The organism is Variovorax nitratireducens, from assembly GCF_051216545.1.
In the GTDB taxonomy this organism is placed as follows: domain Bacteria; phylum Pseudomonadota; class Gammaproteobacteria; order Burkholderiales; family Burkholderiaceae_C; genus Variovorax.
Window position 1 is genome coordinate 1 of record NZ_JBPJZO010000017.1, and the last position, 56,986, is coordinate 56,986.

Annotated in this window: 49 protein-coding genes and 9 pseudogenes (1 of these 58 cut by a window edge); 30 read left to right on the forward strand and 28 right to left on the reverse strand. The window is 63.0% G+C overall.

Annotated features, from left to right (window positions below; translation table 11 throughout):
- Positions 1–101: 101 nt before the first annotated feature.
- Positions 102–491, reverse strand: a pseudogene (locus ACSFA8_RS25635) (transposase); the annotation flags it as partial.
- Here ACSFA8_RS25635 and ACSFA8_RS25640 point away from each other — a divergent pair.
- Positions 490–651: pseudogene (locus ACSFA8_RS25640) on the forward strand (IS3 family transposase); the annotation flags it as partial. The pseudogenes ACSFA8_RS25635 and ACSFA8_RS25640 overlap by 2 nt on opposite strands.
- Before the next feature lie 30 nt (positions 652–681).
- Here ACSFA8_RS25640 and ACSFA8_RS25645 read toward each other — a convergent pair.
- A pseudogene (locus ACSFA8_RS25645) lies at positions 682–935 on the reverse strand (helix-turn-helix domain-containing protein); the annotation flags it as partial.
- A gap of 238 nt (positions 936–1,173) precedes the next feature.
- Between ACSFA8_RS25645 and ACSFA8_RS25650 the strand changes: the two are divergent.
- Positions 1,174–1,638, forward strand: coding sequence for an SOS response-associated peptidase family protein (locus ACSFA8_RS25650; protein ID WP_435482281.1), 465 nt, complete (start codon positions 1,174–1,176; stop codon positions 1,636–1,638).
- The gene (locus tag ACSFA8_RS25655; protein ID WP_435482282.1) at positions 1,635–1,850 is read left to right on the forward strand and encodes a hypothetical protein; all 216 of its coding nucleotides are present in this window, start codon (positions 1,635–1,637) and stop codon (positions 1,848–1,850) included. The genes ACSFA8_RS25650 and ACSFA8_RS25655 overlap by 4 nt, the downstream gene beginning before the upstream one ends.
- A 454-nt stretch (positions 1,851–2,304) precedes the next feature.
- Here the strand turns inward: ACSFA8_RS25655 and istA are convergent.
- Positions 2,305–3,074 (reverse strand): annotated as a pseudogene (gene istA, locus ACSFA8_RS25660) (IS21 family transposase); the annotation flags it as partial.
- Between the two features lie 391 nt (positions 3,075–3,465).
- On the opposite strand from istA, the gene ACSFA8_RS25665 reads away from it, so the two are divergent.
- Complete coding sequence (locus ACSFA8_RS25665) at positions 3,466–5,463, forward strand: response regulator (protein ID WP_435482283.1); 1,998 nt, start codon at positions 3,466–3,468, stop codon at positions 5,461–5,463.
- 21 nt (positions 5,464–5,484) lie between these two features.
- Here ACSFA8_RS25665 and ACSFA8_RS25670 read toward each other — a convergent pair whose 3' ends face one another.
- A complete protein-coding gene (locus tag ACSFA8_RS25670) occupies positions 5,485–7,317 on the reverse strand; it encodes a PAS domain S-box protein (RefSeq protein ID WP_435482284.1) in 1,833 nt (610 codons plus the stop codon).
- Between the two features lie 166 nt (positions 7,318–7,483).
- The gene (locus ACSFA8_RS25675) at positions 7,484–7,987 is read right to left on the reverse strand and encodes a GspE/PulE/PilB domain-containing protein (protein ID WP_435482285.1); all 504 of its coding nucleotides are present in this window, start codon (positions 7,985–7,987) and stop codon (positions 7,484–7,486) included.
- A 431-nt stretch (positions 7,988–8,418) separates the two neighbouring features.
- Between ACSFA8_RS25675 and ACSFA8_RS25680 the strand changes: the two genes are divergently transcribed.
- Entirely contained in the window at positions 8,419–11,508 is a 3,090-nt protein-coding gene (locus ACSFA8_RS25680) for a bifunctional diguanylate cyclase/phosphodiesterase (RefSeq protein ID WP_435482286.1), read from the forward strand.
- A gap of 261 nt (positions 11,509–11,769) precedes the next feature.
- Complete coding sequence (locus ACSFA8_RS25685; RefSeq protein WP_435482287.1) at positions 11,770–12,228, forward strand: hypothetical protein; 459 nt, start codon at positions 11,770–11,772, stop codon at positions 12,226–12,228.
- A 132-nt stretch (positions 12,229–12,360) separates the two neighbouring features.
- Here ACSFA8_RS25685 and ACSFA8_RS25690 read toward each other — a convergent pair whose 3' ends face one another.
- From ACSFA8_RS25690 to ACSFA8_RS25720, 7 genes are all read right to left on the reverse strand, one after another.
- Entirely contained in the window at positions 12,361–13,170 is an 810-nt protein-coding gene (locus ACSFA8_RS25690) for a GSU2403 family nucleotidyltransferase fold protein (protein WP_435482288.1), read from the reverse strand.
- Positions 13,167–14,315: an RpiR family transcriptional regulator gene (locus tag ACSFA8_RS25695; protein WP_435482289.1), complete on the reverse strand. Its 1,149-nt coding sequence runs from the start codon at positions 14,313–14,315 to the stop codon at positions 13,167–13,169. Before ACSFA8_RS25695 ends, ACSFA8_RS25690 begins: the two co-directional genes overlap by 4 nt.
- Positions 14,316–14,526: 211 nt before the next feature.
- Positions 14,527–15,753: a hypothetical protein gene (locus tag ACSFA8_RS25700; protein WP_435482290.1), complete on the reverse strand. Its 1,227-nt coding sequence runs from the start codon at positions 15,751–15,753 to the stop codon at positions 14,527–14,529.
- Entirely contained in the window at positions 15,746–19,432 is a 3,687-nt protein-coding gene (locus ACSFA8_RS25705; protein WP_435482291.1) for an SbcC/MukB-like Walker B domain-containing protein, read from the reverse strand. The genes ACSFA8_RS25700 and ACSFA8_RS25705 overlap by 8 nt, the downstream gene beginning before the upstream one ends.
- Positions 19,429–20,205 (reverse strand): DUF4194 domain-containing protein, encoded by a 777-nt coding sequence (locus ACSFA8_RS25710; protein WP_435482292.1) that lies wholly within the window; start codon positions 20,203–20,205, stop codon positions 19,429–19,431. Before ACSFA8_RS25710 ends, ACSFA8_RS25705 begins: the two co-directional genes overlap by 4 nt.
- A gap of 11 nt (positions 20,206–20,216) precedes the next feature.
- The gene (locus tag ACSFA8_RS25715) at positions 20,217–21,653 is read right to left on the reverse strand and encodes a Wadjet anti-phage system protein JetA family protein (RefSeq protein WP_435482293.1); all 1,437 of its coding nucleotides are present in this window, start codon (positions 21,651–21,653) and stop codon (positions 20,217–20,219) included.
- A gap of 7 nt (positions 21,654–21,660) precedes the next feature.
- Positions 21,661–21,885: a hypothetical protein gene (locus tag ACSFA8_RS25720; protein WP_435482294.1), complete on the reverse strand. Its 225-nt coding sequence runs from the start codon at positions 21,883–21,885 to the stop codon at positions 21,661–21,663.
- A 209-nt stretch (positions 21,886–22,094) separates the two neighbouring features.
- Here ACSFA8_RS25720 and ACSFA8_RS25725 point away from each other — a divergent pair.
- Together ACSFA8_RS25725 and ACSFA8_RS25730 are read left to right on the forward strand one after the other, a co-directional pair.
- Positions 22,095–22,846: pseudogene (locus ACSFA8_RS25725) on the forward strand (sulfite exporter TauE/SafE family protein).
- A gap of 204 nt (positions 22,847–23,050) precedes the next feature.
- Positions 23,051–24,079, forward strand: a complete 1,029-nt coding sequence (locus tag ACSFA8_RS25730; RefSeq protein WP_435482295.1) for a tyrosine-type recombinase/integrase — start codon at positions 23,051–23,053, stop codon at positions 24,077–24,079.
- Positions 24,080–24,563: 484 nt separating this feature from the next.
- On the opposite strand, the gene ACSFA8_RS25735 is transcribed toward ACSFA8_RS25730, so the two are convergent.
- Both ACSFA8_RS25735 and ACSFA8_RS25740 read right to left on the reverse strand, forming a co-directional pair.
- Positions 24,564–25,652 (reverse strand): relaxase/mobilization nuclease domain-containing protein, encoded by a 1,089-nt coding sequence (locus ACSFA8_RS25735; RefSeq protein WP_435482296.1) that lies wholly within the window; start codon positions 25,650–25,652, stop codon positions 24,564–24,566.
- Entirely contained in the window at positions 25,645–26,202 is a 558-nt protein-coding gene (locus tag ACSFA8_RS25740) for a hypothetical protein (RefSeq protein WP_435482297.1), read from the reverse strand. Before ACSFA8_RS25740 ends, ACSFA8_RS25735 begins: the two co-directional genes overlap by 8 nt.
- 396 nt (positions 26,203–26,598) lie before the next feature.
- Between ACSFA8_RS25740 and ACSFA8_RS25745 the strand changes: the two genes are divergently transcribed.
- Together ACSFA8_RS25745 and ACSFA8_RS25750 are read left to right on the forward strand one after the other, a co-directional pair.
- On the forward strand, positions 26,599–26,868 hold the full coding sequence (locus tag ACSFA8_RS25745; protein ID WP_435482298.1) for a type II toxin-antitoxin system RelE/ParE family toxin: 270 nt from the start codon (positions 26,599–26,601) through the stop codon (positions 26,866–26,868).
- A 97-nt stretch (positions 26,869–26,965) separates the two neighbouring features.
- A complete protein-coding gene (locus ACSFA8_RS25750) occupies positions 26,966–27,274 on the forward strand; it encodes a HigA family addiction module antitoxin (protein WP_435482299.1) in 309 nt (102 codons plus the stop codon).
- 178 nt (positions 27,275–27,452) lie between these two features.
- On the opposite strand, the gene ACSFA8_RS25755 is transcribed toward ACSFA8_RS25750, so the two are convergent.
- Entirely contained in the window at positions 27,453–27,776 is a 324-nt protein-coding gene (locus ACSFA8_RS25755; protein ID WP_435482300.1) for a DUF6988 family protein, read from the reverse strand.
- A gap of 216 nt (positions 27,777–27,992) precedes the next feature.
- Between ACSFA8_RS25755 and ACSFA8_RS25760 the strand changes: the two genes are divergently transcribed.
- The 3 genes from ACSFA8_RS25760 to ACSFA8_RS25770 all read left to right on the forward strand — a co-directional run bounded on the left by ACSFA8_RS25760 (position 27,993) and on the right by ACSFA8_RS25770 (position 30,373).
- Positions 27,993–28,841, forward strand: a complete 849-nt coding sequence (locus ACSFA8_RS25760; RefSeq protein ID WP_435482301.1) for a Crp/Fnr family transcriptional regulator — start codon at positions 27,993–27,995, stop codon at positions 28,839–28,841.
- Between the two features lie 295 nt (positions 28,842–29,136).
- Positions 29,137–29,466: a hypothetical protein gene (locus tag ACSFA8_RS25765; protein WP_435482302.1), complete on the forward strand. Its 330-nt coding sequence runs from the start codon at positions 29,137–29,139 to the stop codon at positions 29,464–29,466.
- A gap of 286 nt (positions 29,467–29,752) precedes the next feature.
- Positions 29,753–30,373, forward strand: coding sequence for a response regulator transcription factor (locus ACSFA8_RS25770; protein WP_435482303.1), 621 nt, complete (start codon positions 29,753–29,755; stop codon positions 30,371–30,373).
- A 356-nt stretch (positions 30,374–30,729) separates the two neighbouring features.
- Here ACSFA8_RS25770 and ACSFA8_RS25775 read toward each other — a convergent pair whose 3' ends face one another.
- Complete coding sequence (locus ACSFA8_RS25775) at positions 30,730–31,446, reverse strand: EAL domain-containing protein (protein WP_435482304.1); 717 nt, start codon at positions 31,444–31,446, stop codon at positions 30,730–30,732.
- Positions 31,447–31,776: 330 nt separating this feature from the next.
- On the opposite strand from ACSFA8_RS25775, the pseudogene ACSFA8_RS25780 reads away from it, so the two are divergent.
- A pseudogene (locus tag ACSFA8_RS25780) lies at positions 31,777–31,887 on the forward strand (IS30 family transposase); the annotation flags it as partial.
- Here ACSFA8_RS25780 and ACSFA8_RS25785 read toward each other — a convergent pair.
- A pseudogene (locus tag ACSFA8_RS25785) lies at positions 31,884–32,026 on the reverse strand (transposase); the annotation flags it as partial. The pseudogenes ACSFA8_RS25780 and ACSFA8_RS25785 overlap by 4 nt on opposite strands.
- A 54-nt stretch (positions 32,027–32,080) precedes the next feature.
- Between ACSFA8_RS25785 and ACSFA8_RS25790 the strand changes: the two are divergent.
- The 3 genes from ACSFA8_RS25790 to ACSFA8_RS25800 all read left to right on the forward strand — a co-directional run bounded on the left by ACSFA8_RS25790 (position 32,081) and on the right by ACSFA8_RS25800 (position 33,217).
- On the forward strand, positions 32,081–32,359 hold the full coding sequence (locus ACSFA8_RS25790) for a hypothetical protein (RefSeq protein WP_435482305.1): 279 nt from the start codon (positions 32,081–32,083) through the stop codon (positions 32,357–32,359).
- Positions 32,360–32,665: 306 nt separating this feature from the next.
- On the forward strand, positions 32,666–32,908 hold the full coding sequence (locus ACSFA8_RS25795; RefSeq protein ID WP_435482306.1) for a hypothetical protein: 243 nt from the start codon (positions 32,666–32,668) through the stop codon (positions 32,906–32,908).
- Positions 32,909–33,217: a hypothetical protein gene (locus ACSFA8_RS25800; RefSeq protein ID WP_435482307.1), complete on the forward strand. Its 309-nt coding sequence runs from the start codon at positions 32,909–32,911 to the stop codon at positions 33,215–33,217.
- Between the two features lie 588 nt (positions 33,218–33,805).
- Here the strand turns inward: ACSFA8_RS25800 and ACSFA8_RS25805 are convergent.
- The 4 genes from ACSFA8_RS25805 to ACSFA8_RS25820 are packed head-to-tail and all read right to left on the reverse strand — an operon-like array spanning position 33,806 to position 37,396.
- Entirely contained in the window at positions 33,806–34,510 is a 705-nt protein-coding gene (locus tag ACSFA8_RS25805; RefSeq protein ID WP_435482354.1) for a glycosyltransferase, read from the reverse strand.
- Between the two features lie 41 nt (positions 34,511–34,551).
- On the reverse strand, positions 34,552–35,934 hold the full coding sequence (locus ACSFA8_RS25810) for an ATP-binding protein (RefSeq protein ID WP_435482308.1): 1,383 nt from the start codon (positions 35,932–35,934) through the stop codon (positions 34,552–34,554).
- On the reverse strand, positions 35,931–36,602 hold the full coding sequence (locus tag ACSFA8_RS25815) for a winged helix-turn-helix domain-containing protein (protein ID WP_435482309.1): 672 nt from the start codon (positions 36,600–36,602) through the stop codon (positions 35,931–35,933). The genes ACSFA8_RS25810 and ACSFA8_RS25815 overlap by 4 nt, the downstream gene beginning before the upstream one ends.
- A 23-nt stretch (positions 36,603–36,625) precedes the next feature.
- Positions 36,626–37,396: a cytochrome b/b6 domain-containing protein gene (locus tag ACSFA8_RS25820; protein WP_435482310.1), complete on the reverse strand. Its 771-nt coding sequence runs from the start codon at positions 37,394–37,396 to the stop codon at positions 36,626–36,628.
- Between the two features lie 205 nt (positions 37,397–37,601).
- Here ACSFA8_RS25820 and ACSFA8_RS25825 point away from each other — a divergent pair, with 205 nt between their 5' ends.
- From ACSFA8_RS25825 to ACSFA8_RS25880, 12 genes and pseudogenes are all read left to right on the forward strand, one after another.
- Positions 37,602–38,150: a phosphatase PAP2 family protein gene (locus ACSFA8_RS25825; RefSeq protein WP_435482311.1), complete on the forward strand. Its 549-nt coding sequence runs from the start codon at positions 37,602–37,604 to the stop codon at positions 38,148–38,150.
- 513 nt (positions 38,151–38,663) lie between these two features.
- Positions 38,664–39,096 (forward strand): annotated as a pseudogene (locus ACSFA8_RS25830) (sulfatase-like hydrolase/transferase); the annotation flags it as partial.
- Between the two features lie 182 nt (positions 39,097–39,278).
- On the forward strand, positions 39,279–39,824 hold the full coding sequence (locus ACSFA8_RS25835; protein WP_435482312.1) for a phosphatase PAP2 family protein: 546 nt from the start codon (positions 39,279–39,281) through the stop codon (positions 39,822–39,824).
- Positions 39,825–39,849: 25 nt separating this feature from the next.
- Positions 39,850–40,509, forward strand: a complete 660-nt coding sequence (locus ACSFA8_RS25840; protein ID WP_435482313.1) for a response regulator — start codon at positions 39,850–39,852, stop codon at positions 40,507–40,509.
- A gap of 6 nt (positions 40,510–40,515) precedes the next feature.
- The gene (locus ACSFA8_RS25845) at positions 40,516–41,886 is read left to right on the forward strand and encodes a sensor histidine kinase (protein ID WP_435482314.1); all 1,371 of its coding nucleotides are present in this window, start codon (positions 40,516–40,518) and stop codon (positions 41,884–41,886) included.
- A 261-nt stretch (positions 41,887–42,147) separates the two neighbouring features.
- Positions 42,148–43,806: a phospholipid carrier-dependent glycosyltransferase gene (locus ACSFA8_RS25850; protein ID WP_435482315.1), complete on the forward strand. Its 1,659-nt coding sequence runs from the start codon at positions 42,148–42,150 to the stop codon at positions 43,804–43,806.
- Positions 43,803–44,192 carry an SMR family transporter gene (locus ACSFA8_RS25855; RefSeq protein WP_435482316.1) on the forward strand — a complete coding sequence of 130 codons (390 nt, stop codon included), beginning with the start codon at positions 43,803–43,805 and terminating at the stop codon, positions 44,190–44,192. Before ACSFA8_RS25850 ends, ACSFA8_RS25855 begins: the two co-directional genes overlap by 4 nt.
- Positions 44,189–45,325: a DegT/DnrJ/EryC1/StrS family aminotransferase gene (locus ACSFA8_RS25860; RefSeq protein ID WP_435482317.1), complete on the forward strand. Its 1,137-nt coding sequence runs from the start codon at positions 44,189–44,191 to the stop codon at positions 45,323–45,325. The genes ACSFA8_RS25855 and ACSFA8_RS25860 overlap by 4 nt, the downstream gene beginning before the upstream one ends.
- A complete protein-coding gene (locus ACSFA8_RS25865) occupies positions 45,322–46,308 on the forward strand; it encodes a glycosyltransferase (protein WP_435482318.1) in 987 nt (328 codons plus the stop codon). Before ACSFA8_RS25860 ends, ACSFA8_RS25865 begins: the two co-directional genes overlap by 4 nt.
- Positions 46,305–47,243 (forward strand): formyltransferase, encoded by a 939-nt coding sequence (locus ACSFA8_RS25870; protein WP_435482319.1) that lies wholly within the window; start codon positions 46,305–46,307, stop codon positions 47,241–47,243. The genes ACSFA8_RS25865 and ACSFA8_RS25870 overlap by 4 nt, the downstream gene beginning before the upstream one ends.
- A 36-nt stretch (positions 47,244–47,279) precedes the next feature.
- Positions 47,280–48,323 (forward strand): bifunctional UDP-4-keto-pentose/UDP-xylose synthase, encoded by a 1,044-nt coding sequence (locus ACSFA8_RS25875; RefSeq protein ID WP_435482320.1) that lies wholly within the window; start codon positions 47,280–47,282, stop codon positions 48,321–48,323.
- Between the two features lie 107 nt (positions 48,324–48,430).
- Positions 48,431–49,237 carry a polysaccharide deacetylase family protein gene (locus ACSFA8_RS25880; RefSeq protein ID WP_435482321.1) on the forward strand — a complete coding sequence of 269 codons (807 nt, stop codon included), beginning with the start codon at positions 48,431–48,433 and terminating at the stop codon, positions 49,235–49,237.
- Positions 49,238–49,243: 6 nt separating this feature from the next.
- On the opposite strand, the gene ACSFA8_RS25885 is transcribed toward ACSFA8_RS25880, so the two are convergent.
- Complete coding sequence (locus ACSFA8_RS25885) at positions 49,244–50,509, reverse strand: O-antigen ligase family protein (protein WP_435482322.1); 1,266 nt, start codon at positions 50,507–50,509, stop codon at positions 49,244–49,246.
- A 309-nt stretch (positions 50,510–50,818) separates the two neighbouring features.
- Complete coding sequence (locus ACSFA8_RS25890; RefSeq protein WP_435482323.1) at positions 50,819–51,214, reverse strand: ArdC-like ssDNA-binding domain-containing protein; 396 nt, start codon at positions 51,212–51,214, stop codon at positions 50,819–50,821.
- A gap of 88 nt (positions 51,215–51,302) precedes the next feature.
- Between ACSFA8_RS25890 and ACSFA8_RS25895 the strand changes: the two are divergent.
- Positions 51,303–51,938, forward strand: a pseudogene (locus tag ACSFA8_RS25895) (IS110 family RNA-guided transposase); the annotation flags it as partial.
- Between the two features lie 283 nt (positions 51,939–52,221).
- Here the strand turns inward: ACSFA8_RS25895 and ACSFA8_RS25900 are convergent.
- The 5 genes from ACSFA8_RS25900 to ACSFA8_RS25920 form a co-directional block, all read right to left on the reverse strand.
- On the reverse strand, positions 52,222–53,397 hold the full coding sequence (locus tag ACSFA8_RS25900; protein WP_435482324.1) for an alpha-hydroxy acid oxidase: 1,176 nt from the start codon (positions 53,395–53,397) through the stop codon (positions 52,222–52,224).
- Between the two features lie 4 nt (positions 53,398–53,401).
- Positions 53,402–54,295 (reverse strand): SMP-30/gluconolactonase/LRE family protein, encoded by an 894-nt coding sequence (locus ACSFA8_RS25905; RefSeq protein ID WP_435482325.1) that lies wholly within the window; start codon positions 54,293–54,295, stop codon positions 53,402–53,404.
- 38 nt (positions 54,296–54,333) lie between these two features.
- A complete protein-coding gene (locus ACSFA8_RS25910) occupies positions 54,334–55,245 on the reverse strand; it encodes a Bug family tripartite tricarboxylate transporter substrate binding protein (RefSeq protein ID WP_435482326.1) in 912 nt (303 codons plus the stop codon).
- Positions 55,246–55,347: 102 nt separating this feature from the next.
- Positions 55,348–56,976: a thiamine pyrophosphate-binding protein gene (locus ACSFA8_RS25915; protein WP_435482327.1), complete on the reverse strand. Its 1,629-nt coding sequence runs from the start codon at positions 56,974–56,976 to the stop codon at positions 55,348–55,350.
- A 5-nt stretch (positions 56,977–56,981) separates the two neighbouring features.
- On the reverse strand, positions 56,982–56,986 hold the 3' portion of the coding sequence (locus ACSFA8_RS25920; RefSeq protein ID WP_435482328.1) for an aldehyde dehydrogenase. It continues 1,486 nt past the right edge of the window; 5 of the gene's 1,491 nt are visible here — the last part of the coding sequence; its start codon lies off the right edge, out of view; it ends in the stop codon at positions 56,982–56,984.

A 56,986-nucleotide genomic window follows, 5' to 3' on the forward strand; every position in this document is an offset into this window, starting at 1 on the left:
GACCTTGAATTCGTCCGTGTACTGCCGTTTCGGCAGCTTGCTATCTCGCATTTCGATTCTCCATACAGCTCAAGTTTCCAACTTTCTTGCTGTACGTGAAATCGAGGCAGGGTCAGGAACTCCTGATGACGATGCCGCGGTTTGCAAGTCGCCAGCACCGCGCCGTTCAGGACGTTCAACGCCGCGAACAGCGTGGTCGTGCCATGGCGCTTGTAGTCATGCGTGACGCCCTCGACGTAGCCCAAGCCCATCGGCAGCATCGGCTGAGTGCGCTCCAACGCCTGGCATTGGCTCTTCTCGTCCACACAGAGCACCAGCGCGTTCTCGGGCGGGCTCAGGTACAGACCCACCACGTCGCGCAGCTTCTCGACGAAGAACGGATCGTTGGACGGCTTGAAGCTCTCCGAGCGATGCGGCTGCAACCCGAAGAGCTGGAAGTAGCGCTGCACGCTGCTCTTGGAGATGCCCGTCTGGGCGGCCACCGAGCGCACGAAGGTCGAACGGATCTACGAGGTACGCTACGACACACGGGCGCAGGCGCGCCTGGACATCGTCGACTGGATCGAGGGCTTCTACAACCGCGTGCGCATGCACACGGCCATCGGATACCTTGCCCCTGTCGAAAGGGAACGCAGCCTCCTGGCTGCGTGACTTGGTGTACGTGGAAACGAGGCAGGGTCACCCGGGTCGCACATCATCGTAGAGCCCGGCAATGCGGCGCTCGATAAGCGAGCACGCCACTTGCCAACCGTAGCCTTGGCCAATTCGAGGCGCTCGGCGATCGAGCTGTTGGCTTCGCCATCAGCGCTACTCAAAACAATGCGAGCTCGCGCGCTCAACGAGGCGGGCAACGAGCGACTCCGTGCAAACGACGTGAGCTGTGTTCGCTCGTCCTCTGTGATCACCAAATCCGCCTTCGGCCTGCCTCTCGTCATCGCGGTATCTCCGTCCCAAAGATATCGCAGAAGCATGCACTATTTATGCCTGTTATTAACGGGACAGAACTAGGTGGGCGTGGAAAAGTGCCTAACGGGTCGGAGCGCGGCTTGTGCCCACCAGTTGCAGCCGGGCAGGCGCACGGTGCGTCCGTCTGAACTGGAAGCTGCTGCCGGCGAGCTGTGGCATACGCAACTTGGCCCTCCGATGCTGCCGCCCAGGGCTGGCCCCGGTAGCATGCAAACCATTGTCAACGCAGGCACCGAGTCGGTTGCAAGTCGCCCCACTTTTCGCGATGCTTGGAAAGATGGTCAGCGCTGCATCATCCCGGCCGCCAGCTTCGATGAAACAATCTGGGAGTCAGGCAAGAACATCTGGTGGCGCCTTAGGCGAGCCGATGGCGCGCCTTGGGACTTGGCTGGCTTGTGGAGTGTTTGGACGGACCCCGCGACGGGCGATGTTCTGAAATACACAATGCTCACGCTCAAGGCCGACTCGCATCCCCTGATGAACCGAATGCACAAGCCAGATCGAAGACTTGCACGCGATAAGCAGGAAAAGCGCAATTTGATCCCTATCCAGCGGAGGGACGTAGACCAGTGGCTCGCCGGCACGGTCGAGGAATCGAAAGCGCTGCTGAAGTTGACGCCATACGAAACCTTTGAAGCGAGTCCTTGGCAACTGACAGGATCAGCAGCATGAGCAACTTCGAGCGCGGCATGCAACGCCTCTATTATGCCTTCTGGGCGCTCTGGACGATCGGTTTTACGGCTGTGGGGCTATACCAGGTGCTTACCGGCTATCGGTTCCATGCAGACGAGATTGCCACGTGGTTCGCACTGGCGATTGTGGCTCCGCCTGCGTTGATGTTGGTGATCCGCTGGGTTTACCGGGGATTCCGCTCGAGAACGTGAACGAGGAATCAGGGGAGATAAGACTCTTCAACTCCCGTGCGCGGGTCGCGCCAAATCTCTCCGGCAACCACCTCCAGCTCGCATGGATCGCCCGTGCGCCAGTGCTGCTGCAGCCGGTGGGCGCACGCCGCAATCCAGACCGCATACCAGCACCGGTGCTGACAAAAATCAGGGTGCTGGAGCTAAACGACCACGGCCTGCTACTGTTGGAGTATGAGGCCTACCCGCCGCGCGGCGCGAAGGGCAACGGGTCCGTGTTCCCGCAGACATGGTGGTGCCTCTTGCGAAATGACGCCGGGTTCGCCCCGGCGTCGGTCAAGGGCGCGCGAGGCTTCGGAGATGGGCCGCTTGATGTCGGCGCACGACAGGCGACGAAGGTGATGTCTGGGCGCGGATACTTCGGGCATGGTCCATTTGGGTTCTTGAAGCAGTGAATCGGTAGGTTGAGCGGGCAGGCTCGCGCGATCCAGATGCGCCGGCGGCTGTCCTGCACGTTCTTCTCGACGACACCCTTCCCCCAACCACTGGCGACGTTGCAGAAGTCGGCATCGAACAGGTAGTGCGCGCACATGACAGCAAAGCGGGCGTTGACGACGCGGCCCTTGCCCTTCTTGACCTTGTCGACGGCCGTCTTCATGTTGTCATAGATGCCCCGGCGCGCGATGCCGCCCAGCGCCGCAAAGGAACGGCTATGGGCCTCGAACAGCATTTCGTGCCCTTGACTCGGGTAGGCCACCAGCCAGAACGCGCGGCTCGCACATAACTTCAGATGCGAGACCTGCATGCGCCGGTAGATCCCGCCCACCACCAGCCCTTCCTCGCTCCAATCAAACTGGAACGCCTCGCCGAGCTCGAAGGCAAGCGGCACGAACGCTTTGGTCGCTGCACCTTGGCCTTCGCCCTGGCGCCAGGCCCGATGAAGTCGGTCAGCCGGCTGTAGTCGCCCTGGTAGCCCTGTGCCCTGATCTCGGCGTGCAGCGCCCGTGCCGTGCGCCGCTCGTGCCTGGGGCGTCGTGCATCGGCGCGCAGAGCCTGGATCAACGCTTCGTGGAAGGCGCTCAGCTTGCCCGAAGCCGCCTCCCGGCGGTACCGAGGCTCGACCTCCGCCGGCGCGTTGGCCCACTTCTTCACGGTTTTGCGCGACAGGCCCGTGCGCTTCGCGATGTCGCTGAACGAGAGAGGGTCGCGGAAATGCATCCGCTTGACCTTGCCAATCATGTCCATGGTGATCACCTGTTCGCCCTGCTGAAATATTCAGCAAGGCAGTTGAGCACCCTGGTCAACTTTGAAATCGGCACACTCCGGTTTAGCTGGTCAGTTTTCGGTCGGCGCCAACAGTCCAAATCCACTTCAAGTCCACACGAATCAAATTTGACCTTTGGGTCACGAGATATCTTGCGAGCCCGACGATCACCGCAGCGCGGTGCCGGAGTGCGGGCAAAGTCCAACCGACAATTTGGGCGATAACACAAAAGGCCACACAAGTCTGTTCGACAACCCGCCTAAGCATCTTGACTGGGCACGTAAGTACCGAATATGTCCAATAGTTCACGTTTCGGCCGTGCTGGCGAGGGTACTATGTGTCACGCAGTTACAAATAACAAAGGGCGCGATTGTGGATGAAGCAGCAATCAAGCAGACGTTTTCCACTTCGACCCACGCCGAATTGTTGCTGCGCGCCATCGAAGCGGTCGAGCTGACGGCTCACCACGCTTTTTTCAGTGCATCGGAATCGAAAGTCGAAGACGCTCAGGCGCCGGGCGCCACCCTCAACGCGCAGCAAATGGAATTGCCGCAACAAGCTGCCCATGGCAACCCCGGCACGCGGGCCTCCATTTGTGCTTCCAACGCCTGTCTCGCATCGTCCATTTCGCTATTGGAGGTCGTTCACACACTCATCGAAGAAACCACCGCGCAGTCCGCCGTCCAGCGGGAATCCCGTTGGAACAAGCTGGCGCTTGACACGAAAACGGCCGGTCGCGCCGCATACCGCGCGGCCCTTGTACTGCTTGGCCCCACAGCCACCCGGTTCGACAGCGAACCGCTCGTGCCCCAAATTGCGGTGCCATCGGTTCATGCCGCACTGACACAGGAGATGAAGGTACAAGCCAAACAACGGATCCTTCGTTCGCATTGGAATCGTGCCAACGCCGCGGGAATTTCCGCCGGGGATCTCATCGAGTTCCTGCGCTCGATGGCCAAGGGGGCTGATAGGGGAGTTCATGGCGCCGTGCCTGCGCCTTCCACATACGGCGAGCGCCCAGCCGCAGCCTTCTCATCAGCAGCAACAAGCCGATTCCACCATTGGGAGCATCAAATGAACCGAATTCTGATTGTCGAAGACGAGGGCATCATTGCCTTGAGCATTAGCAATACGCTCACGCGGCTTGGCTACGACGTCGTGGGCATCGCGGGCTCATGGAAGGAAGCGATCCGGCTGGCCCAGTTGGAGGGACCCGATCTCGTGCTGATGGACATCAACCTCGGCGATGGCCCGGACGGCATCGAGACGGCTGCGCTGATCTCGAACGACGGATTGACGGCGGTCATCTATCTCACGGCGTACTCGGAGGACGCCACCCTGGTGCGGGCGCGGGAGACCGAGCCTTACGGTTTCCTGCTCAAGCCGTTCTCGGAGCGCGAATTGCACGCCACGATTCAGATGGCACTGGGGCGTCTGCGTTGCGACATCGAGCTTGCGGCCAAGGAACAGACCTTTCGCTTGGCGCTCGACGCAGCGGACATGGGCGTCTGGGAGCTGGATATCGAATCCAATCGCTTGGAGCGACATGGGCCGACCCACGGCCCGTTGAGCGTCCTTGGCGACTCTTTCGATGGCAGCTGGGACGGGTTCCTCAACTACGTCGCCCCGGAAGATCGCGACGCGGTGCACCAGGCGCGAACCGATGCGGTGTACCAAGGCGGTCTGATGTCCGTCGAATTTCGTGGTCTGAACGCAAACGGCACGAAGCCTTGGTTGAGAACGCAGGCGCGAATATATGGCCAACCTGGCGCGGCGGCCCCGCAACGTCTGATCGGGGTGACGCAGGACATCGCCTCACAGCGAAGACAAGACGCCGACCTGCATCAAGCGGCGGCCCTCTTTCACGGCACGCACGATGCCGCCTTCATTGCGGATGAGAACCTTCAGTTGTTGGCGGTGAACAAGGCTTTCTCGGTCATCACGGGGCACACCGCCGCTGATGTGATCGGCATGCAGATCGGCAAATGGCTGCTGCGCGCTGACGAGAGCCAGCCGCCTCTCGATCTCATGGCCGTGCTCGATTCGTCCGGTCAGTGGCAGGGCGAATTGGTAGGCATGCGCCAGTGCGGCGTCGAGTTTCCGGCCTGGCTCACTGTGACCCGCCTTCCGGTTCCGGCCGGCGTCGACGAGAAGCGGATCGTGGGGACGTTCTGTGACCTCGCTTCACTGTCCCAGGCAGACGCCCGGAAATTTCATCAAGAGCATTTCGACGCGCTCACGGGTTTGCCCAATCGCTCGCATGGGGTCGAGCAGCTTCAGCTTGGCATCAAGAACGACTTTGTGCTTTGGAGCGCGGCACTTGTGGGCGGTGCCTTTGGCGATCCGATGGGCTCGAAGAATCTGGATTGATGGCTGTCGAGCTGCTGAAGCTCAGTTCTCTGGCGCAAGGGTCAGCGTGAAACAGATGCCGTTCTGGTTGACCACCTGCAGGCTGCCACGCAACTGCGCGGTCATCAAGTAGACCAGTTGCAGCCCCATCGACGGCGCGCGGGCAGGATCAAAGTTCGGGGGCCAGCCGATCCCATCATCCTGCACCGTCAGCTCGATCGGTGAGCCATGGCCGCCCGAAAACTGAACTGAGATCGTGCCGCGCCGCCCGTCCGGAAAGCCGTGCTTGAAGCTGTTGGAAATGAGTTCGTTCAGTACCAGGCCAAACGGAATCGCGCGATCGACGTCGAGTTGCAGCGAGTCGGCCTTGATCTCGATCTGCACCGTGCTTCTGTGGAGGCCGATCAGTCCGGACACCAAGTCGCGGATGTATTCGCCGAAATCGATCTGGGCCAGGTCTTTGCTCTGGTAAAGCTTTTCATGGACGAGTGCCATGGAGCGGATGCGGGACTGGCTTTGCTCGAACACGCGGCGCGTCTCCCCGGCTTCAAGGTAGTCGGTCTGGAGCTGAAGCAGGCTCGAGATCACCTGCAGGTTGTTCTTGACACGGTGATGGACCTCCTTGAGGAGCACCTCTTTCTCGCGCAACGAGGTTTCGAGCACACGCTGGCGCGCCGCCTGCTCGGCCTCGGCAATCGCGCTGGCGGCTTCTACCTTGCTGTTGGCGTCGCGCAGCATCAGTTCGCTGAGCTTGCGCTTGGTGACATCGCGGATGGTGCTCGCAATCAGCAGGCCGTCATTGAGCAGACCGTCGTTGGTCTGGATCGAGCTCAGGCTGATCTCGACAGGAAATTCGGTGCCGTCCTTGCGAAGGCCAAACAGTTCGCGTCCCGCGCCCATCTGCCGCACCTTCGGAAGCTTGGTGAAGGTGGATCGGTGCGCCGGATGCTGATGGCGAAATCGCTCCGGCACCAGCGTGTCCACGGAGTGGCCGAGCAGTTCGTCCTGGCTCCAGCCGAAGAGAGCGATGGTCTGCGAATTGATCAGGACGATTTTCCCGGTCGCGTCGACGATCACCATCGCATCGGGCGCCGACTCGAGCAATTCCCTGAACATGCGCTCCGCCTTGCTTCGCGCTTCCTGCCGCGCAGTGATATTGCGTACCGCGCACATCACCATCGGTCCCTCTTCGGTCGCGAGCGGGCTGATGCGGATCTCGACTGGGAACTCCTCGCCGTCGATGCGCTGGCCAAACAGCTCGAGCCCTGCACCCATGTCGCGCGTGCTCGGATGCGTGAAGAAACTCACGCGACGTCCTCTGTGAATCTTGCTGTAGCGCGGCGGCAGCAGCATTTCGACTGGCTGGCCAATCAACGCGCCGGCGGCGTACCCGAAAAGCTCGCACGCCTGCGAATTGGCAAGCACGACGCGGCCGATCACACTCACGACCAGTATCGCGTCCGGCGCGTGCTCGAGCAGGTCGCCGTACATCGCGTTAACGAGCTTGGTTTCGCGCACGACCTTCAATGCCGTCACGTCCTTGCGGGTGAGGATGAAGTGCGACGCCTGCCCCTCACCGGGCAGGAACTTGGTCGACCCACTGATGTGCAGGAGCATGCCGTCCTTGCGGCATCTCACCGACTCCTCGACGCAAAGACCATTGGCTTCTGCCGCGCGCAGCGTGTCGCTGAAGCTATCCTGCTGATCGGGCGATACGATGAGCGTGTCAAGATGCTGCCCAGCGGCTTCTGCGCTGCTGTAGCCGAAGAGCCTTTCGGCCGCTGCGTTCCAATAGCCCACGGAGCCGGAAGCATCGAGCACGATCATCGCATCGGGATTCTCCAGGAGCGTGTCCACCTCAATCGAATCGTTCATTCAGTCTCGCTTGCGGCAACAGCACAACGGTACCTACCGAGCCTGCCGACGCGCCTCTCAGGGTACTCGCGAATAGCCTAAAAAGGCGCAACTCATTGCACGGTTCCCCGATGAAACAAGACGACTTCGACGACGGGCTTACGACAGCTTGATCGCGAGTCCCTCACTATCGGGCAGCCTGCCGGAACTGAGACGTACGCGAAGCGACAGATCCGTTTTCGAATCCGAGGCTGGGCTTGTCGCCCGCGCGCGACTCGATGTGGATGTCGGAGGCGCCCAGGTCGAAGGCGTCCATGATCATCTTGTTGATCAGCCGCACCAGCGTGTTGTCGGACTCGGTCACCGGCTCGTTCGCGGCGAAGGCCTCCATCGCGCGCGCCTGCTGTGCCAGATCCGGCACCAGTTCGGTGATCTTGTCGCCATCGGCATGCACGCCGTAGAACTGGGCGATGGCGGCGACCAGATCCTCGCGCGGCGCGATCGCCGGGTCGACCTTCAGCCCGGTAAAGAATTTCAGCTCGTGCAGCGCCTCCCACGACAGCGGGTTGTCGAAGGCCACCGCCAGGCGGTTGTTGGAACGGTAGAGTGGCATCGCCATGTGCTTGCGCGCCAGCTCGGCCGACACCATCTTGATCGCGTTCGGGTCGTATTGGAAGCGCGTGAGATTCACCGCAGGAACCCCTGGTCGCGGCCACTCGCTGCTCACGCGCAACGGGCAGTGGCCGTCGCTGAAGCCGGTGGGGCGGGCTGTTGGCCGGAACACGAGGGCACCGACGCGCAGTGATCACAGCGCCACTCAAGCTGGCGGTCGTCACCGCCTGTGGGTGGACGGCTCCCAAGTTCCTATGAGGGTGCTAAGAAGCTTGCGGCCGTGGGAGACGTAGCAGTGCGGGTTCGTCTTGATACCGAAATATCTTCGCTTGACAACTGGCCCGGTCAGACAAGCAATGCTTTCGCGCTACAGCCGGCAAGCGTCTGAGTGTGCGTGAGCGAGATCACCGGCTGCCTGGATGGGGCGCCGTGCCCTATTTCGTGAAATCGGGCGTCGACAGTGGGCCGATCCGGATGGTGTTCGCGTGCGAATCCCACCATGCTGGGTAAGTGACAGAATTTAACGAGTTCGGCGCAGCGGCGTTGTTGCCGGCCGCGAAACGGGCGCGCGTGTGCGACGGTGCAGGCACGCAGATCGCGTCCGTCTTCGCCCTACTCGGCGCGACCAATGAGGCCGTGCTGCGCGCGAGCACGGTCGAGGAGCTGTTCCGGCGCGTGTGCAGCGCGGTCCTGGAAGACGGTAAATTCCAGGTAGTGGCCGTGTGCACGCCGGACCCGGTCACCGGGCGCCTCGAGATCGTCGCCGTCGCGGGTGCGTTCGCGACGGACATCGATGGGGGTCTCTTCGCCTCGGTTGACGCGTCCTCGCCGGACGCTCAGAGCCTGGCGGTCCAAGCCTACCGCAGCGGCGTGACGATCACCAGCAACGACTTTCCCACGGAACGGCGCATCGCGCCCCGGGACCCTCAGTGCGAGGAGACCGGTGTCGCCTCTGTCGCGGCCCTGCCCCTGCGCAGCGAGGGTCGCGTGGCTGGCGTACTGGCGCTCTACTGCGAAAGGTTGGGCGAGTTCGACCCGCAGACCCTCGTGCTGGTCGAGCGCATGGCGCAGAACATCGGCTTCGGCCTCGAGAAGCTCGAGCGCGATTCCCGAAGACGGCGGGCCGAAGATCTACTGCGAGACAGCGAGCAACGCGTCCGCAGCGTGCTCGAGGGCATGGAGGACGGCTATTACGAAGTCGACCTGCGCGGGCGCTACCTCTATGTGAATGAGGCGTTCGTGCGGCTGCTCGGCTACAGCGCGCAAGAACTTGAGGGCCTGGGCAACCGGGCGCACCAGTCGCCGGAGATGACCAAAGAGGTGGCCAAGACCTTCAAAGAGGTCTACCGAACCGGCGAGCAACAGAAGGCGCGGCACTGGGAGTACGTACACAAGGACGGCAGGGTCGTGCGCGTGGAGGGCTCCGTCAACCTGCTGCGCGAACCTGGCGGCGAGTGCATTGGCTTCTTTGGCATGCTGCGTGACATCACTGCGCGCACCCGCACCGAGCTGGCGTTGCGGGTCAGCGAGGAAAAGTACCGCACCATTGTTCAGTCGATGGGCGATTCGTACTTCGAGGTCGACTTGAGGGGACGTCTCACGCTCGTCAACCCGGCCTTTGGCGCGATGCTAGGGCGTCCCGTGGAAGATCTGGTCGGACGCTGCTACCGGGAACTTCACACCGAAAGCGCCGCCGTCCAGGTATCCGAGGTGTTTCGCTCGGTCTTCGCCACGCGCCGCACGGTGACCGGCTTTGACTGGGAGATGCTGCACCGGGACGGCCGCGTCGTGATGGGCGAAGGCCTGGTGCAACCGGTCTTCGACGAGCACGACCGGGTGTCGGGCTTTCGTGGCACGCTGCGCGACGTCACAGAGCGCCGGCGCAACGAGCAGGCGCTGCGTCGCAGCGAGCAACGCTTCCGGGCGCTGGCCCATCTCTCGACCGACTGGTTCTGGGAACTCGACACCGACCTGCGCTATCGCAGTCTGGCCGGGCGCGGCGGCGTGGTGCCAGCCGCGCGCGACAATTACGTCGGGCGGTTCGCCTGGGAAACGGCGCTCACGGTCCAGGCGCCCCGCACCTGGGCGATGGTGCGGGCCCAGATGGAAGCACGCGAGGCGTTCCGCGACGTTGTCATGTTCCGCACGCTCAACAACGGCCGCCTTTATTTCCTAAGCGTGAGCGGCGAGCCTGTGTTCAGCGAGGGCGTGTTTGAGGGCTATCGCGGCATCTCGCGCGAGATTACAAAGGAGAAACGGGCTGAGAACCGCATCCAGTTCCTGGCGACCCATGACGCACTCACCGGTCTGCCCAACCGCCTGATGTTCAGCCAGTTGCTGACCGGTGCGATCCGCGACGCGCAGCGCGTCGGCGCCAGTTTCGCCGTGCTGTTCATTGACCTGGACCGCTTCAAGTTCGTCAACGACACGCTCGGCCACGATGCCGGCGACACGTTGCTGCAAGAAATCACCGGCCGATTCCGCGATGCGCTGGGCCCGGCGCACGTGCTGGCGCGGCTGGGCGGCGACGAGTTTGTGGCGCTGTTGCAGGACGACCAGGGGCAGGCTGGCGTCGCAGCGGTGGCTGCCCGGCTGCTCGCGGCCGCGTTGCAGCCGCTCGTCCTGCATGGGCAGGAATGCCGCGTGAGCGCCAGCATCGGCGCGGCACAGTACCCCGCGCACGGCGACGACGAGCGCACCTTGATGAAAAATGCGGACGCTGCGATGTACTTCGCCAAGGACACCGGCAAGAACAACCTGCAGTTCTATTCCGAGGGCATCTGCGCGCGCTCGCTCGAGCGCTTGGCCATCGAAAGCCGGCTGCGCACTGCGCTCGAGCGCAACGAACTCAGCCTTCATTACCAGGCGCAGATCGACCTCGCGACCTACGCTATCGTGGGCGTGGAAGCCCTGCTTCGCTGGAACCATCCGGATCTGGGTTCGGTGTCGCCCCTGCGCTTCATCGGCATCGCGGAGGAGACCGGGCTGATCGTGCCCATCGGCAAGTGGGCGTTGCGCGAAGCTTGCCGGCAGAGCATGGCCTGGCAGCGTGCCGGCTTGCCCTCGATCTGTATGGCGGTCAACCTGTCGGCGCGGCAGTTCCAAGACGAGCGGTTTCTGCCCAATCTGGCCGCAGTGCTCCGCCAGACCGGCCTGCCGCCGCATCTGCTGGAGCTGGAAATCACCGAAGGCATGGTGGCGCAGAACCCCGAAACTGCCGCGCAATTGCTGCATGCGATCAAGGCGATGGGAGTGCGCCTGGCCATCGACGATTTCGGCACTGGTTATTCCTCGCTGGCACAGCTCAAGGCCTTTCCGATCGACACGCTCAAGATCGACCGCTCCTTCATTCACGAGGTCGTCACCAGCCCGCAGGATAAGGCGATCACACAGGCGATCATCGCGATGGGCAAGAGCTTGTCGCTCACCGTGGTGGCCGAGGGCGTGGAGACTTTCGAGCAAGAGCAGTTCCTGCGCCAACAGAAATGCGACCGCACGCAGGGTTACTTCTTCAGCCGCCCGGTGTCCCCCGAGGCCTTTGCGAATCTGCTGGAGAGCCACGAGTGGCGCCGCCAGCAGCTCTCGTTGCGGGCAGACTGAACTTCGGCTGCCGAGCAGCGCAGCCACCGGCGTGGGCTGCACTCGGCTCAGGCGAGCGCGCAGCGTGGGAACGGTGCGATCCCGCGTTGAACTGCTCGTGGTATTGCACCCGGTCTGTGCGGGCCTTCAAAGGGCGCTACGGTCAAAAATCCGGCACGGGATCGACAAGGATTCCACAACGCGACCACGATTCTTTGACCGAGGTCAACCTTTCCTTTGATGCATCCGCTCACACTGCGGCAACCGAAACGAGGAGTTGCCATGGAATCGCCGGATCTCGAACTGATAAAAAAGGCGCTCTCCTTGATCGAGGAGGCGATCAATGGGCGTTTGCATGCAGCGTCGGCCGTTCCATATTTTGCACCTACCGACATTGGCGGCCTGCCCCCAGCCGTGCAAGAGGCCGAGATGCGGAATGAGGAGCAGATCAACTACGGAAATCGTGTCCGAGCCGGTGTTCACCTAAGCCTGGCCAGCGCTTCAGCGGCGCTAAATGGTTGTGCGCTACTGATGGAGGATTACTCACAGAAGAAGCACACCGAGCGCCAGGCGGATATGGAACGTGGCGGGGCGAATGCCCAGTCGGCGAGAGATTTGGCCGCGCGCGCATCGGCGGTTCTCTTCGGACGAGAATCTCCGAAGTTGGATACCGGGACTGAAATCAAGAAGCTGACCGGAGCCTTTTACCAGCGCTTCAGTCACCTGCGAGGGCCCCGGTAGTCAGTTCCGCATGGAGGCGCTTGCGCCTGCACATGACCGCGCGGCTTTCGGCTGCGGCAGCGATCCGCTTGCCAAGTATCTGCGAGAGCAAGCGTCGCAGGCCATGCGGCGCCGCACCAGCGGGATCACCTGTCAGCCAAGAATGATCGAAAAAGCGTACGCACAGGTCGCTTGAATTCGCTCTGCCGATAGATTGCGATCCGTTGGAATCCGCGCCGCGGTCCGCGTGAGGTCGTTGACTTGCAAGAACGTGTCCTGGACCCGCTCCTGCACGATCTCGCTCGACTTGCCCAGCGCCGGCTTGATGTGGGCAACCCAATGCGCATGCATCTCGGGCAACAGTGCGCCAAACAACTCGATGGTGTCGTAGACATAAAGCATGTCCTGGGCTTTTTTCGCCGCTGGTCGATCGTTCTGGATCAGAAACTTCTGAACCATGAAGCAAAGCGGGTGCGCCACTAGAATGTCCGTGCGCGACGACAGAGGGACGCCATTTTTCGGATCCAAAGTAATCACCCAAGGATCGACGAGGAGGATGTCCAGATGACGAATCTTCTGGGCCACGATGCCCGCTTTCAAGAGCGTGGCGTCGGGTTTGCCGTTGCGTCTGGTTCCGCTGCCGGCCAACGGAGTAAGGAACTCTGCATAAAAACCGCTCCCTGCGTTTCCGAGTGTGTAATGCGCCGCCGGCGGCGTGTGGTCGCCGCCCAGTACTTCTTGGAAACCATGCGCGATAAGTGTCGTCTTGATATCGCCTGCGATCACCTCTCTGTTGGCGAATGCCAGGTCGGTGTCCCGGGTGAACACCGGTTGGTAGTCGAGCGCGTTGGCCCTCGGGTCCAGCCGGTGGAGACGATGGGCCCAACCCCCGATGAAGATCAATTGCTGGCGCCACGGATCTAATGCCTGAACCAGCTTTGCAAAAGCTTCCAGGTCGTTCATGGCGCTCCTCGCTCGATCATCGGACGGAGCACCTTGTCATAGACGTGCTGGGCCTGCTCTGCGCCGCGGGACGGATGGTTCGCGACATCCAGCCATATCTGAATAACATCGGAAACGGCCATGCCCTCCCGGTGAACGGCCCCCCGGAACGTGGATTCGGGAAAAGAGGCCTGCCGCAAGATGAAGTCTGGACGCTCCTGAGGAGAGGCAGCCAGCCCAGGCCAACCAGCGGCACCCGGGCGTGGCAGCTTCCGCACGTAGACATAAGCCGGCACACCGCTCACGTGATCGATATGCAGTGTGTCGGCGGCAGCGAACAGTCCGAGACAAGCGTCTTCTGAGTGTTGTCTGAGAACTGCTTGGATCTGCTGCTGAACCGGTGCCCGAAGTAAGAACCGCATGGGCACTTCGAGACGCGGGCGCATGGCCGCCGCGCGCCACCGGCGAAACAGTTCTTCGCGGCGGACCAGGACGATTTGCGAGGACGAATCGTCCAGGAAGCCCTCATTGCTCAGTTGGCTGAGGAATCTGGATGCACTCATGGCGGAGACCTGTGCAGCTTCGGCAAGGTCTGCGCCGCTGCGATAGGCCCCGCGGGGCGCACCAATCAGGCATTCAGGCAGCTCGCGAGCCAAAAGGGCTTTGAGCATCCACTGGCTGAGATCTGAAAAGAGATTCACGGCCTGGGGCACGATGGGCGCCGCGTTGCGGGCTCTTTCACCTGGCATTGCATTCAACCCCTCAAGCCCAGGTCCACGAAAGAGCCTGACGCCGTCTTCCGACACGATGCCGAACGACACGTCGCGGGCGTACCGTTCAGCAAATGCCTCCACATGTCGCAGCAGCGAAGGTGAGGCCTCTGTAACGCAGATCACCGCCAGAGGCAGTGCGTTGCCCAACTCCTCGGATGCGACGTGCGATTGAAGTATGGCCTGAGACAACAGCGGGATCACACGGTCGTGGCGGCCTTCCGAAAGCGCCTTGACTTGGACCGCAAAGCGCGTCGCTCCTTGCGCAACGATGAGGTCCGGTCCGCCCGCATCTCTATGGGGCGGGACTATCACCTTCCATGCATGCGAGCGGAAAAGATCGGACACGAACTCTTCGGCATGGCCCCCTCCCTTTTTGCTTGCACGAGAAGACAACACATTCGCTCCTTGTTAGATCTAACACGGACATTGTATCTAGTTTGGCCGTGGTAGTAAGCATGGCCATGTTATTTGTCAAGATCGAGGGTTCGGGAATCGGCCGCCGCTCCGGCAGGTAAAGGCGAGACGCAGTACGCCTGCCGGCGCAGCCGTCCACATGTGCGCATTGAGACAACTCCCCGGGCATAGCTGCGATCCGCGGACTACATCACTCTTCGGCGGCGCCGAACCACTCTTGATCGACAAATCGACCGTGCTGCCTCATGCTGGGCAGCAACATGTCATCAGCAAACTCGCAACCCGTCGAGCCGGGATCGATCTGACGCCCTTTGGATGCCATTTCCGGCGAATGGCCACCGCCAGAAGAAAGCACTGAGATCAATTCGCCATAGCCAGGCTTCCAGGCGTGAGCTTCTGCGAACACATCCCGAAGGCTTGTCAGAATTTGCATGCCGGAAAAGTCGAGATCGCCGAAAAAATACACCGGCAACTTTGACCGTCCGAACAACCACGCGTCGACCGCTTCAAGTCCATCCGCTGTGGAAGCGTTCATCTCCATAGCCTCACCATGAGTCGCGCGGACATACAGCCGACAGCCTTTTCGGTGTCGGAGCCGCTTCGCGCTGCCCTTGAACCCTGCGGCGTAGATTAACAAGCTGCGCGTCCAACCCGCACGCCGAGCGTCTGCCATTCGTTCGAAGGTCACCAGGTTCTCGATGAACAGCACTTCATCGAACGACGCCGGAATGTCGACAAGCAGTTGGATCGGAGCGTCCCAGAACTGGCCCGACGCCGCGCCTAGAAGACGCAGCAGTTCATCGCGGCTATCGAGCACTTTGGAGCGGCCATGGAAGACGCGCGCGGACGCCTCACGCAATGGCAGTGATATCCCCGAGGCGCACAAGTCGCGTAGGGATTGAAGACTTCGCATCGCCTCCTCAGTGGGCACGGCTGACAGGGCCGAGACAGGATTACGGATCAGGTACTCAAGCAGCTCATCCTTACTTCCAAACGCTGTGGCGTCCCAGTGCGAAGCCAGATGTGCCAACAACTTGTGCTGCCATTTGTCGCTCAGCCGCTCGTACTCAGCCCAGGTAGCCAAGGCGTCGAAGTCGACCAGCTCGAGTTGTGGCTTTCGGTCATCAAAGCCGGCGAACTCTCGCTCGCGGGACAACACCAGCCGAACCCAGCCTGTAGCGCACAGCTCCCGCAACAGCAATTCGAGCCTTTGTACCGCCTCAGCTTCGACCTGGTCGTACAACTCAGGCAGTTCCCTGCGATCCAGCTTCAAGCGGACAGAACGCGGACTGGTCACGGTCTCACCGACGGAGCGTTCAGCCTTCGCCAGCAAGCGAGTCGTGATTCGCAGCAGCAGGGCATGTCGTGGCGGCAAGACCAGGCCCTGCACGGATGCGGTCTGAGCGGTGTCACTCATCCGGGCCTACCGACCCTCGCGTCATTTCATCGTCTCGCGCGGAGGGCTTGATACCTTGACCCTTCTGCATCGCCTCATGCGCCAAGCGTCCCGATTCTCGCGCTTGGGCGGCATGCTCCGCCCATAGCCTCGACAACGGCTCCCGCTTGAGGGTCTTCTCCTGCACCTCGCTGACAAACAGCTCGGTTCCGTCACGCGAGGCCAGCACCTTGGAGAAGGTGAACTCCTTGTCGAACTCAGGCTTGACGGCGCCCGACTTGGACGTTGGCATTGCGACAACCAGTTGCAGGCCCAGCGTCTTCGAGAGGAACTGCAGCACGCTGCGCGACCGCGATTCGTCCATCTTCGAGAATGCCTCGTCGGACAACATCAGCCGCAGAGCTGGTGCTCCACGCCTGTCACGCCCGAAGTGGCCGAGAGCGTGAGCCAACACGGCGGACCGGATGACGTAAAAAGGCGTCTCGAGCTCTCCGCCCGAGCCCGTACCCCAGGTCGAAAGCTTCGTCTGCCCCACTGGGCTGTGGCGAATGATGTCGTAGCGCCGGTAGTTGCGATAGTCGGCCAACTCCTTCAGCGCGCGCTCCGAAGCGCCCTGATCATTGGCCAGCAGCAAGCGCCGAATTTCTCCCGCCGTCTCGCGGTGTTCGTCACTTAGGCGGGATGAGTCGAAGATCGATCCGTGGTCTTTTTCGAACGTGTCGACCAGCCCTTCCATCGCTTCGAAGAACTCGAAAACCTTCTGCAGTCGTGGCACCCAGGCCCACTCAAGCTGATAGTTGTCTGTCCCGAACTGAATGTCTTTCAGATGCCGGTTGAGTTTCTGCAAGGTGGATGCGCCCTGGCGCACTTCATCCCGAACTTTGAAGCAGAAACTGGTGGTGAATACCGCGTTGAAACTAGTCTCCGCCTCTTGCAAGCGCTCCAGGTTTTCGGCCAGGCCGATCGAGCGCTGGCGGCGCGCCTGCTCTTCCGCTGTCTTGCGCAGCCCGAGCACCGGCAACAACATTTCCTCGATACGGTCAAATGACTTGGGAGGGTCGAGGTATACAAAGCGCTCCTGGTCGTTGCGCACGCCCATCAAGTAAGTGTGCACGCTGGATCCCACCTCGCGCAGCGTCGCAGGCAAGCCGGAGTTCATAACGCCGATCCGGTGCCTCAGGGCATCCAAGCTGACGTCGGCGCTGTCAGCCAGTGCCTTGGCTTCGTCGATCAACTGGGCTTCGGTCGCCAGTTCCGACGCACCCTGCACGAAACGTGGTGCCCACACAATGGCGTTTGTTCGGTCCGCGTGCAGCGCCGGAAGCCGCTCCAGTAGGCCTTTCTCGCGCAGACCGAGATCCTTGAGCGTCTTGTTGTTCTCGCCGACCTGAAGCATTTCGGTGTCGTAGGCATCCCTGCCGGCCTGGATGCGCTGGCCAAGTGCCTTCCGCTCGACCTCCAGTGCTTCGATCGACGACAAGTCCAGCGCCTCCAGCGATCGGGCTGCGCTGGAGTACTGAAGCTGACTGGACAACACCGCCTCCATCAGCGGCGCGAAGGCAGTGAATGACACGCCCGAGAACATCCGCGACACGGCACCAAGGGAACGGTGGAGGCCGTCGAGGCTGTCAATGGCCTTGTCCAGGCGCGACACATCCTGCTCGCACCAGAGCATGCGGCGCCTGCGCGTCGCTTCGCCGAAGGCCAGATCCTGGTCCGGCGCCCGGCACGCGAACATGCCGTAGCCCCGGCTGCCGATGCCCTCCTCCATCAACCCCTGCGACGTGCGCGCAAGTTCGTCCTCGGTGTCCACCTTGCGCACCTTCCCGTACTGGGCCAAGACGAACGCCTTGGCCACGGGATGCGTGCACACCAATTCGTGCATGACGGCCTTGACGTCGAGCACACGCCCTCGCGTGTCTTCGATTGCCTTGCTGCCTTGCACCACCTTGGGAGAGCGCTGCGCGAACCTGCGCTTCACTAGCCTGGTGCAAGCGGCTTCGAAGCCGGCCTCGACGATCAGCGCAAAACGGTCACCACCCATGTAGCCTTCGATAGCGTTCTGCCAGGTCGTGCCGGACTTGGGCTCGACCAGCTGCGACAAGATGTTCGGCCGTGCTTGTGGCAGCTCGCGCTCCAGCAATTCCAGCGCGACGCGCACGGCATCCGGCGCCGGTGACCTGCCGGCCTGGAGGTTGCGCAGTTCGGCGTCTCGCTGTGTGCGTTCGTCTGCAAGCAAAGCACGCTGTTGGCTGGCCTGTGCCATCGCCGTGACGACTGCGCCCGACAGCGACTCGTCGTGGCCCCGTATGCCGTATTCCAGGCGCGCCAGGTCGGCGTCGAAGCTCTCCAGTTCAAAAGCCGGAAAGTCGGCGTCGAGCTTCGCTTCCCGGCCCAGCTCGGCAGCGATTGCAGGCCAGGGGCGCAATACGGCGTGCGCCGTCGGCCTGAGCGCAGCGACTGCAACCGCCAGGTGTGGTGCTGCCGTGAGGTCCAGGCCAAGCAACTGTTCCAGTTGAGCGGCCAGCCGCGCCGTCGCGTCTGCTGCAGTCATCGTGGCGGCCCAATGGCTGCGGAATTGCTCTTGGAGGGTTCGAACTTCGCTTTCCAGGGCGGCCTTGCGCTGCGCCACGTCGCTGGTCGCCAGCTGGGTTTGCACGGCGAACAACTGCTCCTCCAGTTGCTTCTGGCCGTCGCGTAGGTTCTGCAGGCGTTCTTCGAGCAGCAGGTTGCGCTTGACCTGCAACGCCATCTGACGCCGCACCGACTCAAGCTCCCCCTCGGCATCGTCCACCGCTCGCATCCCATGCGCAATGGTGGTCACGACGAAGCGCCGCGACTCGTCCAGCACGCGCCCAGCCGCCGTGGCAACAACTTCGAGCCGCTCGATGTTGAGTTGCAGCCGCTCGGCCTCGGCCTTCAGGCTGGCCATCGAGCGCATCAGCTCGCGCATCTTGTCCAAGTCGCGGCTGAAATCGTGGGCATCTAGGATCTCGTCACGCACCAGGTCGTTGACGTTGCCCAGTTCCTTGTACGCCATTGCTTTGACGATGGACTTGGCAGCCCTGAAGGCCTCGGCCTCCGAAACGGCCGTCTTGCCCATCATGGCGCCATACAGGTGCGTCAGATAGCTCGTCTTGTCCTCGAAGCGCTGCACCACCTCGGGGCCTACGCGCAGCTGATGCTGCAAGTACAGGTACAGGTCCTTCGGCTGGATCGGTGCGGGCTGCATGTCGGCCACGGCACGGTGCAGCAGGTGCGCCAGACCCAGGGGCCGGCGAACGATAAAGAAAAGGCTCTTGCCCAGCGTGGCTTTGGCCGCATCTTCATGGGCGTCCACGCCGACCAACGCAGTAAAGGGCAGATCCTTCTCGCCCGCGCTTTCAGAGGCTTCGAAAACCAGGGCCACATAGCTGATCGATCGCTTGCGCAAGAAGACACCATCGGCTTGCTGCCCCAGCGCGTAGGCCGCCAGCGTACGCGGTTCCTTACCGCCCCGGCGGCTTTGCGTCGATTCGTCCTGGCCGATGTTGAACTGCACCAGATGCTGGTGAGCAGCCGTTAGCAAGGTCTGGATCGAATCCAGCAGCGTCGACTTGCCGGAGCCGGACTCGCCCGTCAGCAGCACCGCGTCCGAGAAGACCCACTCCCGGCTTTCCAGGGAACCCCACTGCCAGGTGATCAGCTTGGAGATCCTCAAAGCAGCCTGCCTTGTGAAAGAACTGCTGCACCAGCGTCTCCGACTACAGGCGGCACAACTGCCTTTGGATCGACGCCTGCTGCTGCCAGGCTTCCAGCATCGCGCTCTCCTGTTCGCGACGATCGCGCGGCAGCAGCCTGACCCGCGATTGTCAGCGCATCGTCCAAAGCCTCATCACTTACGTAGCTCATGACTGGACGCAGAACGCTCAGCAACATCTCCATGCTGCCAGCGCCCTCGCCGTCGTTGAAGCGCACGATGCGGTGTTTGCGCAGGTCGCGCAACAAGCCAAGTCGATCAGCGTTCGAAGCCGGCAACGAGTGTGCCAACAACGACACCACCGCCTGCGACAACTCCTCCAGACTGATCACCAGCACTTCATTAACGAGTTCGCGCTTGCCGGTGAGGGCCTCCGTGTAGAGGAAGCGCAGGGCGATGGCAGCGGCGACAAAGTCACGTGACAGCCGAGCCTTCAGTCGCTTGACCCCGTCGTCGTCGCCATCGCCGCCTTCGCCCGGTGGATACAGCCGAAAGATGGTGGCGTCGGCATCGTGGGTTAGCACAAAGCCGGTGGCGGCAAAGTACTCTCGTAGCAGCTGCTCGCACTGGGCTGCGTCGTCATACAGCTCTGCCTCGGGACGCGAAAATTCGCGCCAAAGAATGCCTGAGGACAGCAACCGGCCGGCCAACTCGGCGAATCTGTCGGCCTTAACACCACCGGCTCCTTCGGTCCGAAGGCGCTCGTCCAAGTATTGTTGCAGTGACTGAATCATTGCCGTGGGCCTCAGCGATCACCGCCAGAGAGCGACGAGAGGTCGGCCTGGAGTTCGAAGTTGTCGGCAGAAAAGTAGGCGTTGCCGAACACCTCAGGCTTCTTCATGGCCTTGAGAAACCGCTTTCCCTCTGATGAGCGCGCAGCACCCACAGCATGCAGCACGCGCACGGCCTCGGTGGCGGTCCTCACTGGCAGCCCGTCAAGCGACAACCGACCTTCCTTGAAGAAAGGCAGCAGCCCGGCGAGCACCTCTTGATCGCTGAACGCGAATGCCTCGGCTTCTGCGCGGCGCATGGCCGCCTCGATGCGACTGGCCTCGTTCACCACCAATGGTGCCAGCGCGCCTCGCTCAACTTCACGTTCACGCATGGTCCAACGCAGGGCGGCGCCGGCCAAGCGAATCTCGGCCGTACCCATGCGCTCGGCCATCGCGTCCAAGAAGTCATGGCGGTCTACGACGGGTTGCTCCTTCAGCAGACTCATCGCTCGCCCCAATGGTGACTGTGCGCTGTAGTCCAGCGACAGGGCTTGCCTCAGCAGACTGGTGAACCGCCGCAAGTAGTTGTTCATCTCCGATCGCAACATCGGGAGCTTCAAGCTGCAGGCGGCCTCGACCATGCTTTCCATTCGATCGCACAACCACAACGTCGGACTGCGAAGCTGCACCTGAGGCTCCAGCCAGGCTGCGCGCTGCAGCAGGCTGGCGTCCACGCCGATGCGAACACCTTCTGGCAGCGCTCGAATCTGGTCGAGCTGCTCGACGATGTGGCCCCGGTGCCGTTCAGCCGAGTCGGCCACAAGGCGGACGGCGTATTCCTTGGCAAACCGCTTTTCAATAAATTCGTTGAACTCGCTCCAAGCGACTTTTTGCTCAAGCGCCTCTCGCGTCAAGCTTTGGATCAGTGTGCGGAAATACTCGATGTCGTCTTGCAGGTCCTGAACCACGCGGGTCGCAAAGTCGTATCCATCCAGCAACTCGTCCACGTCATGTCCAGCCACGAAGGCGGCTAATGCCTTCTTGGCGGAACGCATATTGCGCTGACGGGTACGAGCACGCGAGTTGTCCAGGTTGGAAAGGACCTCGGCGACTTCCTTGCCAGCACGTGTCATCTTGAGCGTCGGCTTGAGGTCAATCGGATCTTTGTAGTCTTCGAGCCAGGCGTGTTCCTTCAACTTGCGCACGAGCTCACCGGCATAGGTGCGCTCTTCTTCTGCGGAGATTGACCCTCCCGGCTCGAACGCCAATGTCCGAAGAACTGGGTCAGCGAGCACTTGGAAGATCATGTTGACAACCAACTCTCGGGTCAGCGTCTCGGAGTAGTCGGCATTCGGCCCGTGTACACGGTCGTATAGGCTCCGAAGTACAGCGGCGCAGCACTCTCTGTCCCCGTGGGTCAAAGGCCGGAAGAACTGATCTCGTCTGCCGATGAAAAAGAGGTTTGCCATGCTGATGTCACTGTAGCCGCGGCAGGCGGGCGTTGCAGGGGCTCCAGGTCGCGAATGCCGGCCTGCAGTTGCTGCAACAGGGGGGCACGCCGGGCTGTACGTCGAATAGGTCGATCTTAAGTCCTGCAAGGCGCTCCCGTGTGGCCTGCGCATCGTCGAACGCGTCCAGTTGCAGCACGAAGTCGCGCCCCTGATCGGCCCCACGCGGCAGGCAGTGGGTGGCCGCGGGCATGCATGTCTTCCATCGGGATGGTGGCGAGGCCGAAGCGCATCTGCGCAAGATTGCACGGCCTCCCTCAGGCTGCGCCTGAGGCCTGCTTGGCAAAGTCCGCAGCCAGAGCCCTCTTGCCCCGCCAAAAATGTGAACCGTCCGCAGCGATGGACTGGTGCTCGCCGACGCTGCGCAACGTCAAAGTCAAATTCAATCTCACTGGATCTCAGATGCCATCTACCGTTTTGGGGATCGCCCTGCCTCTGCTTTTTGCGGCGACAGCAGTCTTTGGGTTTGTAGGCGTGGTCAAAGGGGTCGTCGGGCTGGGCCGACCCACCATTTCCATGGCGTTGCTCGCCCTCCTGATGTCACCCTCCCGGGCTGCGGCGCTGCTCATCGTGCCTTCTCTGGTGACCAACCTCTGGCAGTTGCGGCCGTGGGCGACGCTCGCCCCCTGCCGCGCCGCCTGACGCCCATGCAGGCCGGCGTCTGCATCGGGACATTGGCCAGGGCTTGGTTGCTCGGCGCGCCGGCGGCTCCTGGGCGATGTCGGGCCTGGGCGCGGTACTGATCGGCTACGCGGGCTGGAGCTTGTCCGGGGCTCGTTTGTCTGTGTCGCACGCCGCGGAGGTCTGGCTGGGCCCTTGGATGGGTGCCGCCACCGGTCTCGTGACCGCTGCCACTGGCGTGTTCGTCGTGCCGGCCGTTCCGTATCTGCAAGCGCTCGATCTGAGCCGCGACGAACTGTTCCAGGCGATGGGCATCTCCTTCACCGTGTCGACCGTGGTGCTGGCATCAGCCTGTTCTTCAACGGGCGCTATTCGGTCGGGGACGCTTCCGCGTCGCTCCGGCGCTGCTCGGCATGTCGTTGGGCCAGTACTTGCGGCAGAAGCTTCCACCGGCACTCTTCTGCAAGTGCTTTCTGGGTAGCCTCTTCGCACTGGGGCTTCACATGATCGTTCGTGAAGCCCTGGCGCACTGAGCCTTCCTGTCGTCGCTGGAGCGGGCCTTGGCGCGCCTTCAGCAGACAAGCCAGGCCATCGCACCCCAATCACTGAGAGCGAGGATTAAATACACTAACGGCAAACCCATCCAAATCAAACACAACGAAGCCTAACTTCGCCGAGCAAATAAAGACCGTCGTAACCCACCAGATTAGTTCGTTGGGCGTTAGTATATTTACACGATGACTTCCCTTCCCCTTTTCGACGAGGTACCCACCCAGGCTGGGCTGCGCGAGGCCTTTGAGTCTTGGCTGGTTGACCAGCGCGCTTCGCAGTCGCTGCGCCAGCCAGGCTCGATCGAGGTCTACCGGGAGATGTGGCGCGGGTTCATGGGCTGGTGTCTGGGCCAGTCGCCAGCGGTCACGCTGGCGTCGCTGGATGTGGCCGATCTGCAGGCGTTCCAGGCGGCCCGCTTCGGCATGAAAAGCGCGGATCTCTCCCTCACTCCCCGGCATGCGTTGCGGCTGGTGCGGCTGGTGGATCGGGTGTTGCGTCACCATGCCGCGCAGACAGGCGAAGAGCCCAATACGGCGGCGTCTGACTGGCTTGCTGACAATCCCCATGTGCGCTACGCCGAGGCGGCCAGTGCCGATCCCCTGCCCGAGTTCCTCTCAGTGGCCGAGGCGAAGCATCTGATCGCGTTTCTGTCGAATGCGCGCCCTCGCCCGGGGGTCAGTGGTGCACGTCGGGATGCGCATGTGGCGTTCACCTGGCAGGAGCTGCGCAACCGGGTGGCGGTCGGCCTGCATCTTGGTGGCGGGCTGACGCCGGCGGATGTGCGGGCGTTGACGCTCAAGTCGCCCATTTCTCGGGGCGGACGGGTGCGGGAGCGACCCTGGAAGGTTTCGATTCCGGTTCACGGGGATTCGGCTGCGCGGGAGACGCCGATCGCGCCCTGGGCGGGCGAACTGCTGCAGCACTGGCTTGTGGTTCGCCTGGAGATGCAGATTCCGGGGGACGCGCTTTTCCCGTCGACGCGCACGGGCAAGCCCTGGAGCAAGCAGTCGCATTACGCGGCAACCCGGCAACTCCTTCAGGAGGCGGGCCTGGACAGCAATGACGGGGGAACCTTCAGGCTGCGCCACACGTTTGCATTGCGGCAGCTGCGCCGGGGGACGGCGCCTGAAGAGGTGGCGCACTGGTTGGGGGTCGAGCCGGCTGTGATGGAACGTTACAAGCGCGTTGTGAGCAGTCCGATGGACGTGGTCTGAACGGCGCCGCCGCGGCGACCACCTTCGCTACCAGCCATGGTCATACCTTCCTAGCGAGCAGCCATGCGGGTTTCCGCATTCGGGGTCATACCTTGCCGAGCACCGGTCATACCGGACTTTCGAGGCTGCATGCGGGTTTGCGGGCACCTGGTAGGTGCGTATGGTGTATGGGGGTTGGGCTGCTCAATAAATAAGCAATCGACTCTCAGCCGCAGCCTCCAACCACCCACATCGCCCGATCGGCACGATCGGGCGAGAGCGTCACCTTCGAAGCGTCCGCCAGGACGCTCCCAGGGTGTACTCAATCTGTAGCCAATCTGTAGCCAATCTGTAGCCTATCCGTACTCTTTCAGTACCCATCGGCTTCGTCGTCGCGAGCCTCGCGCGCCAAGGCTGTCACAGGCGCCTTGGCCGCGTCATCGGCGGCGTGTCCAGGGCTCGAGGCATCCGTGGGCCGGCACGCCCAGGCCTCTTGGGCCGCGTGTCAGCGACTTCGGTTCTGCGACCGATCTTGAAGGTCGGGCTCAGGATTGCGTCCGCGCGCCTTCAATGCTTCCAGCAGGCCTGCGGCAATGCGTTCGAGTTCGGTGCGTACGGGTGGCATGCTGCCGGTGAATTGCGCGACCTGCCTTGCGAGCGCCTCATGGCCTTGCCGCCGCAGCGTCTCGGCGGTCTCTGTCCAGTCAACCTCGATCTGGGCACGGGTCGCCGCCAAACCTGCCCTTCCAGGTTCGGGCGGCAGGCGCCCCGCCTGAGGCGCCTTGCCCACGGCCTCGACCTTTCGCCGCATGAAGGTGGATCCGAGAGGCGGACGGCGGGCGGCGCGCTGACTGTCCGGAAGATTCTGGAATGCCCGCACGGCGCGCAGCCTGTGATGGATCGGATCCTTGCGCGCGCCCTTCACCTGGCCGCGAATCTGCCGCGGCGTGGCATTCGCAGGCACGCCCTGCTCGCGCATCAGCGCGGCGAACTGTTCGCGCCATTGGCGCAGCGTGTCCTTGCGGATGTAGAGGCGCTTGCCCGGCGTGGTCTCGTGCTCGCACTTCACGACAAGGTGCACGTGCGGGTGCGCCTGGTCGGTGTGCAGCACCATCGCATAGCGGTACTGGAGCGCGAAGTTCTCGCGGGCGAAGATGCGCGCCGCGTTGAGCACCTTTTCCGGGGGCGTGCCGGCGGGCATGGACAGGACAATGTTGTGAACCAGCTTCGCCCGTGTGTCCTTCTCGCCTTCGGCAGGCTTGGGCTTGTATTGGCTGCGGCACAGATCGAGTTGCCAGTCGGCCGCCAGGTCGTCTGCAACGTCACGCCCGAGCACCGAGCGACCGTCGTCCGTTTCGAGGTCGAGCTTGCCGTGTCGCCCGATGTACTTCAGGTGCGCCTTGGCGCCGCCGCAGTCCCGCGCGCCCCCTGACACCTTGACCATCACCTCCGGCACGCGGCTCACCGTCCGCTTCACCTGCTCGACCTGTTCGGAGTTGAGCCGTAGCGTCCCACCCGGCCCGCGCCGGCCGTAGCTCACGATGTCCAGTTCCATGCCGGCGCTGCGCGGCAAGGTGACGATGTGCTTAGGCACTGCCGGACTCCCAGCTCGTGAGGTTCGTGCGCACCACGCCGGCAACGGCTTGTCGCACGCTCTCGACCGTGGTGCCGACCTCGACGAGCACCTGGTGCGGCGTCGCGTTCGCCATCCCTCCCGGCGCCGAGACCCCCTCACCCAGGGATCGAAGCTGACGGCCCAATGCGGCCAGATGCCCGACCAGGCCTTTGAGTTCGTCCAGTTCCGCAGGTGGCATCACCGGTGCGCCACGGACATGCGTGCGCACCAGCATCGCGAGGTAGCTCGATGTCTTCATGCGACGCGCAGCAGCCTTGGCGTCCGCCAGCGTCCTGTCGCCCGGACGCAGACGAAGCGTGAGGCAATCGCTCGCGCACTGCTTTTCGCGGAGTTGATGCGTCGACTCGATTGCGTCGGATGTCGCGTTCGTCGCCACGACTTGGTCGATCAGCAGCGCAAGCAACGCCGATTCGGTGAGGCCTTGCTGCGCGGCCAGCGCGGTAAATCGCGCCTTCGTTTCGCTCGAAGTGCGGGTGCCGAGAACAGCGGTTCGAAGGGCGCTTGGCATGGAGAACGATGGGCCGTTAACAATGTCTGACGCCAGTCTATCCTGCCCTCAAAGCGATACAAGGACTCTGCGTTCGGCATGCCGAACATCCATGCTCAATGGGCCATCGCTGCTGTCGCCACACCTTGGTGTTCGGCATGCCGAACACCAAGCAATGCGTAGTGATCAGAATGTGCCGCGTGCCAAATCAGAACTGACGAAACTGTTTGGCCCGGCGGTTACTTGCGCACGCCGCCGATGTGGCGCCGTTCGGTTGGCGACCACCAGCCATTGCCATCTCAACGCCAAAGGCTTGGGCTTCGGGTGCCTTGCGCTCGATGGCGAGACGCGCGCACCTTGTTGAAGTTACAGCCGTAACGCTTGACGTTAAACGTACAGCGTTATACACTTGCAGTCGTGGCAATCAAGTCCTTCTCCGATCCCGACGCCGAGGAGCTTTTCACCAAAGGGAAGAATCGCCAGTTCGCCAACATCGCCCGCGTTGCGATGCGCAAGCTGACGCAGCTTGATGCTGCGACCGTCAACGACGACATGGGCTCGCCGCCCGGCAACGATTTGAAGGAATACGATGGCTTTCATCACATTCGAATCAACGACCAGTGGCGGCTTGCTTGGAAGTGGGGCAAGGATGGCCCGGAAGAAGTGAAGATCTACGATCCACACTGAATGCGCAGGCCGGGCGGCGCCAAATGCCCAGCGATCTTTACCGACCGCAAGACGCGGAACCGCCCTCCCCGGCGGTCTTTATGAAAGGCACGAGGCCATGCTTAAGAATGGAATGCCGCCGATTCACCCCGGCGAGACGCTGCGCGAAGATTTCCTTGTCCCGCTCGGCCTGAGTGCGAGCGCGTTGGCAAAGGAGCTGCATGTCGGTGCCCCCAGCGTCAACGAGATCGTGCGCGAGCGCCGTGGCGTGTCGCCTCTGATGGCGCTGCGCCTCTCCCGCTACTTCGGCGGTACCGCCCAATGGTGGATCAACATGCAAGCGACCTACGATCTCAAGATCGCCGAAAAACAATCGGCCAAGCAGATCGAACGGGAAGTGCGCCCGCGCAGGCCCGCAATAGCCTGAACCCGCCGCCAGGCCAGCGCAAAGCCCGCCACGCGCGGGCTTTTTTTCGCGCCGACAGCGCACGTTTTCAGAAACATCATCTACGATGCCCCTGGGGCTCACCCGGAGCGCGGCGCCGACAAGCTCGTCAGTACGAGGCGAGGAGCTCCGGCACGCAGTCTTCGAACCCCGCATGAATTCAGTTCATCCGAGACGCCAGCAGCTGATTGCCGGTGAGCACCGCAAGCACCATCCCGCTCATCGTCATCAAACCATTCGAAGACTGCAGCACCTGACGCAGCATGGCGACTGGATAGTCATCGCGATGACGTTGCACAGGATGGATGCCGCCGTGCACGAACGAGTTGAGGGCGTGAAGCTGCATCGCCTTGAAGCGGTTGAGCATCGCGGTCGGCGCCGCAGCGCCGGCAGCCGGACAGGCGTCCAGGGCTCCGAGCATGTTGCTGACGGTCGGAAGTTTTCTGACGCTCTTCTCCGTCTCCCCCGAAAGGGGCGCGAGCACTCTGCGCCAACTCCCAAGCTTGAATATGAACGGCCATCCAGGCCACAGCCACGTGGGCGCGCAGCCGCCTCTCGGCCCAGTGGTGCAAGTCCCGTTCGAGCAGTCTATGCACTCATCTGTGCGGCACCGAACATACGAATTTGCATTTTTTGACCTATGGTGGCGACCTGCCGCGCGCGAGGTCGCCATCGCGGCAACGAAGCCAAGTTCTGCTGGATGTCCACCTCCTCCGACGTAAAAGGGAATCGTCTACTCGCCGCGCTGGCCGGCGCCGACTCCCGGCGCTGGCTGTCACAGCTTGAACGGGTCGAGATGCCGCAGGGCCAGGTGCTCTACGGGCCAGGTGATCCTCTGAGCCACGCGTATTTCCCGACCACCGCCATCGCCTCGCTTCTGTGCGTGATGGAAAACACCGATTCGTCCGAGATGGCGGTCGTCGGCAACGAGGGATTCGTGGGAATTGCACTTGTCCTGGGCGGAGATTCCACGCCCGGTCGTGCGGTGGTGCATCGTGCCGGCCATGGCTTCCGGCTGCGGGCGCAGGCGATGAAAGACGAACTCGACCGCGGCAGCCCGGTGCTGCAGCTGATGCTTTGCTATGTCCAGGCGCTGATGACGCAGATGGCGCAAATGGCGCTGTGCAACCTGCACCATTTGCTGGACCAACAGTTGTGCCGCTGGCTGCTACTGAGCCTGGATCGACAGCGCAGCAACGAACTCATGATGACCCAGAAGCTGATCGCCGGCATGCTCGGCGTGCGTCGCCAAGGCGTGACCGGGAGCGCCCTCAAGTTGCAGCAGGCCGGGCTGATTCGCTATTCACGCGGGCGCATCGAGGTGCTTGACCGCGAGAAGTTGGAGGGGCGCGCGTGCGATTGCTGTGCATTAGCCAAAGGAGCGTACAGGCGGATGCTCCGCCCGAAGCTGACGATCTGGGAATGGCCTACAGCGGGGGCTGGTCGCGGCGACGCGGTTCCATCAATGAGTCGCGGTCAGCTATCTGGGCGACCTGGCCGCCGGGCAGAAGACAAGGATGCTGGACTTCAAGGAACGTCGCAAACTTGACTTCAATGGCAACAGCACCTGTCTGCGAGGTGAATCCTTCTAGGCACCAAGCAGCGGCAGCACATGTCGCATCGTCAAGAATGCGTCGCGGGTTCCGGGCGCCCGCTCAGCGTTCAAGTTCAAGCGTCGCGGCTGTCAAAAGGTTCCATGGCTCACAAAGCTTCTTCCGAGCGCACACTCGCGTCCTCTTCTTCAGTCCCGACTGGAGCATGATGGTCGAGGTTGGCCCTTCTGCAGACGGGGCCCACCACGCTGGTACGGCGATTGCAGGAGAGACAAGATGCTTACGACAAGCTTGAAGGCCAACATCCTCACCAAGGCAGGCATCGAAGTTCCTGCATTCCCCGCCCGCCGTCTCCCGGTGCAGGAACGACACCTGATCAAAGGCGGTCGAGCGCCCCGCGAGGAGCTCGATGCAGATGTGGAACAGGAACGGGCTGTCGAGGGCTGGAAGAAACACATCGAGACCCTCTACGTCGCTTATGCGACAGCGCGCGCAGCGAAGAGCTTGCGCGAGGCGCAGGAAGCATTGCAGCTCGACATGCTGCAGCGCCTAAACGCACGCCCCGAACTGCCCAATCGAACACCCGCAATCGATGCGCCCGAGAAAGAGCCTATCCCATAAAGAGGACGGCGCCAGCGCGTCACGGACGGACGCCTCCCCGAATCGTTCGCGACAGCCCTACCCGGCCCACGGCCGCTCCGCGGCCATGCTCGGTCATCGTGCGAGTGACTCCACCGATGACGCTGACGGATCCAGCATCGCCGAACGGACAGCAGTTCATCGTTTCTAGGCCGTAGCGGTTGGCGAGCCGAGTCCTGTACTTCATTGGCGGCTTCGCAACCGGTTTCGCAAATACGTCTGGTCACCTAGGCAGCACGTTAGGGCAACGCGGCGTAGACTGAACGGAATGAACATTTACGTAGTCGACGACCATCCGATGATGCGAGACGCCATCACCATGGTCTTGCGAAGGTTGCGCCCTGGGGAAAATATCGTAGAGCTGGATCGCCTCGACAAGCTTGTGCCCGCTGTCGCAGAAAGCGGTGCTCCCGACATGATCTGCCTGGATCTCAATCTTCCAGATACCAAGGGATGTTCGGGAGTGAACGCGGTGAGAGCGCATTTTCCGCGTGTCCCGCTGGCCGTGTACTCAGCGTCGCCCGCGAGCGATTTCGAGGAGGCGTGCATCGAGGCCGGTGCCGACATCTACATCGAGAAGGCGGCGGGATCCACAGAACTCGCCGCCGCGCTGCGTGGACTTCTGTTGGCTGACCCGACCTCGGAATTTGGCGCTGCCGCCAATGCAGCGGCAGAAGACCATGAGGTCAGTACCAAGTTGTCCAAACGCCAAACGCAGCTCATCGTGATGCTGGAACGCGGCTTGACCAACCGGGAGATTGCGGACGAGATCGACATCACCGAGCACACCGTCAAGGTGCACTTGTGGAGACTATTCCGAAAAATGGGTGTCAAGAGCCGCACCCAGGCGCTTCACTTCGCCCGGCAGAATGGCGTGCTTTCAAGTTGACACGCCGGCACATGACGGTGTCGACTGTTTGTCTCGAATTCCATCACTGAAAGAATGCGCCTTCGCGACTGCAGCTGGCGGTTTTCATAAGACCTTGAGCCTCTGGCCCAAAGCAGGGCGAGGCGGGCGCGCTCTTCGTCGAGGCGTGCGTTGACACTTCTCTTCTCTTTCGCCCATTCACTGATGAACCGGTTCTGCGCGGCGAATGCTCTCCTCGTCCATTCTGCGCAATAGATCTCGGGTGTTGTGCGGGCTTCGCTTGCCCAGGTTGCTGTCCACCTTCGAAGTCTCGAACGACGAGCAACGGCACCATCCCTGTCCTGATGAGGTGCGTGACCCGATCGCGCTATTTGCGGCTACCACTCCACCGCCGGTAATGCCCCGACAGTGGGCCTTGCGAAGAAATAGCCTTGGAACAAAACGATCCCCAGATCCCGTAGCACATGAACTTCCTCAGGCGCTTCCACGCCTTCGGCAATCACCTTCATATCGAGTTCCTCACAGATGGCGACAAAACCCTTCACGATGGCCCGACGGACACGATCGGTGTGAATGTTGCGAACCAAGTGCATGTCGATCTTGATGATGTCGGGCTGGAAGCCCGCAAAGAGTTCGAAGCCGGCAAAACCAGCGCCGAAGTCGTCGATGGCCGAGGTGAAGCCGTACTGCTTGTAGGTTTGGAAAACTGAGACAAGACGAGGAATGTCTTCGGTGCGCTCGGCTTCCGTAATCTCAAAGACCAATCGATCAACTGGAAAATTGCAGCGCTCGGCAACCGCCATGGCGCTTCTGAAGCACTCCTCGTGACCGCAAACGTCGCTGGGAAGCACGTTGAGACTGAGCTTTGACTGCATACCGAGCACGGCGGCCTGCTCGATCGCCTTGACGCGACAGGCCTGATCAAAAGCGATGCGCGCTTCAGGTTCGATGCGTGCGAAAACTGCCGCCGCACCTTCACCTTGAGGTCCGCGCACCAGCGCCTCGTGCGCAAAAATTTCCCGGCGCGCCACATCCACGATGGGCTGAAATGCCATCGCGAAGTCCGTCATAGATCCGAGATCAGGCAGCTTCATTTCAACGCAATGGCGTGTGGTTAGATGGCATCGATCAACTCGGCGGAGCGTTTCAAACCTTCCGTGAACTGGTTGAGAACTGGGGCCGGCTTTCCGAGAGCTGCGAGCACCCAATCGACGCCCAGAACCAATCCCGCCGAGGTAGAGAGGTAACTCCACGAGGCCTCCAAGTCGTCGAAGAAGTAAAGGAGTTTTGCACGTGAATCAGCGCGTGCGTGTCAGTCGAGTTCGACAGATTGCGAGTCAGCGGCTTCTCGCAGCGGATCTGCTTGCCGGCAGCGGCGCTCACGAGCACCCGATCGCCATGGCGATTCAACTGGTCGATGCAACGATATCTCGGGCTACTCATAGGCTCAGCTCAACGCGATCGCGCGAAAATTGAACGAAAGGCCGCGTAAGTCGCTCGGCTTCCAGACGCCCGCTGCGGCGTTCGGCGAATCGAAGCCCTTCGGCATGTACTGCCTGAGCAGTCCGTTTGCGTTTTCGTTGCTTCCGCGTTGCCAAGGGCTGCCTGGGCCGCAGAAGTAGACCTGGAGTCGGTGGCCATCGTGAATTGCTTGTGCCCGTGCATCTCCGTGCCCGGTACTTCGCACTCCGTCTGCCTACGCAGTTATTAGTGTGTTGCATCGACCGGTTGAATCTGCCTGCCTATGAAGACGCTGGAGCAGCCTGGCGGTTTCTTGACCTGACCAGCCACGTCGAGTACACGGCCGGACTGCTCAAGCACACGATCGAGCAGGAGATGCATGCGCAGGTTGCGCTCTTGCGCAGCCTCGGCCAGGACCGCGCGGCAGTGAAGGAAATCATCGAGGGGCCGGACTCTGACGTGGACGCGATCATCCGTTCGGCGCGCGAGAACGACGGCGTTCGATCGGGCAAGTTGGCCCAGCGCGTCCCCGCCTTGCAAGGGTGACGCAAGCTGGGCCAAGGATACGCTATTCCATACTCGCTGACCCCGTGTTGGCGCCCGACCCCGCGCGGTGGTTCCCTTCGCTGCGTCTCAATGCCGGGGGCAAATATAGCCGCTGCGACAGATGAGTTAGGCCGCGAGCTCACGCCCGCATCCTGCAGGAACTTCTACCCAGCGTAAGCAAAGTTGCTATGGCTGCCAACCCAGCCAGCCTACGCCCATGTAGCGCCTTTTTCTTACAAAACTCGGCCAGTGGGCCGGGACAATACGTGGATGTGAAGTTCTCACATTAACGGGCAGAACACGTCAATGACTGCTGAACGTTCTAATCTTCAGTGGGGCTTGCGCTTCTTCAGTAGCGAGGGCGGGAACTCGCTCACGGCCGAGGTCACCTACAAAAAAAAGGTGGTGTGCTGTCTCTCGCATCCAGCGGGGGACATGACACCGGAGGAGATCCGTGAAGTTCTGCTGACCAGGGTTCTGGCGTGGATTGCGGACTACCAAAGGCGCGATCATTCCGGTGATACCGTCGTCGTCGATATAGGGGTCTAGATGACGCCCTCCACCGAAATCGGACTGCAGCCAAGCGATGGCGCTCCAATCTCGTTGCGCCTTAGGCCAGAGAGGGCGCGCAAGCGGGCGGCGGCATTTCGGCTTCGTGTCGACCGCGCCGAGGACGGCACCTATCACTGGGTGATCAGCAAAATTGTTGGCTTGGAATCCGAGGTCTACCTTGCCACTTCGTGCGAGGCTTACCGAAGCTCAAGGGAAGCGCTGCTGCAAGGTGCCGGGGTGTTGGAAGAGGGCATGAATTCCTCCAAATCATTCAGCGCCGAGGACGAGGGATCGAAAAGCCCTTGAGTTGACTGCGGCGCTCGATGGCCATGGCTGACCTCGGCCGCTATGAAGTCTTGGTGGTCGACGACCGCGCTGGCCTGCCGCGACCCAACCGAAACCCTGTCCTCCGAACGCGCGGCCCACGTGACTCCCTTAAACGTTCGAGATGTGGGTAAGTACACACAAGCCCTGCAAAGATCATGAAAACGCGGATCCTAAAGGCTGCGTGAGCAGGTCTGCGTCGGAAATTCGAATTGCGTCAACGCCCTCGCGCTGCGGATGCGGAACCCGGGCTCGTTCTCTCACCCGTCGTGGCGAAGGTGAACGGCGATGAAGGGATGGATCGCAGCGAGCAGCACGGCGAAACGTCATCCCACACAGCGTGCCGGATTGAAGTGGTGAAGGCGAAGGCGCGGGATTGGCATGGCGCCACTCTAGGTAGCGCTTGTGAAAGCATGCTGAACTCCGGGTTCAGCTTTGTGTTCCCACACCGCAGGCCTGACGCGCGCGGGGGCCGGATCCGCTCGGCGTCGCCTTCTCCGAAAAGATGGCTCTGGCGGACGGCTCGACCATCACGCTTGACCGATGACGAAGCTGCTGCTCGGTGCACGATCACTCCCTCCAGTGCTCGGCCACCCAGCCTGCAGGGCGGATAAAGCGCAAATGTCGATTGCGTTGCCCCGCAAGCGCGTCCGGTGGATTGCACTCGCCGTGGAAGATCACGATGCGCGCATCCTGCGGCACACAGGGTGCACGCCAGTAGTTGCTCGGCCAGGCTGGGATGCTGTGGTACTTGAAGCTGCGACACCAGCCGGCCGGCCAATACAGGAGGCGGCCCTTGCGGTGCATGAAGTCCGACAGGTAAGACTGCTCGTTTCGGAATGCAGAGCGCACTTCGGCGAAATGCGTCCGGAAGTGCTCGACCACGTCCGGATGGGCGCCGAGCTCGAAACGGTAGACCGACGAGTTGCCCGTCACGCGCCACGGCCGCTTGTAGTCGTGGATGATCAGGAACTCGCCCGGATGCTCGAAGAATGCATCCAGGCCGGCGACGATCACCACGTCGAGATCGAGGAAGAGCGCCGTGCCGCGCAGGCCGTGGAGATCGGCAGAGAACGTGGCCAGTTTGGTCCACCCGCGCTCGGGAATGCCCGCGGGCAGGACGAGCGCCGGTATGGGCAGGCACTGCACCTCGGGGCGGACGCCCCGCGGGTCGTCCGTCAGGCAGACAAAGCGGAAATCGCCGCGCAAGTGGCGGCGCGCCATGGCATAGAGCCGGTTGACGTATTCGGGGCCGTACTTCGTGCCCCACTTCATGCACAGGATGTGGCGCTCTGCGCCCGAGGATTTCGCATTGCTCAAAGCTTGTCCTCTTGACCGGGAGCTGGATCGTTCGGCCTCTTCGGCAGCCCGTGAACGTGGACTGCAAGTCCGCCAAGAAACTCGGAACGGGCCATGTCGATCGTCATCTGATGGACGGCAGCGATGCGGCGTGCGATCGACAGTCCCAGGCCGCTGCCGCTTTCCAAGGTGCCCAGCGCCCTGAAGAAGCGCTCGCCGAGCCGTTCCATGTCTGCCGCTCCCAATCCGGGGCCGCCGTCCTCCACGCTGAAACGCACGCCTGGGGACTCGCACGCGACGCGCACCCGGATGCGGGCCGACGGCGGGCTGTACCGGACGGCGTTGTCGACGAGGTTGCGCATCAGCACCGCCAGCAGCGTTTCGTCGCCGCGGATCACGCACGGCGGGCCTTCGTCCAGTTCCAGGGATTGCTGCTTGGCGATCGCCCGGGGCGCGATGTCGGCCAGTACGTCGCGCGCCACGGCGTGCAGGTCGACTGCCGTTTCCTCGGGCATTGCATCGGCCTCCAGGCGCGAAAGCGTCAGCAACTGCTCGACCAGGTGCGTGGCGCGGTCGCAGCCATCCAGCGTGCTCTGCAACGCATGGCGGCGCAGTTCGGCGTCTGCCTCGTTCATCGCCACCTGCGCATGCGCGCGGATCGCTGCGATGGGCGTTCGCAGTTCATGGGCAGCATCGGCCGTGAAGCGCCGTTCGGATTCCAACAGCATCTCGATGCGCTTGAACAAGGCATTGAGCGCGCCGATCATCGGCACCATCTCGGCGGGAGCATCATCGACCCGCACGCGGTCCAACGCATCCGGCCGGCGCTCGACAAGCGAGCGGCCGAGCATGCGCATCGGGCGCATCCCCTTGTGCATCGCCCACCACACCGCCAGCACCAGCAGCGGCAAGGCGGCGACCAAGGGCCACAGCGTGCTTCGAAGAACGGCCCAAAGGATCGCGTCCCGGGACTTGCCTTCTTCGCCCACAAAGACCTGCAGCCTGGCCTGGGGGTCGTGGACTGCGAACACACGCCACTCCGAGCCGTCGAACCGAACCGTCTTGAACCCCGTTGCCTGGCCGCGGCTGCCATCCACGAGCGGCTGGATCGGAGCGTTAGCGGACCGCAGCACCAGGCGTTCGTCGCGGAAGACCTGGATCGTGGTCTTGTAGGCGTAGCGGTTCAGTGCGGGCGCATTGATCTGGTGTTCGTTCCCGGATGGATCCTGCTGGGCAATGATCAAGGCTGCCGCTTGCGCAAGATGGCTGTCGAGAATTTCTTCTATCTCGTGGCGCGCGTCGAACCAGACGATGGCGGCGGTAACGCCCCATACTGCGAGGAGTAGACCCAGCACCAGCCATGCCAGCCGGCCCTGCAGCGAGTAGGCGGGCCGAGTCATGGTGGCGAAGACGATCGCATCAGCACGTAACCGACACCCCGCACGGTCTGGATCAACGCATTGCCCAGCTTGCGACGCAGGCGATGGACGTGCACCTCGATGGCGTTGCTCTCCACTTCCTGCCCCCAGCTGTAGAGCTGCTGCTCCAACTGCTCTCGCGACAGCACACGGCCGGCGTTGAGCATCAGCGTATGCAGCAAATCGAACTCCCTGATGGAGAGTGTCACCGGCTCGCCGGCCCTGTGGACCGCGCGCGCGGCGGGATCGAGAACGACATCCTGGGCCGCCATGCATTCCTGCGCTTGGCCATGCGAGCGCCGCACCAGCGCCCGCAGGCGTGCCGCCAGCTCGTGCATGTCCACCGGCTTGACGACGTAGTCATCCGCTCCCGCATCGAGGCCGCGCACGCGATCGCGCACTGCGTCCCGTGCTGTCAGCACGAGCACAGGCAGCTTCACCTGGGCCTTGCGAATGGCTGCGAGAACCGACAGTCCATCCTTGGCGGGCAAGCTCAGATCCAGCACTGCGGCCGCGTAAGGGTTCGTCCGCAACTCATGTTCGGCGGCCTCGCCATCGCGCACCCAGTCGACCTGAAAGGCGAGCTGCTGGAGCCCGGCGCGAAGTCCATCTCCGAGCAAAGTGTCGTCTTCCGCGAGAAGGATGCGCATAAAGGAGGGATGGCCGACAGGAACTATTCGTCGGCGCCAGGCGCATGCCGAACTTCGGTGGAAGAGGCGAGTTGCGCCGTAGCGGAGGCCACGGGGGCGGCGTTTCTCCATTGATACCACCAGAAGCCGAGAACCGCTGCGACCAAAAGCAAGGCGACGCTGTGCCACGCGCTTCGAATGGCTTCGCTGGTCGAACCCAGCTTGGTTCCATCGATCATCGAAAGCAGCAGATTTTCGCCCGAGCGCCAGCTGGCGAATGCGACGCTCGCCATGTGCAACCCTACGACCGTGAGCATCGCATGGGCCGCCCCCTCATGAAGCTCGTTCAGCCGGCTCGGCGCATGGGTGTTGTAGGTCGCCCAGCCCGATACGCCGACGACAAGCATCAGCAGTAATAGCGCGATGATGGATAGTGCATCTGCGGGACTGTGTCCGATGTGTCGCTTTCCCCATCCGTGGGGCAAATGCCGCAGGTAGTTCGCAACAGCTTTGGGACCTCCGACGAAGCTCGCGAAACGTGCATGGCGGGTGCCTGTGAAACCCCAAACGATGCGGAATACCGCGAGGCCGCCCATCGTGTAGCCCAACGCCAGATGGACTGTGCGCCACGTATCTTGTCCGGCTGTCACATAGGCGCCGATGAAACATGCAACCATGAGCCAATGGGAGACGCGCACGGGTGCATCCCAAACGAGCACCCTCTGCCATTCCGGGGCGGCGTTCTCGGCTTTGGCTGGGGATGTAGGCGGCTCCATCATCGCAGGCGTTCCGGTACGAGAAGCGGACGTGACCATGGATGCGATCGGTTGTCTGCGTTCGTGGTCATGTGCTCTCCAAGATCGCCATGTTGAGTGCCCAACCTTATCGAATCCTTAACACAGCGTGGCACGGCTTCGGCGCGCTGCTTCAGGTCTGAAGCTCCAGCTCGCCGCACCGGCATTAAGTTTTCCTTAAGTCATTCGCGCGCAGTATCGCCGCTTGACTGCCTCGCTCCAGCGAATGAATTCACTCGACCTCGCTCTGTTCACGCACCTGAGCGCCGGCTCGAACCCGACGCCATTGATGCTGCAGGCCGCACTCGCGATCTCACCCGTGGCAACTGGCCTGATCGCCGTCGTGATTGTCTGGGCTGCCATTCGAATTCGACCGGCCCGAACCGACGTGTTGCTGCTCATCATCCTGGCCGGCGTTGTGGGCGAGGCTGCACACCTGATCGCCGGTTGGCTGAATACACCGCGACCGTTCATGCTGGGTCTGAGTCCCAATTTCGCCATGCACAGCGGCCGTGGCGGCATGCCCAGTGCCCATGCGAGTGTCATGTTCGCGGTGGCGACCTTCATGCTGTGGCGTCCGCTTTTGCGTCACGCCGGCATGCTGATAGGTGTGTTTGCCGTGCTGACCGGATTCGCGCGGATCTATCTGGGTGTGCATTTTCCGATGGATGTGCTTGGTGGGCTGGGGCTCGGAGTAGCCGCGGGCACACTCGCGTCCGCGTTGGCCGCGCGCCGCGACCCTAAGGCTGCTCCCGTTGCAGGGGGGCACAGTTGATTGCCCTTGCGGGGGAAGTGTGCATCGCGCGATGTGATGCAAGCGTTCCTGTGACCCTTGCGGCCCCGCTCGCGCCGATGTCTTTCGGTTCGTGGACTTCGGCGCGCCCGACAGTGGGAATCTGCAGGCGCGCTTCAACGCGCTGCGCGATCAACTGCATTCCTCGCCCCTGGGTCGGCCACTGACACTCCAGTCGACCGAGGACTCCAGGGGTCTGCAAGGGAACAGGTATGCGACCGTCGATCATCCACCGCAACGCATTTTGTGGCCTGGGCGCCCCCCTACCAGTGGTGCGAAACAATGCTGCTTATCCTGAACAACCGTGGTCGATTGCCGACGAGCAACAACACCTTCGACGGGATCGACTGGCGACGGAGTCAAACTGAACGGAAACTGATCGAGAGGTTCAGCAACTATTAAGCGCGGTTCGCAAGACTTCGTGCATGTCGACCTCTGAGAACGAGCCACCCACGCGCACTCCCTTCACGCCATCTATCGAGCCCAAGCACGGAAGAATGCAAGACCAATGCGCTGGCCGATTGCAGTCACGCTGAACTGGTCAATGCCTATGACAATTCGATCCTGTACACCGACAGGTTTCTCGACAAGACGATCGGGTGGCTGCTGGAGCGATCGGGCACCTACGATCCTGCGCTCCTTTACATCAGCGACCATGGTGAATCGCTCGGCGAGTATTCTGTCTCTGCACGGTATACCCTACAGCTTCGCACCGCGAGTGCAGAAGCACGTTCCGATGGCAACGTGGCTTGGCGACTTAATTGCCCACAGAACCCGCCTCGAGCAGGATTGTCTGCGCAAGGGCCTCGACACCCGACTGTCCCACGACAACCTCTATCACACGGTGCTCGGGGTGCTCGACGTGAAGACGCCGACTTACAACGCCGCAATGGATGCGTTCGCATCCTGCCGGGGCACAGCCAGCTAAGGCGGCCATGGCGACACAAACCATGCGTGGACGAGCAGCTCCCTGCATCGCGAAAATGCACTGCGCCGCGTCGGCTGAAAGTCGGGCTCCATCAGTTCCGGGTAAGTCTTCGCGAATTACGCTCTACGAATGCCCTGCGACCCGACCCTCATCGGCCGCGCCCCGGTGCGCGGCGCCCTCTCGTGAGTCAATGGCAGATTCACATTTTCGAGTTGCTCAATGCCGGTCCAGGACTGGACGGCATGCGGCTCGCGCTCGCACTTGCGCTGGCGAGCTACTCCATTCTGGTATTGCCAGTGGTGGTGATCCTGGCCGGGTGGCTGGGAAATCGCGAGGAGCGCAGCGACGTGATGTGGGCGACCCTCGCATGCATCATCGCCTTCGCGGCGTCGGAACTCGTGGAATGGGTCTGGCCGCAGCCTCGCCCCTTCGACTTGCATCTCGGCACGCAGTATCTTGTCCATGCTCTGGACCGAGGTCTTCCGAGCGACCACGTCACGCTGTTCTGGACCGCCGCCATCGCCGCGTTCGCCACGCGGCGCTTCGCTGCCTTTGGATTTCCTCTGTTCACGCTCGGGCTTGCCGTGGGCTGGGATCGCATCTATCTCGGGGTGCAGTTTCCCCTGGATGTCGGGGCGGCGTTTCCCGTCGCAGCCTTTGGTGTGGCGGTGGCGTGGACCGTGCGCGCGGGCCTGGCTCAGCGCCCCGTCTCTCCCGCGAAGGATTGACAGCAGAACGGCGGCGGGGTTGAACATGCGAATACTTCTCGTGGAAGACGACGCAATGATCGGTCGGGCCATGCTCGCCGGCCTGCTCGATGCGGGCTTTTCTGTCGATTGGGTCGCTGACGGCAACGCCGCAGAGGTTTCGCTCGCTGGAGGCGACTACGACCTGACCGTGCTCGACCTCGGCCTGCCGCGGCAGGACGGCATGAGCCTGCTCAAGGCCCTTCGAGGCAGGTCGGACTCGACGCCGGTTTTGATCGCCACTGCCAGGGATTCGGTCGTTCATCGGATCGCCGCGCTCAACGAAGGCGCCGATGACTACATCGTCAAGCCCTTCGACATCGACGAGCTCGTCGCACGCATGCGTGCTGTATTGCGCAGATGCGCGGCTGCAGCTTCCTCCGTGAGGATCTGCGGACAACTCCGACTGGATACGGTCAGCAAGCGGGTGAGCTGGCAAGGCGAACTGGTCGCGCTGTCTGCACGCGAGTTCGCGCTGCTCGAGGTATTGATGCAGCGGCCGGGCGCGGTGCTGTCACGCAAAAAGCTCGAGGAGTCGATCTACAACTGGAATGACGATCTCGGCAGCAATGCGGTGGAGGTTCACATCCATCGCCTGCGGCGCAAGCTGGGCGTCGAGGTCATCCGCAATGTCCGAGGCGTCGGTTACTGCGTTCAAGGAGACTGACGCACGATGATGCGCTCGCTCGAGCGCCTGCTTCTGATCTGGGTGCTTGGCGCCCTCAGCCTCGGTGCATTGTTGCTGGTGCTTGCGTCCTACATCGTCACTCTTGAAGAGATGGACGAGGTCTTCGACGGGAACCTGCGGCAGGTGGCGCTCTCACTCGTCCTACAGCCGCCCCCCGGGGCCGTGGAGGAGCAGGCGCGCCGATCCGTCGTGTTGCCGCCCGCCTACGAGGAAGCGGGGGTGTTCGACTTCACCACGGTGATGTGGGATCGTGACGGCCACCGGCTGTCGGCATCCGAGCCCTCGGTGGATCTCCCCTTTAGTGCGGTCAACGGCATATCGCGCATCGGGACAGGCGACAACGCCTGGCATATCTACTCCATCGTGACCCCAGACCGTGTCGTGCAGGCTGCGCAGCGCGCGGCGTCACGCCGAATTCTGGCGGCTCATGCCGCATCAAAGCTCTTGCTGCCAATGGCGCTGCTCATTCTGGCCATTGGTGGCTTGCTGGTGGTCGCATTGCGCGGTGGGCTCAGGTCGCTCGATGCGACCGCGAGGGATCTGGCAGCTCGCAGCGCCGGAACACTGAACCCGATTGACGCGAAGGCAGTTCCGCTCGAGATCCAGCCTCTTGCTGATTCCATCAACGGCCTCATGCAGCGCCTCGCCGAGGCGTTCGGCGCGCAACGGCGATTTGTCGCCGACGCGGCGCATGAACTGCGCTCGCCCATTACCGCATTGCGTCTGCAATTGCAGAATCTTGAGCGTGCGCAGGACGCAAAGCAGCAGGCGGCGGCCGTTGGCGAGTTGCGCCTGGGCATCGAGCGCTCGCAGCGCATGATCGTGCAATTGCTAGATCTCTCACGACTCGAGCCCGACGTGCCTGCGCTGAACCACGGCCTCGTCGAGCTTGCAGCCCTGGCTCAGGCCGTCGTCGTGGAGTACAACGGGGAAGCCCTGCAGAAGCAGATCGATCTCGGGGCGGAGGCGCCCTGCGAGGTATGGGTCAAGGGTGACCTCGAACAGATCCAAATCCTGATGCGCAACCTGGTTGCCAATGCCGTTCGCTATACGCCGCCTGCAGGCCGTGTCGATGTCCGGACGCGCGTTGAATGTGATGTTCCGGTCTTCGAAGTGCAGGACAACGGGCCAGGCATCGCAGCGAAGGAGCGTGAACGCGTCTTCGACCGGTTCTACCGCGGAGAGGCCGGTTTCGCCGCCACCGACGTGAGCGGAAGCGGACTCGGACTGGCCATCGTTCGCGCCATCGCGGAACGTCATGGGGCCGGGATCCTTTTGCTGGATTCCTCTGCTGCCAATGCCGCCGGCCTGAGGGTTCAGGTACGTTTCGGTGCATTTCATCCGACGACCTCCTGATCTCTCACGGGACGACGACGCTCCACAGGTCTGTCTTTTTTCGATGGGAAATTGACAGGCGTATGAAAAATTAATGACGTGCATGCCGGCAGGTGCCAGTCAGCCTTGTTTGCCTAGCATCGTCGATGCCGCGACAGATTAAGTTGCCCGTAAGTCGGATTCTGAAACCATCGGACACAGCCAATCGCCGGGTGCTCGCGTCAAGGCGCCCTGGCATCACGAATCCACGCACTGTGTCACCAACCGAGATCTATCTGCCGCATGCCTGTGTCTCAAGATAGCCGGGAGCGCATTCCGCTCCTGCTCGTCGGCGTGGCCATGGTCTTGTGCCTGCTCGTCTGGTTCATCGGCCTGGGTACACGATCGCTGATCAGTCCGGACGAAGGTCGCTATGCCACGCTCGCGCTCGAGATGGCGCGCAGCGGCGACTGGGTGAGTCCGCGGCTCAACGGGATCCTATATTTCGAGAAGCCGGCGTTGCAGTACTGGATCGGTGCAATGGCTTTCGGTGCGCTCGGCATTTCCGAGTTCACCGCGCGTCTCTGGCCGGCCTTGTCAGGCTTTCTCACGATCGTCCTGGTCGGCGCGACCGCGGCGCGCCTCTGGGGCAGAACCAGTGGATTGCAGGCCGCAGCCGTGACCGGCTCGATGACGTGGATCGTCGGAAACAGCCACTACCTGACGCTCGACGCGGGCCTGACCTTCTTCCTGACCGGTGCGCTGTGTGCGTTCCTGCTGGCGAGCAGCGAAACCGGCAGGCGAGGGGCGCGGCGCTGGATGCTCGCGGCCTGGATCGCCATGGCTGGTGCAGTTCTGAGCAAAGGCTTGGTAGGCATTGTGATCCCCGGCGCCGTGCTGGTTATTGTGAGCTTATGGCGCCGGCGCTTCGGTCTCTGGCGACCCGCGTTCTGGTGGCCATCGATCGTGCTGTTCCTCGTCGTCGCGGCGCCGTGGTTCGTGCTGGCCTCTGCGCGCAATCCGGCCTTTGCTCAGTTCTTCTTCATTCACGAACACTTCAGCCGGTTTCTCACCGACGTGCACAAGCGTGAAGGAGCAATCTGGTACTACGTGCCCCTGCTGCTCGGCGGGATGCTGCCCTGGACGGGCGCGCTGCCCTGGATTGCGCGACGTGTGCCGACCGGCCCGGCGCCATGGGGCATCCAGACCCGCGATACCTTGCTCGCCTGGTGTGCATTCGTGTTCGTGTTCTTCAGCATATCCAGTTCGAAGCTGCCGTCCTACATCCTTCCGATGTTCCCTGCTTTGGCGCTTCTCGTGGTGATGCAGTTGCGCGAGGCGCTCTCCGCCACCTTGCGGCGCCACCTCGCCCTGCCCGCCATTGCCTGGCTTCTGATCGTGCTCGCATCCACGCAGGCGAGTCGGCTTGCGTCCCACACCACGCCAGTGGAAGTCGTCGCGCCGATCGCGAGCGCCGCGCGGCTCGGGGCTGCAGCCGCACTGGCCGCAGCGGCGTTGGCCTGGTGGTGGTTGGGGCGAGGCCGCACGACGCTGGCGGTGCTGGCCTTGGCGTTCGGGCACGCGCTGGCAGTCATCCTTGTGCTGAACTCGCACGACGGTTTCGGCCGCATGAAGAGCGCAGAACCGATCGCCGCTGCCGTGGCGCCGCTGATTGACGTCGACACGCCCGTCTTCGCGGTGCAGTCATACGACCAGACGTTGCCGTTCTACTTCCGCCGTGACGTCATCCTGGTGGACTACCGTGACGAGTTCGCGCTCGGGCAGCGCCTCGAACCCGGCAGGTCGATCGATTCGCTCGATGTGTTCGAGGCGCGGTGGCGCTCGCTGCCGCGTGCCGTCGCTTACATGAACAAGGCCACCTGGGTTGCACTTCGCGCGCATGACCTGCCCATGAAAACCGTCTTCGAAGACGCCCGGCGTGTCGTCGTCATGAAGCCATGAAGTTCTTTGATTTCGTACTGATTTTGACCGGCGTGCTGCTCAATGCGGGCGCGCAGCTCCTGCTCAAGGCCGGCGCGATGAGCGTCGGGCCCATCTCTCTGGTTTCCAGCGGAGCCGCGCTGTGGCGAACCGGTCTGTCATTGGCACAGCACCCTTCGATTCTGGGGGGGCTTGCGTTGTATGCGATCAGCGTCGCAGTCTGGATTGTCGCGCTCTCGCGGGTCGACGTGAGCATCGCCTATCCTATGCTGTCGATCGGGTACGTGGTGAGCGCTTTGGTAGCTTGGGGCCTGTTCCATGAGGCCGTGACCGCACAACGCTGGATCGGCATGGGCGTCATCCTTATCGGCGTGACGCTGGTCGCCCGCAGCGGAAGCGCCGCATGACGGCAGCGGAATACCTGCCCTTCGCTCGGCCTTCTATCGACGAGCAGACGATCGACGAGGTCGCTGCGGTGCTGCGCTCGGGCTGGCTCACCACCGGACCGAAGTGTGCGGCGCTGGAGGCTGCGCTGTCCGCGCGGTTCGCGGGGCGGCACGTCCGGCTCGTGAATTCAGCGACCGCTGCGCTCGAACTTGCGCTTCGGCTGTGCAACGTGGGTCCGGGCGACGAGGTGATCACGACGCCGCTGAGCTGGGTCGCGACCGCCAATGTCGTTTTGGCCATTGGGGCGACGCCGGTGTTCGTCGACGCCGATCCCGTCACGCGCAACATCGATCTCGACCGGATAGAAGCCGCGATCACGCCGCGCACCCGCGCCTTGATGCCGGTCGATCTTGCAGGGCTGCCGGTTGATCGAGATCGGCTGTACGAGATTGCCCAGCGGCGCGGGCTTCGCGTCGTCGAGGATGCCGCCCAGTCGCTCGGGTCGTGCTGGAAGGGGCGTCCTATCGGGAGCTTCGGCGACCTGGTGTCCTTCAGCTTTCATGCCAACAAGAACATGACAACGTCGGAGGGTGGGTGCCTGGTTCTCGCCGACGACCGCGAGGCGCAGCGTTTCGAGCGTCTGCGGCTGCAGGGCGTGATCCGCCTGCCCAACGGGGGCATGGACGTGGAGGCTTGGGGCGGCAAGGCCAACATGACTGACGTGGCGGCGGCCATCGGCCTGGGGCAACTGCGGCAGGTCGATGCCTTCGGACAGCGACGCAAGGCGCTGGCAGCGCGCTACTTCGCCCGCTGGAACCCGGCGCTGGGCTTTGAGCTGCCGCCGCGCGACGACGAGGGTCACGGCAACTGGCACCTGTTCCAGCCCCTGCTGCCGGCGCGGCTCGCGGGACGGCGTGGCGATTTCATCGCCGCCATGCGCGGCGCCGGCGTCGGCGTCGGCGTCCATTACCCGGCCATGCATCTCTTCTCGATGTTCAACGCGAGGGGCCTGCGCGAAGGCGATTTTCCAGTCGCGGAAGATATCGGGCGGCGCACCTTGACCCTGCCGCTCTTTCCCGGCATGTCGGATCAAGACGTGGAGCGCGTCTGCAGGGCGACGGAAAATGCTGTGGCGACACTGGAGCGGTCATGAAGGCAGATCTGGATCCGGCCCTCGCCCGTGTTGCGCAACCCGAGTTGAGCGTGATCGTTCCGGTCTACAACGAGGAGGCTGGACTGGACGCGCTGTTCGCGCGCCTCTACCGGGCGCTCGACGCGCTGGCCGTGCGCTACGAGGTGATCTTCATCGACGACGGCAGCAAGGATCGATCCGCGGCCCTGCTTGCGGCGCAGTTCAACCAGCGCCCGGGCATCACGCGGGTCGTGATCCTGAACGGCAACTTCGGCCAGCACAAGGCCATCCTGGCCGGCTTCGAACGGTGTCGCGGCGAGTGCATCCTGACCATCGACGCCGATCTCCAGAATCCGCCTGAAGACATCGGCCTCCTGCTCGACGCCTTCAGGCAAGGCCATGACTGCATCGGCACCATCCGCAAGAATCGGCAAGACGCCGCCTGGCGACGCTGGGCCTCGCGCGCGATGAACCATCTGCGCCACCGCATCACAGGCATTGTGATGACCGATCACGGATCGATGATGCGCGCCTACAGCCGGCGCGTGGTGCAGCTCATCAACCAGTGCGCGGAAATGAACACGTTCATTCCGGCCCTGGCCTACCAGTTCGCACGCAATCCGGCCGAAGTGGTCGTCAATCACGAGGCGCGTTTCGCCGGTGAATCGAAGTACTCGCTTTACAAACTGATCCGACTCAACTTCGATCTGGTCACGGGCTTTTCCTTGGTGCCCCTGCAGGCCTTCTCGATGCTCGGCATCGTGGTGTCGCTGCTGTCGGGAATGCTGTTCCTGGTACTCGCGGGGCGGCGCATCTTCCTCGGTCCCGAAGAGGGTGGCGTGTTCACCCTGTTTTCGCTGCTGTTCCTGCTCGTCGGCCTGGCGTTGTTCGGCATCGGACTGCTGGGGGAATACATCGGGCGGATCTACCAGGAGGTGCGCGCGCGGCCGCGCTACGTGGTGAATGCGGTGCTGGAGAAGGCGCCGGAAAAGGACGCGGCATGACCCCAAAAGCCATCGTCTTTGCCTACCACGACGTGGGCGTGCGCTGCCTTCAGGTGCTCCTCGATTCGGGTGTCGAGATTCCCCTTGTCGTCACGCATCGCGATGCGCCCGGCGAGACCATCTGGTTTCGCAGCGTGGCGTCGCTCGCGGCGGAGCACGGACTGCATTGCGTGTCGCCCGACGATCCGCACACCGACACGCTGCTCGACGAAGCCCGTGCCTGCCGCCCCGACTTCCTCTTTTCGTTCTACTACCGGCGGATGCTTGGCCAGACTTGGCTGGACGTGCCCGCGCGGGGTGCCTTCAACATGCACGGCTCGCTGCTGCCCGAATTCCGGGGGCGGGCACCGGTGAACTGGGCCATCCTGCACGGCGCGCGGCAGACCGGCGCCACCCTGCACCGAATGAATGCCAAGCCGGACAATGGCGCGATCGTCGACCAGTGTGCGGTGCCGATCCTGGGCGACGACACCGCAATTGAAGTCTTTGCCAAGGTCTCGGTGGCCGCAGAGATCGTGCTGGCACGCGCCCTGCCCTCGCTGGTCGACGGCACCGCACCGGAGGTGCCACAGGATCTCCAACGCGGCGGCTACTTCGGCGGCCGCCGGCCGGAGGACGGCCGGATTCCCTCGGATGCGCCTGCCGCGCAGATTCATGACTGGGTGCGCGCGCTTGCGCCGCCGTTCCCGGGCGCTTTCCTGGAACTCGGCGGCGCTCGCCTCGTCGTGGAACGAACGTTGCGCAGCGATGCCGCGCTGCATGCGCCGGGCACCGGACTTCGTCTGGTAGCCGACCATGGCGCACTCTGGCTGCTTGCAGCGGATGGCCGCCTGCTGCGCGTGTTGTCGGCGCACTGGGCCGACGGCCGCATCCGGCTGGATTCCCATTCTTTCGCAAGCCGGTTTCCCGCCCGTTGGGTTGCGGCGGATCGTTGAGGCAATACCCCCATTCATTCACCACGTGCAACTCCCGTGCTCAAAATTCTCATCCTCGGCGTCAACGGTTTTATCGGCCATCACCTGACCCGGCACATCATCGAGCGGACCGGCTGGGAGGTCTATGGCATGGACATGCAGACGGATCGCGTCGCGCCGTGGATGGGCCATCCGCGCTTCCACTTCTTCGAGGGCGACATCACCATAAACAAGGAGTGGATCGAATACCACGTCAAGAAGTGCGACGTGGTGTTGCCGCTCGTGGCGATCGCCACGCCCTCGGCCTACGTACGTGAGCCGCTGCGCGTGTTCGAGCTCGACTTCGAAGCCAATCTTCCGATCGTCCGGCAATGCCTCAAGTACCGCAGGCGAGTGGTTTTCCCGTCCACGAGCGAGGTGTACGGCATGTGCGACGACGCGCTCTTCGATGCGGAGACCTCGAATCTCGTCTATGGCCCCATTAACAAGCCCCGATGGATCTACGCGACCGCGAAGCAGTTGATGGACCGGGTCATCCATGCCTACGGACAACAGGACGGACTGCGCTACACCCTTTTCAGGCCGTTCAACTGGATCGGTCCTGGCTTGGACAGTCTCCATTCGCCCAAGGAAGGGTCGAGCCGCGTCATCACGCAGTTTCTTGGACATATCGTGCGCGGCGAACCGATCCGGTTGGTGGATGGCGGCCGGCAGCAGCGCGCTTTCACCTATGTCGATGACGGCATCTCGGCATTGGTCGCGATCATCGCGAACGCGGGCGGCGTGGCGGATCGCAAGATCTACAACATCGGCAACCCTGCCAACAACCATGCCATCCGGGATCTTGCGGAAATGATGTTGACCTTGGGCCGGTCGCTCCCGGAATACCGAGACGCTGCCGAAAGAGTCGAGTTGATCGACGTCAGCGCGCACGACTATTACGGTGGGGGCTACCAGGACGTGGTGCATCGGGTGCCCGACATCCGGCCCGCGATGCACGACCTCGACTGGCGCCCTCGCGTGGGCATGAAGGAGGCCCTGCGTTCGCTGTTCGACTATTACCGCGACGAGGCCGCAGCCGCTGCAGACCTCGTTCTGTAGGCGGCCCCGGGATGGCACGAATTGCATTGAAGGTCGATGTCGACACGTGGCGCGGTACGCGCGTAGGCGTCCCAGCGCTCGCGTCTGCGCTGCGATCCGCCGGAGCCATGGCGACGTTTCTTTTCAGCCTGGGCCCGGATCACACGGGGCGGGCGATTGCGCGCGTGTTCCGGCCTGGTTTTCTCGAAAAGGTTCAGCGAACCTCGGTAGTCTCGCACTACGGCATCAGAACCTTGCTTTACGGAACGCTGCTTCCCGGCCCCGATATTGGGGAGCGAGAGGCGGGTCGCCTGCGACTGGTGCAGGAATCGGGCTTCGAAGTCGGCATCCATTGTTGGGATCACGTGCGCTGGCAGGATCGGCTTATGCAAAGGGACGATGCGTGGGCGCTGCGCGAAATGGCCAAGGCCGCAGAACGCTTCCGTGAGGTATTCGGCAAGCCACCCAGGGTGCATGGCGCGGCGGGCTGGCAATTCCACGAGGGGGTGGCGCGCGCGGAGTCTGCGCTGGGCATCACGCTCGCGTCCGACACGCGCGGTTCCTGCCCGTTCCAGCCCATCGGGCCGAACGGTGCGGACATCGGGCCGGTGCAACTGCCGACCACACTACCGACCTTGGACGAACTGATCGGGCGCGATGGCTGGACCGAAGCGAACGTGCACCAGTCAATGCTCGCGAGGACGCGCGAACTCGTGACCGATCAGGTGTTTACCCTGCATGCCGAACTCGAGGGAATGCAATTTGCCGGTGTCCTGCAGCACATGTTTGAGGGCTGGCAGCGACAGGGCCACACGCTCGTAAGCCTGAGCAAGCTCATGGACGGCATCGATCGTCGCGCGCTGCCACGGAGGCGGATCGTCCAGGGCAACGTTCCAGGACGCTCGGGCCTGCTCGCGATCCAAGGCGGGGTCTGAGCTTCGCTAGCGAATCGCGCGCGGAATCCAAGCGGCGGGCACGATGCGCGCCCAGGTCTGCGCCGGCGCGCTCGCCAGTCGCAGGTAGAGCATTGCGATCCAGGGCAGGCTGAGCCCGATCGCCGCGTCCCGCAAGGCCGAGTTGACCAGCGTGGCCGCAAACAGGACGAGCATCGCGGCCCATGCCAATCGACCCTCGACGGTGGGGTTGAACCAGCTGAGCGCGAGCGCAACAATCATGATCGCCAGCAAGGTCGCCAAACCCGGGAATCCCGTCTCGGCACCGAGCCAGAGAAAGTCGTCGTGCGGCATGCTGTAGTCGTGCAACAGGGCCGGGCTGCGGCGGTGCCATTCGGGCGTCCAACTCCCGAGGCCGTTGCCAGCCAATGGCTGATCCATCAGCATCGATGCGGTTTCGCGGTACATGAAATACCGAACGACCCAACTGCCCTCGGACACGGTTCCAGCATTCGCGGCCGCGACCTCCTGGATGCCGAGTCTGAACTTGTCGCCGAGGGACGGCGTGCTCCAGAACGCCGCCGCGGCCAGCAGCAGCGCCGCGCCCATCGCCAACCCCGCCGTGCGCACACTGCCCCGCCATTGGTGAACGCAGGCACCGAGGATCGCGAGCAGCAAGGCCAGCACAGATGTCCGCGAAGGCAGCGCGAATGTCACCGCTACCCCCGCGCCGAGGACGATCGCGCCCGCAGTCGCCAGTCGCGCCCATCGGCGCGGTGCGGCTCGCAGGCCGACCAGGCCCCACGTGGCGGCCGTCGCGCCGACGAGCGCCAGCAGGAGCGCATTGTTGATGGACTTGTTGCCCTTCATGACCGCGACGTTGTGCCAGGCGTGAAGGTCGGGTATCGCGACCGTGTGGGTAAGCGCGATGACCAGCGCCGCGCCCAAAGCCGCCAGCAGAAACCCGCGAATGCCCCACACGGCTTCCTCGACCGACAGCAACAACGGCATGGCCAAGGTCAGGACGATCCGGGCGTCATGCCAAAGACTGAGCCCTGTCTCCTCATGGTGCGGTCGAATCAGCAGAACGATCAACACCCATGCAGCCAGTGCCAGCAATGGCCACCACAGCGCGTGCGCGCGCAGCCGTTCGGCCCTTTCACGCCAGCCGCCGGACAACGCGAGAGAACCGAGCAACACGCCGATCCCGAGATAGTTGAGGCCGACCGGCATGAAGACGACGAATCCCCACAAAAATGCCGCGATCTGTACGGCCTTGCGGTCATCAGGTACTGGCTGAGAGGGCACGGGCATTGAGCAGTATTGAAGGTGAAGGTCGAGGCGAGAGCTTACAGAGCATCGAAGGCCAGTGTTTGATAAATCTCATTGCACGCAGGCGAGCTCCTCGGTGCAATGGAAGGCCTCCGATCGCACGCGCTGAAGGCCCCTTCGCAGCGCACGCAGTCTCGGAGCGCTGGACTTGAGAGCAGTTGTCGCTACATTGCCATAGCAACATCGAGCCGGATTAAACACCTGTACTTGACCGTCAGGCCAATGGAGAAGGTTCCGAACTGCAGATAGTTTCGCGAAGAAGGCCCCCACGCCGAGACTAAACGCCGCGTATCACCACCGCCCCCAAAAGTGAGCAATCTCGGCAGCTTGGTCTGTTTGAGGAAGCGCTTGTTTGAGTCTAGGAGGACGCCGTTGCGAATTTTGATCGGCTAAACGCTGCTGAACACACTGCTTACACCAGTCGCCTTCTGGGTCGATCGCCGCATCCCAGAGCAGCAGCACATTGGCCCCGCGGTACGGCGCGCCGGTCTTGCCGTTGCGTGGCATGCCGCGCGAGGCCGCCCTTGTCCAGCGGGCCCGGAACACGTTGCCGCCCTGCGCGAGCATCGCGATGATGCGATCCGTGATGACCTGCCGCACGTCGACGCGGCCACCACCTGATCCCATTGCGTTCCTGCCTTTGCCAGCACCTGCTTTGGGTGAGTCCTCGGGGAATGAAAGGGACATCCCGTCCCAGTTGACCAGCGTGTTTGATGCGGCGGCAACCAGGTGGAATGATGGGTTTCTTCATCAACCGACTCGAAAGGGGATGCCCGTGACCGTCATTACCGTTGGAATCGACTTGGCAAAGAATGTCTTCGCTGTGCATGGCGTCAATGAGACGGGCAAGCCCGAACTCGTCCGTCCGGATGTCAAGCGCGCCAAGCTGCTTGAACTCATTGCCAGCCTCCCGCCGTGCCTGATCGGCATGGAAACCTGCTCAGGCTCACACCACTGGGCACGCGAGTTTCAGAAGTTTGGGCACACGGTGCGCATCATGGCGCCGAAGTTCGTGGCACCGTATCGCATGGGTGGCAAGCACGGCAAGAACGACGCGGTTGATGCGGCTGCAATCTGTGAGGCCGTGACGCGGCCCAACATGCGGTTCGTGCCGATCAAGACCCTCGAGCAGCAAGGCAAGCTGTTTGTGCACAGGGCGCACCAAGACTATGTCGTCGAGCGCACCGCGGTCATCAATCGCATCCGTGGTCTGCTTAGCGAACTGGGCATCGTCCTTCCCCTGACGTTTAAGGCATTTCACCGGGGCGTGCATGAAGCACTGGAAGGCCTGCCGGGTTATTGCAACCACGTCATCGGCGAGCTGATGAACGAACTCGAGCGCCCATGCCATTCGCTACACCGCGCAGACGGGCAAGTTGATGCCGCTGCACGTGACCACCACCGGGCGCGCCCTGCTTTCGCAGATGACCGCCGAGGACCGTGCGACCATCCTGCGCAAGGCCGAGTTCAAGCGCTACACGGCAACGACGCTCATGACGGCGGATGCGGTCGAGCACGAAGTCGAGGCCTCGCGCAAGCTGGGCTGGTTCGAGGGGCGCGGCGAGTTCACGAACGGCCTCGGCGGTGTCACGCTGCCCCTTTGCCTGCCCACCCTGCGTTCGCGGTGCTGGTGGCCGGTCCGATGATGAGGATCGAGCATCGGATCGCCGAGTTCGTCCGCATCACGCAGGACGCTATTGCACGGCAACTGTCGGCGTGACCGACGGGTTCCAGAGGTAGCGCGGGCCGAGATCGGTGACGACCGGGCATCCGATCTGGCCGAGCGTCAAGTCCAGCTCGCCGTGCAGGATGTCCAGCGCCCGCTGCGCCCCTTCGGCTCCGAAGGCCGCCAGCCCATAGGCTGCGGCGCGGCCTGCAAAACACATCTTGGCGCCGAGGCTGAGCGCCACTGCGATGTCGGATCCGCGACGGATGCCACTGTCGAACATGACGACCAGCTTCTCGCCGACCTCGGCAACGACCTCGGGCAGCGCATCGATCGCCGCGACGCTGCGGTCCAGCTGCCGCCCGCCGTGGTTCGACACGATCACGCCGTCCACGCCGGCCGCGGCCGCAAGGCTGGCGTCCTCTGCGGTCAGGATGCCCTTGAGCACCAGCTTGCCTTGCCACTGCGCGCGCAGCCGCTCGATCAGCGCCCATCGATGCGGCGTCGGCACCTGCGAGGCGTAGAAGGCGGTCAGGTCGCGCGGGCTGATGGCCGGCGGCGCATAAGGAAGAAAGTTGTGCATCACCGGAAGGCCGTGGCGCAGATAGCGCACGACCCATGCGGGATGCTTCAGCGACTCCAGAACGATGCCCGCCGTCGGCTTGTACGGCCTCACCCAGCCGCTGCGGATGTTCCGCTCGCGCTTGGAATGCAGCGGCACGTCCACCGTGACGACGAGCGTCCGGATGCCGGCCGCGCTCGCGCGCTTCAGCAAATCCCGCTCGATCTCCGGATCCTTGCAGGGGTAGAACTGCAGCCAACTGTCGGGGCAGCGGCGCGCGACGTCTTCGATCGAGCCGTTGCTCGCGCCCGAGAGCACGAAGGGCACGCCGGCCTTGGCGGCCGCCTCGGCGAGCACCAGATCGCCGCCATGCCGGATCATGCCGAGCATGCCCATCGGCCCGATGCCCATGGGCGACGCGTAGCTGCGGCCGAAGATCGTCACCTGCTGCGACCGCGCAGAGATATCGACGAGGTAGCGCGGCCGCAGCTTGCGCTGGCGGATACGCGTCGAGTTCTCGGACAGGCACTCCTCGTCGTCCGCGCCGCCTTCGAGGTAGTCGTAGATCACGCGCGGCAGGTAGGCGCGGGCCTTCGCCTGCAGGTCGCCGATGCTCAGGCACTTATCTGCTTTGGCTGCCATGGCGTCAGGAAGAAGTCCGTTGGGCCTGCGTGGGCGCGCCGGCTGTGTCGACATCGGCCACCAGCACCTGCGCGCCGGCGGTGACGAAGAGGCGTTTGCGGTCGCGGCCACCGTAGGCGCAATTCGTCGTCATCCGGCTCCGGGGCGCGTCCAGCCGCAAGGCGGGCTGGCCGACCTCGTCGAAGATCCACACGGATCCGAGCCCGACATGGCACACGGCAATGCCGCCCGCAGCATCGAGCGCGAGCCCGTCCGGACCGCCACCGCCCGACAGCTGGATGTACGTGCCGACCTTGGTGACCAATCCGTGCTGCTTCACGAGCGGCACGCGCCAGATAGCGTTGGCCCGCGTCGCTGCCACGAACAGGACGTCTTCGTGCAGATTGAGCACCAGGCCGTTCGGGCTGGGCACGTTGGACAGCAGGCAGTCGAGGCGGCCATCGGCAGTCAGCCGGTAGACCTTGCCCGTGGGGTCGTGCAGACCCGTCTGCCCCTGGTCGGTGAAATAGAGATCGCCGGTCGAGGAGAAGGTCAGGTCGTTGACGCCCTTGAAGCGCTGGACGAGCGCGCGGTCCAGGTGCGGCTCGACCTTGCCCGTGGCGGGATCAAAGACCATGATGCCGTTCTTGTTGTCGCAGATGAAAGCTCGGCCATCCGCGTGAAAGTCGAGTCCGTTCGGCTCTCCGTCGTACTCGAGCTCGCAGCTCATCTGCCCGGCCGGATCGATCTTGAAAAGCCGCCCCCAAGGAATGTCGACCACCCACAGGTTGCCGTGTGCATCGAAGGACGGCCCCTCCAGAAAGGCCGGTGTCTCGGCCCCGTGCAGTTGCACGTTCACCCACGTCGACGGCCTGTCGCGGACATGGAACTTCTCGGGGACCTCTGCAAAGACTTCCAAAGTCTTTCGGGGTGGCGGTGAATACATCGCGTCTCCTCTCAATCCATCCTGATGCCGAGGTCTTTGGCCAGCGGCCCCATGTAGGTACTCTCGGACTTGATCAGCGTTTTGAAATCCTCGGTACCGAGCCACATGGGCTCCAGGCCAAGGCTTGCCATGCGCTCCTTGAGATCAGGCATCGCCAGAACCGCCTGCAGGTCGGCAGCGATCTTTTTCTGAATCTCCACAGGCAGGCCAGCGGGCGCGAGAACGCCGTGCCACACGGGGGTCTCCGAGTTCTTGAGTCCGATTTCAGCCAAGGTGGGTACGTCGGGCAGGAGGGAGATCCGTTTGGGGCTGTTGGTTGCCAGCGCGCGCAGTTTCCCGGACTTCAGGAATGGAGGGTAAGCCGGCACACCATCGAGTCCCACCTGAATCTCGCTGGACAGCAGCCCCTTGGTGACGTCTGCCCCACTCTTGTAGGGTACATAGGTGATCTTCAAGTCAGCGTCCCGAATGAAGCGCTCGACGCCCAGCTGAATGCCCACATTGCCGCTGCCGATCGTCACCGCGCCAGGGTGCGCCTTCGCATAGGTGATGAATTCCGCCATGGTCTTCGCGGGCAGCGATTCGTTGGCCACGAAGATGAGCGGTACGGAGGCGATCACGCTGATGGGCGTGAAGTCCCGCGTCACGTCGTACGGAAGCTTCGAGAACGTGAACTGATTGAGTGTCAGCGTGGAGTTGATGGCCTGGAACAGTGTGTATCCATCCGGTGCTGCGCGAGCTGATTCGACCGCAGCGATGGCGGTGTTCGCGCCAGGCTTGTTGTCGACCACGACCTGCTGGCCCCAGCGGTCGCTCAGCTTCTGCGCAATGTTGCGCGCGGTCGCATCGGCCGTGCCGCCTGCGGCAAAGGGCACGATCCAGCGGACCGGGCGCGTCGGCCACTGCACGGGCTGGGCCTGCACGGAAAGAACGGCGGCGCCGAGCAGCGCCGCCAGCCAAATGCGAAATCTCGTCTTCATGGTGTCTCCTTGGTTGATTGTTCTCTTCGACGCGAACCGGGGGACCTATCCCCGGAGCGCCTTGGCCTGGGCGCGGTAGCCCGAGGGATCGACCTGCACGTCGATGAGGCATGGCCCATCGGTCTGAAGGGCGGATGCCAGGGCCTGTTCGTACGCCTCGGCCGTGCGCGCGGTAAATGCGGTCATGCCGAAGCCACGCGCGACGCTGGCAAAGTCCGCACTCGGCCAGGCGACGCCGGCTTCGGCCATGTTGCGGTTGCGCTGCTTGAGCGCTATGAGCGACAGCGCGCTGTCATTGAAGACGATCACGCAGAGCCTCGCACCGTACTGGGCGGCGGTCGCGAGTTCGCCCGCGCACATCATCAGACCGCCGTCGCCGGTGAAGGCGATGGTCGGAACGTCCGGCGTGTTCAGCGCACGCGCGATGCCCGCAGGCAACGCGAAAGCCATGGTGGCGAGCCCGTTCGAGATCAGCGCACTGCCGGGCGAACGCGCGCGCCAGAAGGCCATGGCCGAGAACATGTGCGCGCCGGCATCCACGGTGATGCACGCACCCGTGGGCCCTGCGGCGGCCAGCGCAATTTCCACGACCTGGGTCGACGTCAGCCCGGGGCCTCCGCCGGGGTAGTCCAGGCGTGCGCTCATGTCATGCTTGAACGACGCGATCTCCTCGTCAGGCCAATCCGACGCGCCACAGATCGGGAGCAGCGACTCGATGCCGGAAGCCAAGGGTCCGTAGCGTCCGGCTGCCGCTTCGACGTAGTGAACCGGATGCCGCACCAGCGCGATGTCGATCACGGGCGCGGTGTACGGCCAGGGGCGTCCGATGAGTTCCACCGGGTCCAGCCCGCACAGCACGATCAGGTCTGCGGCGGCAATGCATTCGCCCTCGGCCGCACCGCCGGTGAAATGGCCGACCACCCATTCGACCTCGTCGCTGACGATTCCCTTGGCCTTGTAGGTGGTGAGCACCGGGCAACGCAGCCGCTGCGCGAGCGCGAGGACCTGCGCCGGCGCGCCTTCGTCGCGCGCCTCGAGGCCCACGAGCAGCACCGGTCGCTTCGCAGTGCGGAGCAATGCGGGTGCGTCACCGACAACGGTGGTCGTCAATGCGCGGGACGCCGCTTCGTCGGTGAAACGGTTCCGGACTTCGGTGGCGGCCACCTGACGGCGGGCGTTCTCGCCGGTCAGCTCGATGTGCACCGGACCCCACGGCGCCGAAAGCATCGCGGTCACCAGCGCTTCGAGCTCGGTTGCGGGATCGTCGGATTCCAGACCGGAACTCGCCTTCACCACCGGTGCCGACATGGCTCGCTGGTCGAAGACCTGGTGCGTGTCGAAGGCCCGCTGGCGGGTCGTCCAACCATCGCTGATGAACAGTACCGGCGCGCGGTCCAGCGAGGCATGGGCCACGCCATTCATCCCGCTGGCGGTACCGGGCCCTTGCGTCGTGATCGCCACGCCGAAGCCGTTGCGGATCTCGGCATCGGCCGCGGCCATCAGCACCGCAGCGGTCTCGGTCCGGCACAGCCGGAACGCGATGCCTTCGCGGGCCAAGGCCTCGATCAAGTCGAGCGAGCTGCCGCCGCCGGGCACGCCGAAAGCATTCTTCACGCCGTGCCGCACGCAGGCCCGCGCAATGACCTCCGCCACCGTGATGTACAACGTCGTCATGCCGTTCAGA

Bases quoted from the DNA above. Each gene is read 5' to 3' on its own strand.
- ACSFA8_RS25800 (WP_435482307.1), top strand. From the start codon at position 32,909: ATGACGCCCTCCACCGAAATCGGACTGCAGCCAAGCGATGGCGCTCCA.
- ACSFA8_RS25900 (WP_435482324.1), bottom strand. From the start codon at position 53,397: ATGGCAGCCAAAGCAGATAAGTGCCTGAGCATCGGCGACCTGCAGGCG.
- ACSFA8_RS25795 (WP_435482306.1), top strand. From the start codon at position 32,666: ATGACTGCTGAACGTTCTAATCTTCAGTGGGGCTTGCGCTTCTTCAGT.
- ACSFA8_RS25730 (WP_435482295.1), top strand. From the start codon at position 23,051: ATGACTTCCCTTCCCCTTTTCGACGAGGTACCCACCCAGGCTGGGCTG.
- ACSFA8_RS25815 (WP_435482309.1), bottom strand. From the start codon at position 36,602: ATGCGCATCCTTCTCGCGGAAGACGACACTTTGCTCGGAGATGGACTT.
- ACSFA8_RS25760 (WP_435482301.1), top strand. From the start codon at position 27,993: ATGTCCACCTCCTCCGACGTAAAAGGGAATCGTCTACTCGCCGCGCTG.
- ACSFA8_RS25855 (WP_435482316.1), top strand. From the start codon at position 43,803: ATGAAGTTCTTTGATTTCGTACTGATTTTGACCGGCGTGCTGCTCAAT.
- ACSFA8_RS25670 (WP_435482284.1), bottom strand. From the start codon at position 7,317: ATGAACGATTCGATTGAGGTGGACACGCTCCTGGAGAATCCCGATGCG.
- ACSFA8_RS25820 (WP_435482310.1), bottom strand. From the start codon at position 37,396: ATGGTCACGTCCGCTTCTCGTACCGGAACGCCTGCGATGATGGAGCCG.
- ACSFA8_RS25710 (WP_435482292.1), bottom strand. From the start codon at position 20,205: ATGATTCAGTCACTGCAACAATACTTGGACGAGCGCCTTCGGACCGAA.
- ACSFA8_RS25740 (WP_435482297.1), bottom strand. From the start codon at position 26,202: ATGCCAAGCGCCCTTCGAACCGCTGTTCTCGGCACCCGCACTTCGAGC.
- ACSFA8_RS25865 (WP_435482318.1), top strand. From the start codon at position 45,322: ATGAAGGCAGATCTGGATCCGGCCCTCGCCCGTGTTGCGCAACCCGAG.
- ACSFA8_RS25825 (WP_435482311.1), top strand. From the start codon at position 37,602: ATGAATTCACTCGACCTCGCTCTGTTCACGCACCTGAGCGCCGGCTCG.
- ACSFA8_RS25650 (WP_435482281.1), top strand. From the start codon at position 1,174: ATGCAAACCATTGTCAACGCAGGCACCGAGTCGGTTGCAAGTCGCCCC.
- ACSFA8_RS25880 (WP_435482321.1), top strand. From the start codon at position 48,431: ATGGCGACGTTTCTTTTCAGCCTGGGCCCGGATCACACGGGGCGGGCG.
- ACSFA8_RS25720 (WP_435482294.1), bottom strand. From the start codon at position 21,885: ATGCCCGCGGCCACCCACTGCCTGCCGCGTGGGGCCGATCAGGGGCGC.
- ACSFA8_RS25685 (WP_435482287.1), top strand. From the start codon at position 11,770: ATGGAATCGCCGGATCTCGAACTGATAAAAAAGGCGCTCTCCTTGATC.
- ACSFA8_RS25810 (WP_435482308.1), bottom strand. From the start codon at position 35,934: ATGACTCGGCCCGCCTACTCGCTGCAGGGCCGGCTGGCATGGCTGGTG.
- ACSFA8_RS25750 (WP_435482299.1), top strand. From the start codon at position 26,966: ATGCTTAAGAATGGAATGCCGCCGATTCACCCCGGCGAGACGCTGCGC.
- ACSFA8_RS25655 (WP_435482282.1), top strand. From the start codon at position 1,635: ATGAGCAACTTCGAGCGCGGCATGCAACGCCTCTATTATGCCTTCTGG.
- ACSFA8_RS25915 (WP_435482327.1), bottom strand. From the start codon at position 56,976: ATGACGACGTTGTACATCACGGTGGCGGAGGTCATTGCGCGGGCCTGC.
- ACSFA8_RS25770 (WP_435482303.1), top strand. From the start codon at position 29,753: ATGAACATTTACGTAGTCGACGACCATCCGATGATGCGAGACGCCATC.
- ACSFA8_RS25775 (WP_435482304.1), bottom strand. From the start codon at position 31,446: ATGAAGCTGCCTGATCTCGGATCTATGACGGACTTCGCGATGGCATTT.
- ACSFA8_RS25715 (WP_435482293.1), bottom strand. From the start codon at position 21,653: ATGGCAAACCTCTTTTTCATCGGCAGACGAGATCAGTTCTTCCGGCCT.
- ACSFA8_RS25860 (WP_435482317.1), top strand. From the start codon at position 44,189: ATGACGGCAGCGGAATACCTGCCCTTCGCTCGGCCTTCTATCGACGAG.
- ACSFA8_RS25840 (WP_435482313.1), top strand. From the start codon at position 39,850: ATGCGAATACTTCTCGTGGAAGACGACGCAATGATCGGTCGGGCCATG.
- ACSFA8_RS25700 (WP_435482290.1), bottom strand. From the start codon at position 15,753: ATGAGTGACACCGCTCAGACCGCATCCGTGCAGGGCCTGGTCTTGCCG.
- ACSFA8_RS25870 (WP_435482319.1), top strand. From the start codon at position 46,305: ATGACCCCAAAAGCCATCGTCTTTGCCTACCACGACGTGGGCGTGCGC.
- ACSFA8_RS25690 (WP_435482288.1), bottom strand. From the start codon at position 13,170: ATGAACGACCTGGAAGCTTTTGCAAAGCTGGTTCAGGCATTAGATCCG.
- ACSFA8_RS25885 (WP_435482322.1), bottom strand. From the start codon at position 50,509: ATGCCCGTGCCCTCTCAGCCAGTACCTGATGACCGCAAGGCCGTACAG.
- ACSFA8_RS25805 (WP_435482354.1), bottom strand. From the start codon at position 34,510: ATGAAGTGGGGCACGAAGTACGGCCCCGAATACGTCAACCGGCTCTAT.
- ACSFA8_RS25890 (WP_435482323.1), bottom strand. From the start codon at position 51,214: ATGTCCCTTTCATTCCCCGAGGACTCACCCAAAGCAGGTGCTGGCAAA.
- ACSFA8_RS25845 (WP_435482314.1), top strand. From the start codon at position 40,516: ATGATGCGCTCGCTCGAGCGCCTGCTTCTGATCTGGGTGCTTGGCGCC.
- ACSFA8_RS25850 (WP_435482315.1), top strand. From the start codon at position 42,148: ATGCCTGTGTCTCAAGATAGCCGGGAGCGCATTCCGCTCCTGCTCGTC.